Consider the following 57,671-nt stretch of genomic DNA (forward strand, 5'->3'; position numbering starts at 1 on the left):
AGCATTATTTGATTATCAAAGTGTTGAATCTTAATTGATAAAAACTGTTTAATCTTATTTATTAAAAACTGTTGATTTCTACTTGACGGTTACACCTAAGATTGTCATGAGCTTTGCCCATGTTAGATAATGAAAGCAACATACTATTATGGTGAATATCTATTAACTGTATGTGTACTTCATCTAATATAATATCGAACTTAAAGTAATTATTGAAAAATTCATCCTTTTCTTTATCAAAGATGGTATCCCTCACACCTAGCAATGTCATTCCACCATCGATTATATCGCCAATTACGGCTTCTGCAAATCCAACCCATTCAGAATCTATTCCGGGATTCCAACTAGCAAACCTTAATGGTAAAAAGGTGAATACAGAAAACATAAAAATCAAAGTATTTCCAAATAAGAGTAGATATAAAAAGTTACTAATCTTCAATTTCCATTTTCCCTGTTTAAATCATTTTTAATTTCTTCAAATTATCATTCTTTATAATCTATTTTTTATGAAAGGCTCCCTAATTGTAGTAAGCAATGAAATCAACAATGAAGCAGTTCCAGATCAATGAAGCATTTACTTCTTCAAATAATGTAAAATATATTAACCCTGCGGGCAATATATTAGGTGTCATCTTCACTTAAATTAATTAGTCACGTTTATCTTCTTTTTATTAATTAAATAGATTATTGATAAAACAGTGATTGCCCCAAAATAATCAAATAAAACATCTTGATAAGCAGCTACTCTCCCCAGCATAAAGGATTGGTGCCATTCATCGGTTATCGCATAGAACACAGTTAGGCACCTTGCCAGCACATAGGAAAATCTCAATGCTTCAAGTGATTTAAACAATAAAAATGCTAGAATACCAAAGACGATGACATGTGTTGTCTTTCTTACTAAAAGATTTAGCTCATTGGTATCGATAGGGGCAGCAATCGTTGCGCTAACCGCTTGTTGCTCTGTGACAACTACCTTTTGGATCACTTGTCCGGTGTTCTGTCCTGTAAAGTACGGAAGCTGTGTAAAGAAAAAAATTGCTATCATCCATGCAATTGCCGTAAGGATCCACCACTTCCTTTTACGCATAAGTTAAACCGCCTTGAAGATTATATGTATGACAAGTACTCCCTATATGTAGCCATAAAAAGAGCCTTTTAATGGCTTGTGTTCTAAACAACTACTTCCAGTAAATCAATTGGTAATGTATCTAAAAATAAAGTTTTCCCATTACTGTCGCATATTTCTACTTGGAAATTGTTATCACCTTAAGCTTCTAAAATGGTTCCAATTTGCCCTTTTTTAATGCCTTCCTTGGGGCAATCTTCTATAATTTTCACCACATCCAAATATGTTTCATGATAAAAGCCTTAACAAATCATCAGCAATTTTCTCAGCCTGATTTGAGAGGACTAAATCATTACCATCCATTTTAGTTTCCAACCGCTCAATAAATCCTTCATCCAGTTGATAACTCTTAAACTCTTCCCAATCAATAAGCTCACAAAGTTGCTGGCTCATCAAATATTCAATCGTATTGTGATCCTCCTGCATTGAAGGACGATTGAGAATGAGTAAAGGAACATTTCCACTGACTGCCTCACCGATCATTCCCCAACCAGCTTTTGAAATCACTAAATCCGATGCTGCAATATAATTTTGCGATTCTAAATAATCAGTCGGTATTTGAAAGACATTCTTACGGTTCACGTGAACATTAGAGGATACTAGAAATACACAGTTCGGACTATCCCAAATTGGCAATTGTTCGAGTGAATCCACTCCAATTTTCATTCCAAGACCAAGGAAAACAATTTTCTTATCTCCTACCGGATTAACTGAACCTTTTATTCTTTGAACTTCTTTTATATCTATCTCTCTCGAAAAGAATCCATATTCATTAGAACTTATCTCCCATTGTTCCTGACTTCCCGCCAAAGAGTAGAAATAGGTCATTTTTTGATAAGCCTTTTTAAATGTCGCTAACTCTGCATCATCAATCAAACCTTGATATGCTGTATACCAGGTGAAGTTAGAAATACCTACTGATGGTATACCTAACTGAGCAGCAGCTTCAAATGGCAATGGAGAGATATCGGATACGACGAGATCAACCTTTTCTTTTAAAAGAAAATCTCTTTCTTGCTCTATAAAATTATCCCAATCCTTAACAAAACTCTTATATTCATCTAATAGCTTTTCTTTATCAGGAAAAATAGATTCCCTTTCCAAAATGTAGCCAATATCTGTCTTAATGTTCCGGTATCTTACACGGTTAGAACCTAGAGATGCTTTAATGAAAGATAAAGCAAAGGAATGGCAGATGATAATTTTCACGTTAGGCTGCTTAAGTAGCATCCTTATAACAGCTATACTTCTGGAAGCATGTCCATAACCATAATCTGAAATATAATAAGCAATGGTTTTCATATCTCCTACCTCCAATACAAAAAAGAAGGGAAAGAACCTAAGTCCTCTCCCTTAAAAATATTACAAAATAACCTTTGCTTTTGCTTTCTGGAAATGATTAATCACATCACCCCATTCAAAATACAAGCGAGTAAAGTCTTCATCACTAATTCCGATACCAGTTTGAACCTCAATAAATTCTAACTCTGTAAATGCCTTTATTCCATGCTTCTTACCAGCTGGTAGGTGGATGATATCTCCTGCTTTTACACGGGTAATATAATCATCCAAAGCTAGTTCACCTTCACCGCGAACAATGGTCCAAACTTCATCGCGAAGGTTGTGATAATGATAGCTTGAGTTTTTCCCTTCATGAATGCAAATACGTTTGGTAACCATTTCGTTACCGCCCTCATAATTTGCATAATCCAGTACACGAGACCAGCCCCAGATCCGCTCTTCATACATAGGAGGCTGCTCAAATCCACTAATCAAATCTTTAATTTTTGGACTTGAAGCTTTATCAGCAACTAAAATTCCATCTGGACTTGCAGCAACGACGATATCTTTTACTCCAATAACTGTTACAGGAATATCAAGCTCATTAATTAAATGAGTATTTTCGTTATCAACGCTTAATACACCTTTACCAATTTGAGTTGTAGCCATTTCTTCCGTTAAGGTATTCCACGTTCCAAGGTCCTTCCAATACCCATCATAAGGAAGAGCAACGATATGCTTTGCCTTTTCTACTACTTCATAATCAAAACTTATTTTTGGGAGGCTCTTATACTGTAGTGACAGTTTATCATAATGCAGCGGTAAACCTTTTTCTATCAATATATCAATTATATAATTTAATTTAAATGCAAATACTCCACAATTCCATAGGGCATTTAACTCAATAAGAGTCTGAGCTTTTTCTTCACTTGGCTTTTCAGTAAAGTGATTTACTGTGAAATAGGAATCATCAGTTACCTTTTCTTTCGGTACGATATACCCATATTTTGAAGATGGATAAGTAGGTCTTACACCTACTAATGCCAAATCTGCTTCAGAATTTAGTAAAACGTTTTTTAATTCTTTTACCTTTTCAAAAAAGCCGTCTTCAACATACGGGTCAACTGGTAATACTACAACCACTTCATCTTCAGGAACATTTTGAATAGAGTAAAGATAAGAAGCAGCTAAGGCAATAGCAGGGAATGTATCGCGTCGTTCTGGCTCAATAATTAAAGGTACATCCATTCCTATTTGACTATGGATCATATCTCTCTGCATTTTAGATGTAGCAATGACAGACGAACCAGCAAGTCCAACAGTTTCTAATTGTCCCCATACACGCTGAACCATTGATTGTTTTTCTTCATTTTTACTTTCTAATACTCTTAAAAATTGTTTTGATCTCGTATCATTGGATAATGGCCATAATCGCTGACCTGATCCACCGGAAAGTAGTACAAGTCTCATAATATCCCTCCAAAAAAAAATCAGGTCTAAAAAACCTGATAAAAATTTCTCTAGCGACAATGAAAAATAAAAACATGTAGAATAGCATATATTTTTTACCCTACTATATAATTAGAACTATACTAACGATGCTTCTAAACTATTAATTGCTTCTCTTCCAATAGAATCATATGTGATATTTGCCTTTTTTGCACTTACCAAATCATAACAATTTCTACCATCAAGTACAACTGGATTTCGCATCAATTCTCTGTATTTAGATAGATCTAATTCTTTAACTTCATCCCATTCAGTAAAGATAAAACAAATGTCTGCATCCTTAAGAGTTTCTTCAATAGAATAGCAATAATCAATTCCAATTGGGTGTATTTTCTTAAAGTTTTCTATCCCCACTGGATCCCATGCTCTTACATTTGCTCCATCTTCCAGCATAATTGGAATATTAACAAGAGTTGGCGCCTCTCTTAAATCATCAGTACCTGGTTTGAATGTTAATCCTAGAACTGCTACATTTAATCCTTTAAAGCTATCAAAATATTTTCTAGATTTTTTAATCAACTTAAGTTTTTGGTTTTCATTGACATCAATAGCAGCTTTGACAGTCTTTAATTCATAGTCATGGAAGTTTGCTAGCCAATGTAAAGCTTTTGTATCTTTAGGAAAACATGAACCACCATAACCAATTCCTGCATTTAAAAACCTGTTTCCTATACGACCATCATACCCCATTCCAAGTGCAACATCTTCTATGTTAGCACCAATAATTTCACAAAGATTTCCTATTTCATTAATAAAAGAAATTTTTAGAGCAAGGAAATCATTTGAAGCATATTTAATCATCTCTGCACTTTTCCTATTTGTCACAACAATAGGTGCATCAAAATTCCTATAAACCTCTTTTAAAACATTACCAGCAATTTCTTCTTCAACTCCAATAACAATCCTTGAAGCATATAATGTATCTCTGACAGCTGTACCTTGTGCTAAAAATTCAGGATTTGAAGCAACATATACATTTACATCGTGGGCCAAATTTTCTCTAATCATATCTTCTATTTTATCGTTTGTACCAATAGGTACAGTAGATTTAACAACTACAACACAGTCATTTTCAATGCTTTTAGCAATCTGTTCAGCTACTCCATAAACAAAACGTAAATTAGCAGATCCATCTTTTTTTTCTGGAGTTCCAACACCAATAAAAATAACATCTGCATCTTTATATGCTCTCTTATAATCTGTTGTAAAATTCAGACGCTTCATATTTTTAATCATTATTTCTTCAAGACCTGGTTCATAAATAGGAGAGATTCCAGCTTTCATTAGGGCAACTTTATCATCATCAATATCAACACAAGTAACAGAATGTCCATTTTCTGCTAGACAAACCCCTGTTACTAATCCAACATAACCCGTTCCAGCTACTGCAATTTTCATTTTTTTCCCACCTTTTACTATATTTACAAATAAAATAAATTAATGTACCTAGTACATACTGTTCATAACAACATCAGTAATTATACTATATTAAATCAACGACTAATAATCTAATATGTTCCTTAAATAGAATAGTTATCCTGTTATAAATATTTATTTTCTATTACCACTAATAATATTAAAGTTCTATCTTCCGCCTAACATTAGTCTATTGGTTAATCTGAAATATTTAATGACTTCAGTGGCAAAATAACAAACCACTAAAATAAAAATAGTTTCTACTATCATTAGTAATATACCAAGTTCATAATTCTCAGTTAGCGGCAAAAGAATTTGAGTATTAATGAATAAGGTACTTATAATATAAATACCAAGTGAATTTTGCCCTAATTTTATTATTACTACATTTAAAAGATTAAAAACTTTATCAAACATAACGACTAAACAAATGATAAAAGTGCTTCCAATGAAACCAATTAGCCATCGATAAATATTAATTCCAAGTTGATTCATGATATCTTTTCCTAATAAAGAAATCTTACTAGTATATATATATGACTCATAATTAAAGAAAGGTAAAAGGATAATAAAAACTAATGCTAAGCTTGTAAACCCAATGCTTTTAGCCCTGAAAGACAAATGAGAAATTTGTTCATCAATCCTATACTTTTTATAGAGATATCCCCCAACAAAATATGGATACATATATTTATAAAGATGAGCGTTATAAATATCTGGAAAAAGTAGGAGAATACTTAAAATAATACAATAAACAATAACATTATCCTTAAAAAACTTATTAACTACAATTACTAACATTGAAGAAAAGAATATTGCCCATAAAAACCACAAATTATATATTATTGAACTAATAAGATGTTTAACAAAATTGACTATTTGAATGTTTTCACCCAAAATCAGATAACATATTTCTTGTATAACATTGACAATTAAAGTACATACAATAATCGGTATAAATATTTTTAATATTCTACTAGTTATCAATTCTTTGAACGTATATCGTTCAACAGTACCAAAAAACAAATATCCACTTACTAACATAAATAAAGGCATATGGAAACTATATATAAACTGAAAAAGTCGATTATTAAAGTACAGTTCTTCAGAATAAAATATATATCCTGAACCATATTGGATATTATGTCCAATAACAACCAATATAATAGCTATTCCTTTGATTAGGTCTATATGCTTATTACGTTGTTTATCTTTCGGTTTCTTACTGATAATTTGGTGCTTCATGATTTATCCTCACTTAATAATTTTCCATGCATTTTTTATTTAAATATCGTTTCATCCAAATTGGCTGAATTATACAATATGGTAACATCGACACGATATTAGCAATCACAATTGAAATATAACTATTAAATAACATAGAAAAGAAATATGCCAATGGAAAATTTAAAACAGCTCCTAATGTTAAAAAAATCATTTGAACTTTCAGTTCACCAAAACCATTGCTCATTGTTGAAATAATCCTATTCCACAAAAATAATCCACCTGAAACAGCAAAAATCAAACTATACAAATAATTTACCTGAATAGCATCCTCGCCTAACCATAAATTAATAATAGGTTGCAAAAAAGGAATCATCAGGAATTCACAAATTATTCCAAATACCCCCACTAACATTAATGTATTATTTAATTTATTTATCCATTTATAATTATTCTCAGCCTTTGCCTTAGTTACAGCTGACCAAATCGGAGTCAGTGCTAGAGCAGCTAATGTACCGAGTAAAGTAAATAATTTAAAATAAATTTGATATTCTACGACATTTTCAGCACCAATAAACCAAGTAATAAAAAATTCATTAGTATTGTTAATTAGCATATACATAATTTGTAACCATAAAAATGCAATTCCTATCTTCATGACTTCTTGGGCGTATTTTTTTTCAAATAATGAAAGTCTAGGCAAACAGCCCTTTAATATAGATCCAAACACTACTATGGATGTAACAAGTAATGGTAGGTTTACAGTTACAATATTCGCATAGGCCAACCTAATTAAGTTTTCCTCAACTGAAGCATGATCTACCCCTAATACCAAACCACCATAAATGAATATAAGTAGCAGTATTGTTGTACACAATTGCAATAAATTTGGAACAAAGGATTTCTGCATAGCATATAAGATTGACGTAATAATTCTTAATACAAATTGTAATAACGTACCAATTAATACAATCCGAACCGTTGCAAGTAAAACTATATTTGAAATATAGTTTTCTTTTACCCCAAAAAATTCATTCCAATTAAAAAATCCTAAAATATAATAACCCACTATAGCAATTATCAATGCAATTACACTTAATGATATATATGCTGATGATATATATTTTTTAATTGCTTGATTATCCTTTTTCATTAAAGGAACAACTAATTTGTTTCGTAATCCATTTCCAATCCCTAAATCAAAATTTATGATCCATGTTAATAAAGACACAATGGTCAGCCAAGTACCTAAAACAATATTGTTATCAAAGTATCTCATATATGCCGGCAAAGTAAATAATGACAATATTAAGGACCCGCCTTTGATAATAAAAGATAAGAAAATATTTAATAAAATAGTTTTATTAGCACCCTGTAAATTTTTGAATTTTCTCAAAAAACTTTGCACCGTTACATTTCTCCAATCAAAGGAAAGTAAAACTAAAGAATAAACTACTAATTAAATAAAGCAATACTTCTTACTAAAGAGCACTAACATTGCTGTGAAATTTTCCCTCAGATAATATTTTAAAAGATGTTATTGCAAATGCATTGCTTTGTTTTTAATAAATATTATCAATCAAATTAATATTAGAGTAATTTATAACTTTACTTAACTTCCATATGAGAAATAGCTCAGCAAAAATCAATTTACAAATTACTCATCACTTATTTTTAACTGCCTAATACATGAAGTATGAAGTATATATAAAAACTAGAATGGTAGTAGACATTTTACTAAATACTTTTGGTTGTTTTCCCAATTCTATACTGAAGACTGGTTTTGGCAATCCAGATATATTGAATACAAAACCAATACCACCATGTCTTTCCATAAGCAACTTTACAATAAAAGGCATACGATTTTGCTGGTCTGGCTGTCCTGTTATGAAGTAATTCATACCTTTTCATCAAAGGAATGCTCACATCCTGCCAAGTTCCTATAATACTATTTCTTGAGCAAGTACCGACATAATCAGAAGCAACTACAATTTGCCCGCCACTTTTTCGAATCCTAATTGAATAATCATAATCAGCCATAGCATGTGAATAGATTGTTTCAATTCCTCCTACTCTCTCCGCAAGTTTTGCTGGCAGTAGGAAGCAATTCCAGTTTGCTAAATCACATTTAACAAAAGGTGATTTTGGATATACCACACTCTTAACATCTTTATAAAGACGTTTATTCCACGCCATCCCCCCATATGACCAATCATTTGTTTTACTATCTCTAAAACTTCCTACAACTGAAACTAAATTATTTTCTTTAACAGCTGCACTATATGAGTTGAGCATTAGATCTAACATATTATCATTGAAGACCACATCATCATTTATCATTAAAAAGAAATCTGGGTCTACTTCCTTTGAAGCTGAAAAAGCAATACCCATTCCTCTTGCCCAGTACAAATTTCCATTTCCATGGATTATATGAACTTCAGGAAATCTACGTTGTACTTCAAATGCTGTTGCATCGGTAGATCCATCATCACAAAGAAAGACAGAAAGATCGTATTTACCAGTGCTCAATGCTTTCTGATTATATAATGACTCTAAACAACTAATGGTCTTTTCAATTCTATTATGACAAGTACAGCAAACACCAATTTTAATACGTTCTTTCACCATTAACTTCCCCCGTAATTTTTCTCACTTTTTTTATAGGTATAAGTTTTTGTTTCAAATAAAAATAATAAGAACACTGATAACCAATATATCCCTTCTGTAAGATAGAATAGAATAAATACTAGATATATAAAATATTTTTTCTTACTATTTTTAATTGAGAAAAAACTATCAATACCTTTTTTATAAAAAATTATATAAAAAGCACCAAAGAAAACACCATAAGTATATACCATGTTTAAAAGGCCATTAGAATTATTAGAAATATCCCTTGTTGCTTCTAACTTGTCATTATAAAAGGTTTTACCTAACCCGAATAAACCTCCATCTTTTATCATTTCAATACTTTGAATTGAATCATTCATTCGTATAGCTACCGACGAATACTCATTATCTACTTCGGATAATTTATCATTAATATTGTTTGAGGAAATTATTATTGATATTCCAACAGACACCATAATAAAAATAGCAAATCCTTTTAGCAATCTACCTTTTTTAATCGAATTAGTAAGAAATAAGTTCTTAATCTCTTTTAGGAAAACCAAAGACATCAAAATAAACAGAACGTAAGCAGTAGTTGACTGAGTTGTTAGTAAAGTAATACACAAAATCAAAAATTGATATTTAATTCTTTTTAAATTTTTCGCTTCTTGTATTTTTGGTAACAAAACTAGCAGGATCATAAGTAAAGCTACCACCAAAAATGCTTGAAAAGCACCAGGTTCCCAAAATGGTCCTGCATTTCTAGTATTTATTCGACCCCACCCCCACATATAAAAAGGGGATAGAACATATTGCCCATTTTTCCCAGCTTGAAAAGATGTAACAAGATTAGACGCTAGGTCCGGCGAAAAAATAGCTAATCCAAAGCAAATCAAACTAATCAAGGCGATAATACTCATCAAGTTTACATAAATATTTGCAATTTCAAAATTAGTAAACTGTGCACTTATAACACATATTATCATTATATTTACAAGGAAAATTATTACCGTATTGAAATGCGAACTCGCCATATCACTAAAATTTATTAGTATATTTATCATAATAAAAATGAACAGTAAAGCATATCTTGTGAGATTAATCTTGACTGCCCTTACTGAAATCCTAAATAGAAAGATTCCCAAAACAAACAATCCTAATAATGAATATTGAGTTAATTCACTATGAATAACGCCAAAATAAACTGTTTTACTATTCAGAATAAACAAAAGAATTATAATGTACTTTACGAGTGCTTCAAGACCATCTTTCCTATTTATCACCATAATTACTCTCCATATGTTGCTGCTAACTTCATATTAATAACATTAAAGTTTTGGCACTTTTTTAATAAATTTCGCAGGATTTCCAGCCCAAATTTCACCTTCAGGTATATTTGATGCTACTACAGATCCTGCACCAATCACACTAAATTTCCCAATTGTTACACCTTTTAATATTATTGAATGTGCTCCAATAAATACACCCTCTTCAATATGAATTGGTTTTGAAACCACTGTATTATCTGGAACAGACATTCTTAATTGATAATTTATGGAGTGAAAATCTGTATCATAAAATTTACATGATCCCCCAATCATTACATTATTATCAATTTTAATTAAACACTGAGATATAAAAGTTGAATTTGATATTCCACAATTATCTCCAATTTCAATCCGACCATTTGAAATTGTTTTTAATATTGTTCTGGTATCACCACCAATTACATTGGATTTATCGGAAGAGTGTATTCTAACACCATTCCCTAATTTAATATGGTTGCCACGAATTTGAATACGACCATATATTTCTATTCCTTGGTTAATTTCAACTGAATTCTTCTTAAACCTAAATCGATTAACCATTTTATTAATAAACTCAGAAGCCTTATTCATATAAAATCTCCCCATATAACAAATGATTCCTAATTACTAAATTTCCTTTATTTATTGATAAATATAATAATCAAGTTGTAAGATTACTAAGAGTTTTCTTTGAAAATTTCCCCTGGAATACCAAGTACTGTACAATTATCAGGTACATCTACTAATACAACAGCATGGGCACCTATTTTTACGTTATTCCCGATTTTAATGTCTCCCAAAATGCAAGCACCAGTTCCAACATACACGTTATTTCCCAATATCGGTGGACCGTATCCATTTTGGGTTCCAATTGTTGTATTTTGAAATATTTTACAATTTTCACCCATGTGTACCCTTGGATGGAAAATACAGCCCAAGCCGCTATGTGCGAACTTACACCCCTTCCCTATAACAACAGAGGATGGAATGTCACATGAAAAAACTATTCTATAAATTAAGTCAAGTCCTTTAGATATAGCAGGTAATTTTAGTTTAATAAATAGAGCTTTAAACCTTAGTATTTTTGTGAATTTTCTTTCTTTCATTGCATTTCCGCTCCAGGTATCTAATTTTGTACAATTTTTCCTGGGATTCCTACTACTGTAGAATTATCAGGTATTGATTTCGTGACAACAGAATTTGCTCCAATATTGACATTGTTTCCTATAACTATGTCACCAATAATGACTGCTCCAGAGCCAATTAATACGTCATTACCAATTATTGGAGGACCTAATCCATTACGACTTCCTATTGTCACATGCTGGTATATTGTAGTATTATTACCAATTTTGCATCTGGGATGAAGTACTACTCCAAGCGCAAAATGTGGGAACTTTGTTCCCGTGCCCAATTCACATGAAGGAGGTATGTCACAAGAAAATACTATTTTATGAACCAAGGCTAAAAATTTTCCAGGAGCCTTTAGTTTCTTTTTATATAAGAATTGATAAAGTCGAATAAATTTTAAAAATGATCCTTCCTTATTCATTTTTACCCCCGTATTTTTACTTTTTTAATACGCTTTTAAGTACTTGAAATATTTCTTTGACATTTTTTTCAGCTGTAAAGTACTTTTGTGAATGATAGTATCCCGCTTCAGCAACCCTATTCATAAATTCTCTATCTTTATATACCTTTTCAATTTTATCCGCTAGGTCTTGCGGATTTCCCTGCTCATATAATAAGCCCGTTTTTTCATCCTCAATAATCTCTGGTGTTCCTCCAGTATTAGAACCTATCACTAATAAATGGTTTCTCATACCTTCTACTGTAACACGCCCAAATGTCTCACATATTGCACACATTAATTCAACATCCATTTTTGATCGTACAGTGGCCATATCTTTAACTTCTCCAAGGAACAAAACCTCTTTTTCCAACCCAGCCTCATAAGTCATTTTTTTTATCTTCTGTGCATACCATGCGATATGTGTACGGGTTGGTGAACTTCCTGCAATATGCAATATAATATTTGTATATCCTCTATTTTTCAATAATTTCATTGCTTCTATTGCATCAATTTGCCCCTTATCAGGTACCAATCTTCCTGTTAGCAGTAAATCAAATGTTGTTTTTTCTTTTATTGCTTTAGGTAAACCAAGGGGACTATCAATTCCATTATGAATGGTTACTAGCTTATCTGTCGGAACATATTCCTCAAATTTCTTCTGCAATGCATGTGAAATCAGAATGATTTTTTGGGATAAATCATAAATTCTTTGATATCCCCAGAATCCCCATAATGGTTTTACAGTTCCAAATTCCCTTACATGGCAAACATGAGGTATATTTAATTTTTTTGCAATCAAGGCACCCACAATAGGTAATCTTGTGTTCGTATATACCAAATCGTAGTTTTTATTCCTAAGCTTACGTTTTAATATTACAGACAGAAATTGCTCGATAATATATCCGACATAAACCTTGCCATAACGCAAAATATCTTTTCCATCATTTCTAATTCCAGAAATAACGCCAAAATATTTGTAACTAAACCATGGGATTTGTGCTTCATCTAATTTTTTATTGAATTCGCCATTTTCACTTGGTAAAAGTACCTCGATATCTACACCATAATCAGCCTTTAACTTAGTTATAACCGTATATAAAGATCGATTAGCTCCACCAGAAAAATTCGAATCATGTGTTACTACTAATATTTTCATCACTCATCACCTTTACCAAGTTCAATCTTTCACACATTCTTACTAAGTCTAGTATAATAATCAACTAAACTAGCAGCTGCTTTCTCTATATCGTAGCCATTTTTTTGCATATCCAGCTTAGTGTCTCTTCTCTTATAACCGTCTTTATACTTAAGAACTTCCGTAGCCCATTCTATTGCTGGTTGAGATAAATTCATACCAACCACATATTCTGTATATCGTACTTCCTCTGGTACTCCTTCAGAAACAATAGAAAGTGTTGATACAGCCTGTGTTTCTGTAATTACGTTTCCTAAACCTTCATAAAATGATGGGAACAAAAATACATCCATAGCTTGCATTAATTTATCAATGTCTCGTCTGATCCCTAAAAATCTTACCTTTTCACTTAACCCTTTTTCTTTTATCATATTTTCAATTTCAGGCTTCAATGGACCATCACCAGCAAGTAACAAAACTGAATTTGGATATTCCTTAACAACCTCTTCAAAAATCTCAACAAGAAAACTATGATTTTTTTGATAAGCAAATCTACCCGCATGTCCAATCACAAATTCATTTGTAATATCTAACTCAGTTCTAACAGCATTTCTTATTTCTTCTCTGAAACGGTATTTATTTAAATCAATAGCATTTTTAATAAAAGTTACTTTTCCTAATTCACAGGTTCTTCTTCCGAATAACCATTGTCCTGCGTGCTTAGAGCAAGCTGCATAATGAGTAGGAAATACCTTTGCTAATGGACGCAACAAGTACTTTAACATAGATTTTTTCGCCTCACCCTTTGTCGCAGTACTATGATTACTAGCTATTCTAACCTTTGCTCCAGCTAACTTTGCCGCACACAACGGAAAGACACTTAATGCGTTCATATGTGAGTGAACTATTTGATAATTATTTTCTTTAATTATCCGATACACTTGCTTCATGCTTTTCCACATGCTTGTTGTATATGGCTCCACTTTAAAGATTTTACCACCCATTGCCTCTATTTCTTTATCAATAGGCGTATCGTGATAACCATCAAAAATAAAATCTAGTTGTACTTTTTCCTTATCTACAGCTCGGTAATAATTCATTGTGATTATATCTACACCACCCGAAATTACCGGTCCCATGACCCGGAGCACTCTAATTGGCTCGTTTTTCATTTACTTTACCCCCTTACATTCGCTTACTAACAAGCTATTGTAATAATATATATATTTACCTAAATTCTCTATCGTGCAATTATAACATCAATCAAAATATGTTCTACTACAACCTGATACATAAAAATAAAAGAAAGGAAATATTAATTCTATTTCCTTTCTTTCATTTTTACTAATCAAACATTTTCTTAATACGATTTTCTTTTGAAACCTTTTCTAAGTCGTGAGTTACCATTATTTTCACTAATTCTTCAAATGAAGTTTTAGTAGGATTCCATCCCAATAAAGTCTTTGATTTTGTTGGGTCACCGAGTAATTGTTCTACTTCCGCTGGTCTGAAGAATTTAGGATCAACCTCCACAATGACTTCACCTGTTGTTTTGTTTATCCCTTTTTCTTCAACACCTTGTCCAGTCCATTCGATTTCAATTCCAACGTGTTTGAAGGATAACTCTACAAATTCACGGACAGTATGCATTTCGCCAGTAGCAATTACGAAGTCCTCTGGTTTTTCATGTTGCAGTATTAACCACATACATTCGACATAATCCTTTGCATAGCCCCAATCACGTAAAGATTCTAAGTTTCCTAGCATTAGTTTCTTTTGTTTTCCCTGTGCAATACGTGCTGCAGCTAATGTAATTTTACGTGTTACGAATGTTTCACCACGACGCTCTGACTCATGGTTAAAAAGAATACCGTTAACAGCAAACATGTTATAAGATTCCCTATAGTTCTTAGTAATCCAGAAACCGTAAATTTTTGCTACTCCGTATGGAGATCGTGGATAGAAAGGAGTAGTTTCCTTTTGTGGAACCTCTTGAACTTTACCAAATAATTCTGAAGTAGAAGCTTGATAAACACGTGTTTTTTCTGTTAATCCTAAAATTCGTACTGCTTCTAATATATTTAAAGTACCTTTTGCATCTACATCTAATGTATAACCAGGCATATCAAAAGAAACACGAACATGAGATTGTGCTGCAAGATTATAGATTTCATCCGGTTTAATCTCACCTATAACGCGAGTAACATTTAATGAATCCGTAACATCACCATAATGAAGATGAAAATTTGAGTTATTTAATAACACATTTGCTTCCTCTTCTGTAAGAAGATCTTCTAAGCGCTCTTGATTATAGGAAGAACTACGACGGATTAATCCGTGTACTTCATAACCTTTTTCTAATAAAAACTCTGCTAAATAGGAACCATCTTGTCCTGTAACACCTGTAATTAGTGCCTTTTTCATTTTGACCTCCGATATATGTTAATTTACTTTTGTAAGTTCGTTTTCTAAAAACCACTGGTATGCCTTTTTCAGACCTTCATCTAATGACATAGATGCTTTCCAACCTAAGGAGTTTAGCTTTGTGACATCAACTAGTTTTCTTGGTGTTCCATCTGGCTTAGTAGTATCAAACTTAATTTCTCCAGTGAACCCAACCACTTCTTTAATTGTTTCTGCTAGTTCTTTAATTGCAATATCCTCTCCGACTCCGATATTAACAATTTCATTCCCTGTATAATTGTTCATTAAGTAGATACATGCATCTGCAAGATCATCTGCATATAAGAATTCACGCATAGGTGTACCTGTTCCCCACACTTCAACAAAAGCAGCATTATTTTCCTTCGCCTCATGGAATTTGCGAATTAAAGCAGGTAACACATGTGAAGTATGCAAGTCAAAGTTGTCATTTTCGCCATATAAATTTGTTGGCATTACTGAGATATATTGTGTACCGTATTGACGATTATATGATTCACACATCTTAATTCCTGCAATTTTTGCAATCGCGTATGGTTCATTTGTAGGCTCAAGCAAACCGGTTAATAAGTACTCTTCTTTTAATGGCTGTGGTGCCATTTTTGGATAGATACATGTACTACCAAGGAATAAGAGTTTTTCAACATTGTTATGATAGGCTGCGTCAATGATATTTGTTTGAATTAATAGGTTGTCACGAATAAAATCAGCTGGATATTCATTGTTTGCTACAATTCCGCCAACTTTCGCTGCTGCAAGGAAAACAAACACTGGCTTTTCTTCTGCAAAAAATTGATCTACTGCAAATTTATCTCTTAAATCTAGTTCTTTACTTGTACGATAAACGATATTCGTATATCCTTTTTTACTTAGCATTCTGACAATCGCAGAACCAACTAATCCTCGATGCCCTGCTACATATATTTTTGAGTCTGATTTCAACATGACTAACATACCTCTTTTCTAAAATGCATCTTTTGAGCCAAATAGTACTAACACCGTTTTTAAGATAATTTTTATGTCATAAAAGAATGATCTTTTATGTATATATTGAAGGTCTAATTCTACCATTTCGTTAAAACCAACGCTATTTCTGCCACTCACTTGCCAAAGTCCAGTGCAGCCGGGAGAGACCAGGAGACGTTGCTTGTCATAGGAAGTGTATTCCGCAACTTCTCTTGGAAGCGGGGGACGTGGTCCTACTAGACTCATTTCCCCTAGTAATACATTAAACAACTGGGGCAATTCATCGATACTTGTTTTTCGGATGAACTTCCCTACCTTTGTAATCCGTGGATCGTCCTTCATTTTAAACATCGCACCGCTTACCTCATTAAACTTTAAGAGTTCAGCAAGCCTTTCTTCTGCATTCCATACCATGGAACGAAACTTATACATTTTAAATTCCTTTCCATTTAAGCCAACACGTTTTTGCGAGAAGAAGATGGTTCCTTTTGGATCCTCCACTTTAATGAGAATGGCAATAATGATAAAAAGAAAACTTAAAAAAATAATTCCGCATAAAGAACCTACTATATCTATGGTTCTTTTTGTTAAAAGATAAACTCTTCCATCATTCACATTAACGGTTGTCTTTTCTAAAAAGACAACATCCTGATTTGCTAGATTGGACAACTTAACCCCTTCCTTCTCCTATACTAATACTTTTTCTTTATCTAATGAAGAAACTAGATTTTTTAAATAATCGATCATGTCATCATGGAGGTCTTCGTGCTGCAATGCAAATTCAATCGTTGTCTTAACAAATCCAAACTTTTCACCTACGTCATAACGTGTTCCTTCAAAATCATAGGCAAACACCCTTTGAATTTCATTTAACTTTTGAATGGCGTCTGTTAATTGAACTTCTCCGCCGGCTCCTTTTTCTTGACGGTCAAGGAACATAAAAATTTCAGGAGTTAAGATATATCTACCCATAATGGCTAGATTAGAAGGAGCAGTGCCTGGTTTTGGTTTTTCTACAAAGTTACTAACCTGGTAACGACGTCCTTCTTGTGAAGATGGATCGATAATTCCGTATCGATGTGTATCTGAATCAGAAACGGTTTGAACACCGATAACAGAAGAGTAAGTATCTTCATATTGATTGATTAACTGTTTTAGGCAGGGTGTGTCACTTTGAACGATATCATCACCTAATAAAACAGCAAAAGGTTCATTCCCGATAAAGTTACGTGCGCACCATACAGCATGTCCAAGACCTTTTGGCTCTTTTTGGCGAATGTAATGGATATCTGCTAGATTGGTAGCATATTTTACTTTGTCTAATAAATCAAACTTCTCTTTCTCGATTAGATTCTGTTCAAGCTCCATAGCATTGTCAAAATGGTCTTCAATTGCTCTTTTCCCTTTACCTGTAACAATAATGATGTCCTCAATACCCGAGGCAACGGCTTCCTCCACTATGTACTGAATAGTAGGCTTATCTACAATCGGTAATATTTCCTTCGGCATTGCTTTTGTCGCTGGTAAAAATCTTGTCCCTAAACCTGCAGCCGGGATAATCGCCTTTCTAACCCTTTTCATTTTCCATTTCCCCCTCTATCTATTTCCTTCGTTTATCTAAAGAATTTTGTCAAAAAAATAAATACCTAATGGAAATGCAAGCGTTTACGGAGCTTATCCTTTCATTAAGTATCTATTGGTTTATTTTTTTAAATCGGGCATCTAACCCGTCCTCACATCATGCTTTTGACGACATGCGTCTAAGGATTGGAAGATGTCCTTCCCTCCCACAGCATGACCGAGTGCCCCCATGGATAACGGACAGGGAACCTCGCCGTTCAGGGTTTTAAGCCTGATTAGATGTATAGATGTCCTGCAAACTCTCATCAGCTTAAAATAAGTTGAATATTTTTTTCTTTTTAATTCGTTCTGGATCTTCTTTGTAAACACTGTGTCCCTCAATTAGGAGAGCAGCATTTTCTTCAAAATAGTACACTAACTCATTTCCGTACTTTTTTTCGATGGTGCCAAATGCTTCACTCATTTTAAACGTACGATTTGTGATATTGTGAGCGTCAGATGCCATGAAGTGAGTCAAGTTGGCCTCAACTAATTGTAGGGAAAAGTTCTTAATCTTTTTTCCAAAGTCTCCGCAAACACTCGCAGCTGTGATTTGTGTCAATGCACCTTTTTTGACTAACTGATATAGTAGTTCCGGATGTTCAATGATTTCCTGATTTCGTTCTGGATGGACAATCACGGGGATGAGCCCATTCACTTGAAGATCATAAAATAGCTTTTCCGTATACCTTGGGACATGGTTCGATGGAAATTCCACTAGTATATATGGAGTATGATTAACCGGAAGGATGTCTCCTGCCACGCATCCCTCTACCATTTCACCGTGGATTCGGACTTCCTGTCCTGGTAATATATCCAACTCTATCTTTTCTTTACGTAGCGCCACGTTTAATTGGTTTACTCTATTAATAATAGATTCCTTTGGATTTTCATAAGAGCTAGTCAAATGATGCGGTGTTGCTACAATCTTATGAATCCCCTGTTCCACAGCTTTCTTCGCCATTTCAATGCTCTCAGAAAGAGACTGCGCGCCATCATCTACACCAGGCAATATATGACAATGTATATCGATCATGAGTCACACCCTCTTTCCAACTAATTGTTATTTTTCTACGACAATATTCATCGTAACACCGTCGAAAGCTTAGGTAAAGGGGTGGATTTTGTCGAAAGTTAGTTATTTTGTACCATAATAATAGTAATACTCATTGTTCTTTAATTCTTTATGGTTTAAAACAACACCAACCAATTTGCTTTGTGCATTTTCAAGCAATTCCTTTGCCTTTTTCGCTTGGTCGATTTCAGTTTTGCCGCTGTAAACAACATAGATCGACCCATCGACCTTATTGGCTAAAATTTGCGGATCTGCCACCGCTAATAATGGCGGCGTATCGAATAGTACATAATCAAATTGTTCTTTTGCTTCTTCCATGAATTGTTCCATAGATTTCGAACTTAATAGCTCCGCTGGGTTTGGAGGAACAGGTCCGCTGGTTAGGATATATAAATCCTTTTCTTCTGTCTCAAGAACCGCACTTCCCAGTGTTGCCTGTTTCGTTAGAACAGTAGTAAAACCAAATAGATTATTAACGCCGAACGTTCGATGAACAGTTGGCTTACGTAAGTCGGCATCGACTAATAATACTTTTTTCCCAAGTTGCGCAAATACTACTGCTAAGTTTGCAACTGTTGTAGATTTCCCCTCCGCTGGACCAGAGGATGTAACCATTAGTGTTTTAATTTCTTTATCTACTGAGGAGTATTGAATATTCGTCCGAATCGTTCTGTATTGCTCAGAAATCGGTGACTTAGAGTCTAGATTGGCAATTAGCTTTCTGCTTGGATCGGTTGTTGTAAACTTCTTTTTTCTCTTAAACACCATGAGTCTCACCTCTTCCTACTGATCTCGTTCCTGCTTTACGCTTTATCAACTCTTCCATCTTTTGATCATCAATTTGGGCAATGACACCTAAAATCGGAAGTTCTAGTATTTTTTCAATATCTTGTTCGTTTTTAATCGTGTTATCAAAGTACTCTAGTAAGAACGCAAGCCCTACAGCTGCCATCAAGCCGACAACTATAGCAATTGCCACATTCATTACCGGCTGTGGTTTAATCGGAGCTTGGTTTTCGGCAACTGTTGCTGGGGCAAAAATCTTAACATTATCAACACTCATGAGATTGACAATTTCCTTTTGGAACACTTCTACTGTTTTATTCGCAATATCCGCAGCGATATTTGGATCCGGATTTTGTACTGACACATTGACTACCTGTGAGTCCGTTTCACTGCTAACCGTAATATTTCCTTTAAGTTGTTCTGCCGTCATATCAAGATCAAGTTGTGCAATTACCTTATCAAGGATTGGAGCACCTTTTATGATGACATTATAGGTGTTAATTAACTGCAGGTTGGTTTGAACTTCATTGTAGTTGTATAGTCCTTGTTCATTCTTTGCTTGGTTGACGAGAATTTGTGACGTAGCTTGATAGATTGGGGTTATAAAAAAGTAACTAATGACGCCGCTAGCTAATCCAGCTGTCATCGTAATGAGTATGATCATAACTAGCCGTTTTTTTAACGTCGCTAGTAATTCTTTTAGACTAATAGTTTCTTCCATAGTATCCTCCTGTATATACTTATTCAAAATAAGAGTATTATAACATGATTGAATGTCGATTTTTGTCACATTATGACGATTGATGAATATTTATTTTAAATGATGTCTTTTTTAATTTGTCGATTAATGATTTGGACTCACAAAGTCCATTTTACCATGATAAATCATTCAATTCATAGGTATTTTGTTCCTTAAAGTGATTTTCGTTAAATCGTTTTGACTACATTAATGCCAAAAAGTTAGTAGAAATTTGTTCATTACCTAAACAATCATAACATGCTTTTTGTAAAATAATGTAGATTATTTGTAAATGGAATAAATTTCTTGTAAAGTTTTGCTATAATAATAGAAGAAATGTATTTGGGGGTACAAAGGATGAAGTATTTTTTCACAGTGATATGGGGCATTGTATGTATCGGAGTACTTGCGTATGGTCACTTTCATTGGAATCAACAAACTGCTGTAAAAGCGATTGAACCTGTGCTTACTCAAGAATCAAGTGAGCCCGATAATTCTAAATATTTGGAGCTGGCAGCTAATTGGCCTGAAGTAGCAAAAGAGCAATTCAAGACAGCATTAGAGGAAGAGAAGCCCTTTAAAATTCTCTTTATAGGCTCTAACGCAATGGAATGGGAAAAAAGTGTTACCCAAAGTCTCACGGAAAGCTTTGGCAGTGAAAGGATTATTACCGCACAACATACATATGATCTAACAACAGTGGATATCGTGGCCGAAAATCAGCAGTTAGCTCTAGCTGCTGAACAAGCACATCTCGTTGTCATGGAGCCATTTCTATTTAACGACAATGGTAAATTGAAAATTGACGTCACATTAGCAAACGTAACGAAAATAATTGATGACATAAAGGCTGAAAACCCAGACACGACCTTCATTCTGCAGCCATCGTATCCAATTTATCTTCCTAAATATTATTCAACACAAGTGGAAGCATTAAAGGAATATGCAACGGCAAACAACATAACCTATCTCGACCACTGGACAGCTTGGCCAGCAACCGATAATCCAGAAATAAATAATTATTTAAATGAAGAACAAAGTGGTCCAAATGAACAAGGTTACCAAGCATGGAGCCAATTCCTTATTGATTATTTTGTAAAAAAATAAGGCTGTTTTCGTATTGATTGTTGCTTTGGTATCATAAAAAAAGACCTGAATTAAATTCAGGTATATAATAATTTTACTACATACTTTCATCGAATTCCGTACCAACGTTAATTTTTAACATCGGGGCTTATATAACAAAATGCAACCATAGGATTTACGAAATTTAAAAATTTTTGTATCCGTTTATGTGTGTTTTTCCTGTATACTTTGAGAAAAAAGTAGGGAAAAAAATGATAATAAGGAAAATCAAAGTAGCATTTCTTACTTCAATTCTTGTCACGTTTGTAACCTTTTTAATTGCTCTTCCCTCCATTCTCAAGGATTTATCCTTAAATGAAGAATTAATACTTCAATTTCTGTTTATATTCAATTATAGTTTGATAGGAAATTATATTTATGGGCTTCCTGTCTCTTTAGTTGCTGAATGGGTTACTTCAAAACTTAAATCTTTTCGAATGGTGATATCAGGATTAATTCATATTGGTTTTGGTCTTCTATCCTTTAATTATAGTGGCGATTTCTTTTTCTCTATTGTTATCAGCTCTATTTTATTTTTTTTAACAGATGAAGTGTACCGAAGATAAACATAAATACGTCAGATTTTATGTCTAATGTTCATTAACATCTTTATAATTATGTCTGTATTTTAAAATATTGATTAAAAAACAACAAACTTTGCAAAAATAGCCAAAAATAAAGAAGACTAGCGAAAGTGCTAGTCTCCTTCTTCTATATATTAACTAATAATACTTTTTAGATCACTTTTAAGTTCCGCGATTATTTTTTCAAGGGTCATTTCGTTTTCAGTTCGACCTCTTTCATAAGCCTTCTTCACAATCATAGAGAAATCGACTTGTTTAGAGCTATTGCCCTTTGCCGTAGACATTTATTTACTATTTCCCCCTTTATTTTTATTCTATTAAGGTATTTTAATAAATTACTAGTCAAATGTAAATACATTTCCATTCCAAATTTGTGGAAAAAGAGTGTAATTTACAGAATAATGTAGAAAAGCGCCTTGTTAAAGTATCATTATTCCATATTTTATCCACAACTTTCATCTATCTATTTTCCTGTTTTTTTGGTATTCTATCTGTTGTGGTCAAAAATTGTAAATTTTTCGGAGGAAAACTATGAGATCAAAAGATAAAAAGAATAAAAAATGGCTAAAAATCACTAGTATCATACTTCTTATTCTCATTATTGGTGCAGGAGCTTATGGTTTTACTGTATATAATTCACTTAAAAGTGCTGTTGACACGATGCACGAACCCATCGAACGCAAGCAGTCAGAAAAGCGTACTGAACCTGTAGAATTGGTAGAAAAAGACCCATTCTCTGTGTTATTACTTGGCGTTGATTCAAAGAGTGATAAAGGGCGTACAGATACAATTATGGTACTAACCGTCAATCCGAATACAAATTCTGCAAAATTGCTTAGCATCCCGCGTGATACTCGCACGGAAATCATTGGTAAAGGATTTCAGGACAAAATCAATCATGCCCACGCATTCGGCGGCGTTGAAATGGCCATGGATACCGTAGAAAACTTCCTTGATATCCCGATTGATTATTATATGAAGGTAAATATGGAAGGGTTTAAGGACATTGTCGATGCAGTTGGAGGAGTAACGGTTAACAATACACTGGATTTCTCTTACCAGGGCGTTCACTTTCCAGTCGGTGAAATTACGTTAAACGGCGAGGAAGCATTACCATTCGTAAGAATGCGTAAAGAAGATCCTCAAGGAGACTTTGGACGTAACACAAGACAACGCCAAGTTATTCAAGCCGTTATCAAAGAAGGGGCTAGCCTTTCAAGCTTAACTAACTTCCCAGAAATCTTTAGCGCGATCGGAACCAACATTAAAACAAATCTAACCTTTGATCAAATGGTTGATATCCAAAAGAACTATAAAACTGCCGGAAACAACATCGAACAGATGAAGATTACCGGTCAAGGCACCCAGATTGATGGCATTTATTATCTGCAAATACCAGAAGAGGAAAAGTTGCGCGTTCAAACTGAATTGAAGGCGCAGTTAGAACTGGATCAGGCAACAGTACAAAACTGATTGGGGACTCTCCCAATCAGTTTTTTTGTTATGATACCATCTTTTTATTCAGTTGAATTTCAATGTCGTATAGAGCGTTTTTAAAATCTTCTCTCAGCCAATAATAGGTTTTTGTCTTTTTGAATTCATTCAAACAGCTTTTTAGACTTTCCTCTACTTCTGGTAAAGTCTCCAACCTTACTCTTCCCACACTACTAGGAATTGACTCAACAAACTCTCTTAGAAGACCTTTATCATAATGAGAGAGCACCTCTAAAGAAACAGAAATCGCAGCTTTAAAACATAAAGGATCCTTTATAAAAAGCATTCATAACAACCCCTTTTCTTTTAATACCTTTATTATTTCATACCCATATTAAATAATCTGTTGGAATATGGATATTGCCTTCAATATTATTGTCGAATAATTTTGGGATCTAGCTCAGATTTTGTCTTTTTAAATGATTAAAAAAAACACGCACTTATAGAGGATTAATCTTCACTAAAGATAAATTCCCATATTTTTTCCTATATTACCGTTTGTACGCACATATATATTGTGTATTTATATGTTATAATATTCTAGTTGTGAAAAAAGATACTTATCATTTAATCTCAAATATACCTTTAAATAATTTTTATTAGAAAAGGGGTTTGCATTATGAATATTGGAATATTTGGTGGCTGTGTTTCCAGGGACATCTTTAGATTATTTCCAGAGAGAGATCATGTTTTGCATTATTCTGCAAGAACATCCTTAATTAGCCAGTTCTCTGAGCCTACTAAGGTAGATTTAAATGATATAAACCTTTCATCCGCTTTCCAAAAAAGAATTGTCGCTGCTGATTTTAATAAGTCTCTAAAAAAGGATTTAGATGCTTTGGATGTGGATTTCTTTATTATTGACTTTTTAGTTGAAAGAATTAGTTTATTATCTACTGGTAAAAAATATATTACCCGATCTAAAGAATTAAGCAATTCGGGAATATTGAATAATAAAAAATATCGACTTGGTAAAGTAATTAACCGTAAAGCGGATGATATGGTTCTTCTTCATGAATGGTTTAATGCATGTGATCAATTCATTGATTGTCTTCAAAAGAATTTTAAACCACATCAAATCATTTTAAATGAGGTATATTTAACCGAACATTATCTTGATCAATCTGAGATAAAGAACTTTGATGAAAAGCAAACGGAAGGTATTCGAGAAACAAATGCTATGTTAAGAATGTATTATTCTTATTTTAAAGGAAAATATCCTGGTATCAACTTCATTAATATTTCGAAAGAAAATAGTGTTGGGGATCTCAATCACCAATGGGGTTTAAGTCCTATGCATTTTGTTGATGACTACTATCTCGAGGCAAGACACCAATTGAACAAAATTTATTTAGAGAATCAAGTTCAAACAACAACTCTTTAATAGTATAAAACCGGCTAAGTTAACCTAGCCGGTTTTTCAATCTGTTTAATGGTATTTTGGAACATCGTAATAAAGCGTATAGTTATCCAGCAGCTGGTATACATTATAGATACTGCTTACTTGCTTATATGCCCAGCTAATATCTGTCGCATATTGATGCCATGGAGCTTTTGGATTCCATCTCATTTTGTAAAGAGTATCCTGTTGAAAGGTAGTGTTATAGATATAATCTTGGCTTATGAATTTTGCACCACCAATAATTGCAGCCTCTGGAGTAAACCATCCGTTGTCATATGCGGTTTGTGCACCACATGTTAACGGGCAAGAATCTATCGCACCGTAACCGTACATATTGTATACTGTTTTTCCGTTAACCTCGACTCCATTAGCTAGCTTAGATGTACCATTACCGGTTTCTAAGAGTGCATGCGCTATTAAGTAAACATCATTTATGGTATATTTTTTAGCGGCGTCAATGAATGCTTGACCTTTCCCAGCCAGAATTCCTTTACCATTTAGAATCTTTTCATTCACTTCCGCTGCATTTAAGTTTGCTGGTTGTGAAAGCTTGAGAAACTGGAAATAATCTTTGGTAATATCAAGTGAAAAATTGTTTGGATCTAAATAGGATTTGACATCATTTGCTTTCGCATTCTGCCAAGTCACTCTCACCTCTACCCAATCACCTGTTTTTCCAATCACTAGTACACTATCGCCAATATTTAATTTTTGAACAATCTCACTATCCATTGAAGGTGCTGTTCTTAAATTGACATCATTCCCTGTTATTACCTGTTTGGTCATGTCAACAAATTCAGCTGATACATATCTTGGCTCATTTCGGTACATATCCGTTTGAGGGTTTCTACTCATTTGTATGTCTAGCATACTATTTAGAGACATACCATAATCCGTGTACATTAGTTTAGGTCCAACTTTGGTTTTTATTGCCGTACCTATCCAGCCAAACATTTGATTAAGCTTCAAATTAGCAGCCCTAACATTTTCATAACCAATAATATCTTCAATTACAATTTGATATTGTTCTAGTCTATCACCTGTAGCTTGATAAGTTGCTGACAGGTTACTATTCTTAAAGAATTCCTGTCCTTTTTTTACTAATGTCATTCCCAGTACAGGCTTTGATATGACTTTATAACCTTCATATCCAATAAGTCCTGTAGGCTTATAGGTTACAGACCAGTTGTTGGTTTTGAAGAAATTTCTTCCTTTATTCACCAAGTCTAATCCTAAAACTGGATCTGAAATGATTTGATATCTTTCATATCCAGTCTGGCCAGTTGCTCGATATGTTACGGACCAGTTGTTATTTTTGAAGAAGTTCCTACCCTTATTAACTTGTTCCAAACCTAATATGGGGATAGATTTAATCTGATATCTGTCATACCCTACTCGTCCTGTATCCTTATATGTAACAGACCAATTATTACTTCTAAAAAACTCTCTGCCGATGTTTACTTTACTTAATCCTAATATAGGTTCAGAAACGATTTGATATCTATTATTACCTATATAAATATAACTCCCCTTAATACCTGTAGCTTTCTCAAACTGCTGTAATATTTGTTGTGTAGCAGCCTCACCAGAGAAACCACCGCTAATTATTTGATAATAATTCTGAGGTGTTCCTAGGCCTATATAAAAGGCATTAATCCCGGTTTCCTTTTCAAACTGCTCCATTATCTCAATCGTCTTAGCTTGTCCTGAAAATCCACCACTGATTATTTGATAGTAACTTAACTTATCTCCCAATCCAACATAACTAGCATTAATACCAGTGGTGTTTTTGAATTGTGTTAGTACATTTTTAGCAGTGTCCTCACCATTAAAACCGCCACTAATAATCTGATAATAGTTTAGTTTATTACCAATACCAACATAATACGCAGGGATTCCAGTACTAGTTGTGAATTGATTAAGGACATTCCTTGCATGACCTTGATCTGAAATTTCTCCAGACTGAATTTGATAGAACTCTTCGTATACTCCTGTTGGTTGATATTTTCCTGTCCAATCTGTTTCACTATGAAGCTTATTGAGTGCAGCTTTTGCTTCTATTTCTCCAGTAAATTTCCCTGTATGGAGCTTATAAGTAGATAAATCTATATAAGCATCAGAAGTCCTTGGAAATAGTAATAGAAAAAATAAGGAAACACAAATTGTTGTTACTATCATATAGGACTTATTTCTCATTTTTCTCCTCCCTTCTTATCATAAATCTATAATAATATTATATAAAAGCAAGAGAACAATCAACCAAATTTAGACAATTTTCTTCAATTCTCTTACTCTTGTCGGGTAGTAACTCTATTATCTTTAACTGTCAAATCTTGCAAATTTTCAGTTTTCCCTTTAATAAAAGGACCATTTAAACCGTCAATCTTATTACCAGATGCTTTAATTGTGCCTTTATATGAATCTAGCAACATAATAAAGCCTTCTAAGGAACTATTATTAATGCTTTTATAGGAGTTATTTAAAATATTTACATGATTCCCTAGTGAAACGGCAATGAAACTTCTGCTAGCGCCTTCGTGTACATTATTCTCAACAGTAATATTTGTTCCCCTAGATAAGAATCCATAGCTAAAATTTTTCACATAATTGTTCTTGAATGTTATGTTATCGGCAGTTGAATGTGTTCCAAAACCACTATTTCCACTAGCAAGGACACCATCTTTATACCCATAGGCTTTTGAATGTGTTACTGTGCCAAATCGTGAAGGTGTATCACCAGAAAAGTCTACACCACGCCGTACTCTTGCAAATGTACTGTTAGTGATCAATGTTCCTCTTCCGCCCCAATCCTGTATACCATATCCGGAAGTAATATCTTTTGTTGTACCTAGGTTAATTTTTACATTATTTACTATAGAGTTGTAGGTGTTTTTGAGTTGTATCCCTAGGAGCTTTGAATTCGTTACGGATACATTATTGATATTTGCATCAATGGTATAACTTACTCTTACCATCACCGTTTTTAACGGAGTAGGATGTGTGAACGATACATTGCTTAATTCTAGAGAAATTTGCGGATACACTTTAGCCGTGACACTCTCGTCCTTACCTACATTGTATTTCCCATTGGTATTAGTATCTAAATAGACTTTTTTCCCTTCAACTTTTGTTACTCTGTGCATTTCTCCCTTTTTTAGATAACCTCTATTATCCCAAAACCAAAGTTTAGAAGAGACTAAATGAATCAAGTCCCCTGGTTCTATTCCCTTAGTATCATTTAACTCAACGTAAGGTTGGTTATAGGCTATCTTTTTTGAAACAAAGGTAGATGCCTTTTCTACATTATTTATTAGAAGAGCACTCTCACTACTTCTCTGTATAATCATAGCTGGCCGACTATCTTCACTTTTAATGGTGATGGTATGGCTGCTTTCCAAAGGTGCATCTATAATATATTTTGCTCCGCCTTTTAGTAGAAGCGTATCGCTATGGTCAATAGCTTTTTGAAGAGAGTTTGTATCTGGGTCGTTATCAAAACCGTTAGCACCAAAATCCTCTGGTCGATTTGTAGATAATTCATTTATTTCAGTATCTGTGATATCTTTACTCTCAACCGGGTCATCCTCATACTGTAATGTGGGATTTTTCTCTTCTGCTGTAAAATAAGAGACAATGGTCACAATAAAAAGCAAGATTACTATTATTGCGATACTCTTTATCTTCATAGAATCTCTCCCCTCCTTTTGTTAGTGGATGATGAATGGAGAGCACTTTTTATCCACTGGGACCTACCTCTTATACAATAATTGGATTTGCACCAATTTTTACTATTCCCTTTTCATTTCGTACGTAAATCCTTACCCTGTAACTTCCTGCTTCTCTAATTTTTATCTTACAGGAGTTTGCTCTACTATAATGTACTTTTTCAAAGGGATCTTTTTCATTCCCTTTAAAGAAATAGTAAGCATATCTGACCGATGGATCATTTTTTAATGAGTCTGATATCCTACATGTAACTTTTAACTCGTTTCCTACTTGTTCTAAAGTAGCTTGTGAAACAGCAATCTTCCCCGTAATTCTAGATAATTGGTTCAATAAAAATGGTGTATAGTATGTGCCAATTAATCCATGGTCTGAGTATTCCTGTATATCTAAATTATAAGGAATTCTACACTTTTTTAGGTTCTCAATAAACGGTTTTCCGTAATTTATGAAGTGATGATCACCTGAGCCGCCATGGATATTATATTCTGTGTTTTTTCTGGGATTAAAAAAGATTTTGTCATAAAACCGGTTTAAGAAACGTCTATCATTTTCTTCATTTCCACCCGTAATTAGTTTTAATAAGGTATCACGCGTGTAATTATTTAGCCATAGGTAGTCGCCCACTTTTGTTTGCATTCCTCCAGCAATTACATGACCTAAACTGTATTTCATTCCAAAATACAATGCAGCAGTGCCCCCTTTGCTGGAGCCAATTGTTATAACATTGGACATAGGGATATGAATTCGATTTGCTATATAATTAATTAAAGCCATAACAGTTACTTCATAATCTAGAGATTTATTTTTACCGAGATAATAGCATGGATGATCCTCGTAGCTATCTAAGATATAAAGTTGGTGGCAATTAAAGTTTTTCAACTGTTTCACATAGTTATATCTAGCTGGCTCACCTGTAGATTCTTTCCCATTGAAACCCGAAAATCCAATAATTAAGTGATTACATTCTTCTGTTGAAAGAGATAAATAATATTTAATGGGTATCGCACCATTAAACACCTTTTCATTCTCTTTAATCATTTCCGAAATTGAAGACAAATTGACCCACCCTTTGTTTTCTCTTTTAATTAAATATTTTGCCTGTTAACAAATTGTCCGTTCGTATCTACTATTTTTATTTGAAATAGCCCTTATATTTCTCTATATCTGTACTAATAACTTTTGCTGGTACACCAGCAACAACGCAATTGTCCGGAACATCTTTTGTGACAACAGCATTTGCGCCAATGATTACGTTATTACCAATTCTTCCGCCAATACACTTAGCCCCAGGTGAAATAAAAACATTATCTCCAATGATTGGTGTTTCCCCGCGTGAACCAATGGTAACATTTTGTCCGATTACACAATTTTTTCCTATTCTTGCTTTGGTATGTATGACAACCCCAATTCCTCCGTATCCAAATCTAGTCCCTTCTCCTAACTCAGCTGTATAAGGAACAACCGAACTAAAACGGAAATGGATAAAGCGCTTAATTAACTTAGCCCCGGATAACAGACCATTTAAGTAACAATATTTCGCAACTTCGTAAAGTTCCAACAAGCTTAATTCAAACATTGTTTTAGTCACTAAATTATCTGGTACAAAGATTGAGGTAAAGACTTCGGATTGATCATTTACTATTTTGTTTTTAGGGTCCATACAAACAATCTTTAATTGATCTATCTTTTCGGCATATGTAGGTTCTATTATTTTTACATTGAAAAATGTTTGTCCCCATTTTTCCTTGTCATCATCAATAAAAAAGGAAACCTTATATTTTGTCTCTAAGATTGCCTTAACCGCTGCTCCTAATCTCGAAACCCCGTAAATTGCAACTTCAGGTTTATCGATTGGAGAGGATTTATCCTTAAATCCATTAAATGTGATTTTTTCACTTGTGTTGGCAATTTTATTATTTCGTTTATCTTTAATAAAAACTCGCACAGAGTATATCCCTTTATCCTGAAGATTAAATGAGATTCCTGGATTATCTGAATAAGCGACCTTTTCAATTATTTCTTGGTCCTTGTATAGGTAGAATGCATACTTTAATTGCTCACCATTTGCCTTACATTCTACTTTTAATTGAAAAAAGTTTACTAAATCAATAAGAAAGTTTTCTACCTTTATTGACATCTCGTAACACCTCTTACGTTCATTTGTCTACAGTGTGGCAATACACAAAATATCCACCTATATAAGGTGGGAATTTTATCTTTCTTCTATCGTAAATGACTTTTCACTTTTATTTACAATTATTTTATTGTTATCTATATTTAAAAGAAAATAATTTTCCTCTTTATCCATTAAAGAAGCATTCTGGGCTAGCGTGGAAAATTCGGGTGATTCAGTATCAATATTCTTAATAACCATAGCGGTGGCAATACCATTTTCAATATGATATTGAATCTCTCCACCACTATACTCGAGCAAAGTAAGATTTGGGTCTGCTTCAACTACATTACTTAACCCATTTAGATTGTTTTTTATTACTTCTTCTTTTGAGTGTAAATAGGAAAGATAAAACTGATAAGCACTTTTAAAAGAATTTGGAGCAATAAATAACAAATCATTCATGGTAATATCGTTATTACTAACATTAGAGTCCACTAATTTTATATTACCCTCATGAGTGTATCCTATTACTCCATCCTCCAATTGAACTTTATATAAATCATTGCTGTGTTCTAGGACATATACCTTTTCAGAAAAATCCAAGTTATTAATTAGACTTTTTTTTTCAACCTTTTCATAAACCTCTGAGCCATCGTTTAGAACAAAGCCTTCACTGTTTATGGTTGTTGTATTTTGGTTAGATGAATTACGAGAAGAACTTTGTTCTGTAGCAGTTACCTTCCCCTTACTTCCGACAGCGTCAGCGGTTTTTTCGCTACTACTAACTCCATTATTAATTAACAAAAATGCATTGATAATAAAGAAGATAAATAAAGCTCCGAGAAGAAGGTTTTTCTTTTCCTTTACTTCAGACACCTTTACCTTACGTAATGACCGACTCCTTGAAAGTTCTTTATTGCTTACTGGAGAATCATCATTTTCCTCGTTCATTAATTGCTTAGCCATCATTTCATTTTTGTATCTTCTCTGTTCTTTAGCACTAAGACCTTTATGCCAGGCAATGTAATCTTTATAATCTTTAATCACCTTGCCGATTCTTCCGAAGTCTTGCACTTTCCCGTGATGCAGCCAGATCACCTTATCGCAAAATGAACGGACTTGCGAAATGGAATGGCTAATAAAGAAAATAGTTTTTCCCTGTTGTTTAAACTCTTCCATTTTCGCTAAACATTTTTCATAAAATGTTTCATCTCCAACAGATAGTGCTTCGTCTATGATCAGGACATCCGGATCTGTATGAACTGAAATAGCAAACCCTAAGCGCGAACGCATTCCACTTGAATAGTTTTTTACTGGTTGATTTATAAAATCTCCTATATCAGCAAATTCAATAATTTTAGGCGTTATTTCTTTGATTTCTTCTTTTTTTAACCCATGCATTAAACATTTTATTTCTATATTTTCCATGCCGGTTAAATTATTATTTAATCCTGCCGAAATAGCAATAAGAGATGTTTCACCATTAATGGTGATTTTCCCAGATGTAGGCGGTAAAACCTGGGCTAATAAATTGGACAGTGTTGACTTACCAGACCCATTTACACCGATGATTCCAATTGTCTCACCTTCATATACTTCAAATGATACATTTTTAAGAGCATAGAAGGTTTTATTCTTTCTTTTTGTTGTTTTAAATATATCCAACAACTTATCAAATTTACCCTCATAAAGAGTATAGCTTTTTGAAACATTTTCAAATTTCACTTTTGGCTTCATAATATAAGCCTCCGATTAAATGTAGTCTACAAATTTATTTCGAAATTTAATGTGCATATATGAACCCAAAAAGAGCAATAGTAATGTAAGACTCCAGAAATAAGAAGTATACTTAATATCTATAAAAAACCAACCTTCACCAAGAAACGTATTTCTAAATCCTTGTATTAAATAGAAAACAGGATTTAATTTCAATATGTTTATATAGATCGTTGGCAGGTTATCCATTTTCCATACAATCGGTAACAGATAGAACATCATTCTCATTGCCGACTGAATAATCATTTGAAAGTCTCTAATAATAATAGAAATCGTTGAAAATAAAAGGGATGTTGCAAATAAAAAAGTAAATAAACACAATAAATAATAAGGAAGCTGCAGCAAGTAAATTCCAGAATTTATATTATTAATAAACAGTAATATGATTAATACTATCATCATAACTAGAAAATTAAAGCCATTGGTAACCAAAGTAACGGAAGGCAATATACTTACTGGGAATTTCATCTTTGAGACTAGGCTGATTCTTGAGTATATACTATTGGATCCTTGCATCATGGAAGGACCTATAAAAAACCATGGGATTAATCCTACTAAAAGCCAAATCAGAAAAGGAGTGTCTCCCACTGGAGACCCCTTTCTGATTCCAAAACCAAACACAAACCAATATAACGCCACTTGAATAGCAGGATTTAAAAATTGCCATAACCATCCTAAGTAGTGCAATTGATATTTTCCTTTTATATCATAAATAGCTAATCGGAAAATAAGGTGAACATTTTTCAATTGTTCATTTAGGACTTGTAAAACAAATCTCATATAGTAATAGCTTCCTTTTTAGTCGCTTTATATAGGTTTCCAAAGTTGTAGTATTCTACTTCTGTAGGAATCATGCCAACAACATTTTTAGTATCAAGGATTCTCTTATGAGCCATACCTTTAAGTTCTTCTGGTTTGATTTCTTTAAACTCATTATGATCTGTAAGAACAACGATTAAATCAGAACCAGCTACTGCATCTTCCATACTATCAATGACAAAGTCTTCTGAAACGTGTGGATCATATGCACGAACGTTATATTTACCTTGTGATTGTAACATGTGGTAGATTTCCATTGCTGGACTTTCACGAATGTCATCCACGTTACCCTTATATGTTAGGCCAAATACTGTTACATTTTTTCCATCTACTGATTCCATTAATCTATCAATATTTTCTACTACAAATTCAGGCATAGAAGTATTAATCGTTCTTGCTAGATTAATTAATTGTGCTTGTTCAGGTGCTTTTGCCACAATGAAATATGGGTCAACCGCTAAACAGTGACCGCCAACACCTGGACCCGGTGTGTGGAGATTTACACGTGGGTGCTTGTTAGCCATCTCAATAACATCAAGAGCATTGATTTCTAATTCGTTACATACTTTTGTAAGCTCATTCGCTAAAGCAATGTTTACATCACGGAATGTATTTTCCATTAACTTAGACATTTCCGCTGTTTTCGCATTTGTTTTAATGATTTCACCTTTAACAAACGTGCTATATACCATTGCACCCGCTTCGGTACACTCAGGTGTAATTCCACCCACAATACGGTTATTATAAATTAATTCGTGTAGAATTTGACCTGGAAGTACTCTCTCAGGACAGTGAACTAAGAAAATATCTTTCCCCACTACAAATCCAGCTTCTTCTACTAGTGGCTTAACATGGTCATCCATACTTCTAGGTCCAATTGTTGATTCTACGATTAACACATTACCCTTCTTAACATATGGAAGTGCCGCTTTCACACCACTTAATACATACGTTAAGTCACAAGATTTGTATAAATCGTCATTATTTGGAGTAGGAACTGCGATAATGAATGCGTCAGCAGCTTCAGGAGTAAGTGCCGCTTTAAATTTTCCTGCTTCTAATACTTCCGTAAGTGCTTCTTGTAAACCAGGCTCTTCGATATGAATTTTACCACTATTTAAAGAATCGATTACTGATGGTTTTACATCTACACCGATAACATCTACACCGTGCTTTGCGAACATAATTGATGTTGGAAGTCCTATATATCCTAAGCCAATCGTTACTAGTTTCATATTAATACCATCCTTTTGTTTTATTATTTTATTGTAACCTTTGTTGTATTCATAGCCGTTTGTGCACCAAACTGATCTCTTACATAAACCCTTGCAAAGTAGACACCACTTGAATCAACTTCGTGTTCTAATGTTGACTCATTTGTATAAGAGTACTTTTTCAACACTTCATTATCTTTATAGATATAAAAAGCATACTTAAGTCCGGAGCCACTGACTACAGATTCTACCTTTATTTTCCTATCTTCTACCGAAATAGGTAGTTTAATAACTTTTAAGACACTTTGTTGTGGCAGAACATCTGTTTTTCCATCAAATTCAACACCAAGAATTTCTTTCGTCTTTCCTAATAAATAATAAGGGAAGTAGACTTTTAACTCTTCGTGGTTAACACCTTCTGAAACCTTTAAATCTACTTTATATCCTCTATTTTTCAAAACATTATATAATGGCATCACATGATTTTGATAGTGATGATCATTTTTACCCACAAAAATATGGAGGTTTGAAGAAACATCCGATGGCTGATTAACAACCTTAAAGAGAAGGTCATCTAAATACAAGCAATCTGCTTCTTCCGTACCGCCTGCAATGTAATTCGCAATATTTGGATGTTTTGCCTCTTTTAGTAAGAAAGATCCCATCTTGCTCTGAGGTGCACCCGCTATAACATTACCAAAATAGTATTTAATACCGTAATAAAGTGCCGTATAACCGCCTTTAGATGAACCCATTGTGGTTACATTTTCAGCATTTATTTTATTTTGTCTCATTATATAGTTGATTAACGATACAACAGAAGTTTCTATACTAAAGTCTCTATCTTTACCTATATAATAGGAACCTTGATCACCAAAGTCATCCAAGATAAATAACTTATTCGCAGGAATGTCTTTTAATGTGCTCATATAGTTATATAAATAACTATATCTTGTTCCAAGTGCTGAAAACACCACCAATAACTGGTCCTTGTATTTCTCCGTAGCAGCTGGTTCAAAATGGTATCGAACACTTCTGAAAGAATTAAATTCCTTTTCTAATTCAAAAGGTGCTTTATCACGCTTTGGAATTTTAAAATCTGATAATCTAAATTCTGTTGTACAGCTAACATCGTTTCCACTCAATGTTAGTTCAATAGTCGTAAGCATTTCTTTCGCTTCCATCTTCGGGAACTTCCATCCCAATACGGTTGGTACTGTTTGACCTTTGACGGTCTGAATGGTATATGGTACATTTGCTGTTATTTCTATTTCCATTACCTTTTCATCGTTTCGGAAAAGTTCTATCATTCGATCACGAAGATGTACCTGTACATCTGGTGCAACATGCCATAGCAGTTTATATTCATGTTTCTTATCTGATGTTATTTCATCATTAACATAAATGGAATTATTACTACGTTGATATTTTACATTACGTTGATGTTCAACATTCTCAAAACGCTTATTGACTCCCGTTACTTCACTAATATCTTCTGAAATCTTATAATCAGAGAAATAAACACTTTCGAATTTACCGTCCGTGCGAGGCAGTCCTTTGCCATCTACAATCAAAGTATTGTGGGCAAAAGAAGAGTAGGCATATTTAGTGAACGGATCTTGATAGTTATAACCATTCGGTCCTGCCTCAGTAATGATTTCACCGCCGGAATAAATCGTTAGGTTTAAATCATCACTATGTTTATGGTAGTTGGCATTATAAGCAGCAGAAAACAGCACATATGTCGCTTTTTCCTTTTTCATCCAATCATCACGGAAAATCGCATATCCTGCTTCTGGGAATACCTTCACATTCTCAATCGGCGCCTTACCTGCTTTACCGGAAGAGACAGCAAATTTATATGTTTCACTTGTATATAACGAACCGTAACTGCTAGCGTTAACAGGTGTTGACTCGGTATCACACATCGGAGGAAATTTTCCGTCCGGACGAATAATATATGTCGAATATTCCTCAGATTTATCAAATAACCTAACAAAATCTTCGCTGATTCTTGAATCGATTTCTTCCATCCAAGAAACTAATTTCTTTATATTTAAAGCAACCATCATATGGTAATTCGGCGATTGTTCTTTATGAACACCATCTGTTGTAAAAACACCAAGAAAGTATTCTTTTAATCTGCTTACGGCTAGATTAATATACCTTTTGCTAAGAGGATTTTTCCCATTATCGAAGTAAAACCCAAATAGTAAAAGAGAAATATCTTGAAACATCCCGTGGTTGGTATTAGTAGCATGAAATTGCTCCTCACTCAGCAATCCTGCTGTTTCCCACATTCTAGTTTCAATCTTTTCTCTGTCACTGTCCGTTATTACGTTCCGCGCATATATATAAAACTTTAATAAGTATTGTAAACGAAGTGCCGTTGTTTCGTCATGATAGGCCATCGTGCCTTTATTCATTTGGTATGAATGTTTTCCAAGCCAATCATTGATTAACTCCATACCTTTGTTTAGATATTTTATGTCTTGAGTTTCTTGATAAGCGTCCGTTAAACAGCCTAAAAAGGTAAATCCATGAATCAACCTTTCGAAACTTCTTGACCGATTATCATTCCAGTCTATCAATTTAGAGAACTTTACAACTCCAAATGGAGGCAAAGTATAAGAATTTTTTTCTACTATATTATTCGCAGCTAGTAGATAATCCTTGTTCCTACTTTTTGGTAAAGCTCCCAGAATAGCGTCTAGCCTATCCGCACTTAAATTAGAAGGATTAAATATCATATTTGTTTTCCCCCTTTCGACTCTTCTCATTTTACTACGATAAATTTATTTTTAAATGTAAAATGATTTCCAGTTATTTAGTTATTACTTCCTCGAGTAGTGCAACCCATTGTTTTCCGACAGATTCGATATCAAATCGTTTAACATAATTTTTTGCGTCCTGACGAAGTTTCTCCGTTGATCCCATCTTGTTTATCTCTTGGATTCGTTCAACAAAGCCATTTATATCGTTATACAGGTATTCCTGATTATAAATCGTCTCACTTCCATCCCATTTAAGGATTAATGGAATTGAACCGGATGCCATTCCTTCACTTGGTGCTAAGTGGAAGCTTTCAAAATCACTCGTCGATAGAACAAATCCAATTTTCTGGAGCCATTCATCCACGTCGCCAAATCCATCAAAACTAACAGCATCTTTCCACGGAGCTTCTTCGATTCTCTTGTACTGAGCCTCGTAATATTCTCTTTGCTCTTCCTTGTTCCACAACCATGGATACTCCTGTGGTAATTTTCCTTTAATAAACAATTTGTAACGTTTATCTGTAGACCATAGCTTTTCTAATACATCTAAGGCTAAATCAAGTCGTTTCATTTTTGGAGCGATTCCAATGATTCCTAGATGATAATCTGCATCTGTTTTTGGCTTGTCCAACTTCTTAGCGTCCAACACATTGTAAATCATTCTTGTCTTTTCACGCGGCAATTTGAAAACACGATAAAATTCTTCATACACATATGGAGATATCGCAATGATTGCGTCAATATTTTCAATCGTAAATTGACTAGGGTATGCAGTATCCAATTCCTGTCTGTGCATACGGACAATTAATTTTTGATGAGGGCGTTTGTGGGAGGAATACCACACGGCATTCCCTAAGCCCCACTCACATACAATTAAATCAGCCCATTCAAGGCATTCTTTACTATACTTCTCATCATGAACGTTATGACCTGTCCAGTTATCTAAGCGAATTTCAAACTTATTGGTTCTCTCTAGAAAATCAATAATCAATTTCACAAATTTCAAATCATGTCCGGCAATAACCATCTTCACTTTACTCATTTATATCAAGCCTCATATTTCTATTTGTTTTAAGATTTTATTATCCAACTGCTCGCCTTGGTTACCGTCGTATGCATTAGCCACATAGTTAAATTTGTCATTACTATACAATTGTTTTCCAAATTTTAAATAAGAAGTATACTCTGAACCATTTTCTAATTTACTAAGAACATCTAGCAGCGATTCCTTTGAGAAAACTTCTGTTTTTACGACTGTAGACGAAGGATGTAAAGATGTGACAAATTCATATTCAGCATTGGCATTCTGTTCTTTAACTGACTTGTTCTCATATTTATAATGTGCACTTTTTCCAATGAAATCACTATCCGTAAAGGTTGTAGATAACATTAAATCCAGTAAATAATTGCTTCCATAATAATCATTTTTATCAAAGTACGTTACGTATGGACTATCAATCCACTCCAGGATATTTTGATACTTATGCATATAGCTTCTTATAAAGGTTTTAACAGATTTCGTATTATACTTTTGGAAAAGTTCAAGATATCCATCAAACGTATCCACTAAAAGATAAAGTTCCTTATTTTCATACTTCTGGTTTTCGAAATGACGAAGCACCCTAAAAAACTCATCCTTCGAGTGAATAAGTGCTAATACCGTAACCTTTGGCAGTTGATAATAGACAGGAATTCCAGCAATTCCGCAAATATATTTTAATCTTTCTGTATATGTGTGTTTACTTAATACATCCCGAATTCCAAGCATTGACTTTTGTCTATAAACCTCATCATCAGTTAACAGCTCTTTAAAGGCCTTATCAATTTCTTGTTCATTTTCAGAAATGTATACTAAATCTCCAAACATAACTTCGATACCTTTTGCATAGGTGCTTACGACTGGTGTACCAGAAGCTAATCCTTCAAATACCCTGCGTGAGAACATCGTTGGAGAATCTTTAACTGTATTCACATTGATCATAACTTTGTAGCCCTTATAGGCTTTATCAATCTCATAATACTTGAGACTTCCCTTGATATTCTCCTCAAGTCTTTCTGGGAATCGATGATTAGGCATTAAACCTTTTAAGTTCTTTTCATAGTTACGATCGTATATGTCTAATCCGTATTTAGCTGCATAGTCTAACACCCTGTCCATATCCAGCGCACGCTCTTCATGATGTCGATAGTAAGAGCCGGCAAAACAAGCTTTGTTTTCCCGTTCCTCAACAATTTTGATCGGATTATGAATCGCGGGCTGTGCAGCAAATGGTAGTGCATAAACTTCTTCATGGCCGGCTTGCTCTTTGTAGCTTGGGACCATTCGTTCGTCTGTTGTAAAAATGTAATCAAATTTTACCGCTGTCTTGATAAAACGGTTAAAGTGAACAGGATCTTCTTTATTCCAAAATACCGTTGGAATGTTATTCTCGTTACACCATTTTATCAAGCTAAACAATGGCTTCATATTATCTTCACCATAATAGCCAACGAGTTTGTTCCAGCTGCCGTTGTTCCCTACCCAAGCAGACTCAACCATTAATAAGTCTGGTTTATTGCCGGTTAAAGTTTCTAACCAGTTATCTGGTGTAAAGGTAATTAATTCACACTCTTCCGCGTATGAAGCTGTAGTGAATTCATCAAAAATCACTGCCATTTTTAGTTTCTTTAATGGCTTTGGTTTAACTAGTTTAAGTTCATATGGCTCACGATTATCTATAAAATCCGTCCGGTCTGTGTCTGGATAGACGAGCATTTCTTTCAGATTAAATTGCTCGATTGTAACGGTTCCTGCGCCGCCAATTCTAAAGGCAATACGGATATCTGTCGTATCTGGATGAAATCTTAACCTATTTTCCGTGTTTAACCTGAGCTGATATACCTCTAATTTCTTTTCTCCCGCATACTCAACCACCATTGGAATAAATTGAACTCCTTCAGGTACAAGAGCACGGAGGTTAAATTCGTATACTGCGTCCTTGTTTATCGGTAACAGGTGAGAGACCGGTGGAGTAGCGTAGCTATTATTTTTCTCCTTATAAGCTGCATAGGCCCTCTTATCTCCAGTTGCAATTGATTCCACCATTAAACCTGTATGATCGTTTTTAAGAGTAATTAATTTGTTAGAAGGGAACCAGCTCTCCTTGTTCAAATCAATTGTTAATTCATTTGTGGTCTCAATTTCCTTTTCATCAATATTGATGCGAATATTTTGGAATAGACCTGATCCATTAATTCTAATCATTGCCTTAATGTCGGTGGTATCCTCACTAAAACTGATTATGGATTGCTGATTAAATGGAACTTGTTTAATATCAATTCTTCTGCCATTTTTGTAGCATAATATAAATAGCTCTAATTTAACATTTTCAATTAAATTGGCAGTGGGAAAGATCTCATAATAATGCTTAGCTTTTGGCGTAAATATAGATTTCGTTGGAGAATCATTAATTTCAACATTATCGATACAAGGTAAATAGCGATACTGTTTTGCTCTTAGTAAGGATTCAAAGCAATGAAATTCATTGTGAACCAATATTTTATTATCCTTGTATAGGCCAAATAAGTTTTCTCTATTTACATTAAAAACATAATCGTATTTTGGATAACTGGTTTCAGTACTAGTAATTCTAGTTGGAAGCCAATAACCTACTCCCGAAATCCCTACAGTATTAAGCTGGAAGTTTCCAGTTCCTTGTACCCTTAGGGCAATCCTCATATTTACTGCTTCAATATTTGGTAATACTAACTTTTTACTATTGAGATCAATTTGCTGAATATCTATTTTTTCATTGTCTTTGTTATAGAAGATAAGGAAAAGTTTCACGTCAAGCAGCAGGTCTTTTTCCCCTTCGAAAAGAATCGAAAGTCGCTCGCCTTCCTTAACTTCAATTGGGTTTTGCGGAGCATTACCAAAATTTATGTTTGCTTCTCGATATGGGAGATATAAATGACTTCCTTTTTCTAAATTAATATAGAAGGACGAGTGTTCACTTTCAAACGTAATCTCTTTAGAATTTGGTACGTACCAATTAGAACCACTTAACGGCAGGAACTTGCTGTCGTCTTGCTTAGTCGTTTCCCACACGGAAATGTCTTCTATTCGAATGGAATCAATCTTAAATTCCCCATTCCCCACGACCCTTATAGCGAGCCTGATGTTATCAAAGTCTTTTGAAACGGAAATAGAAGTCTCCTTATTGAAAGGAATATTCTGGTCTTCAATCCTGTTTCCATCTTTGTAAAAGATAACTATCATAGAGATAGCTAAACTTTCATCTTTTGATCCTTTAAACGTAACCTTATACTCTTGGTTGGATTGTAAATTTAGGGGCTTTTCTGATGGTGATAAAGAGAACTTTGTATTTTGCTCTCTAAAAGAAAAGTAGGCATGTTGGCTGCTTTCTAGTTCGGAATAAAACGCACTGGTTAAATGGTCGAATGTAACAGGAGCATTTATCTGTTTATACCAACCTGAGTTTCCTAATTCTTCAACAGATTTCCTTTCAAACTGTGGAATATAGCCCTGATTCAACCACTTTCTAGTTCTATTTATTTGTTCTAGTTTATTTGATATTCCATTACTCATATTTGATAAACTCCTTTTTACATTACGGTTATTTCTTTTTCTTTTTTCTAAGGCCCCAGTATTTTACTGTTACTTTTCCAAGGACCGAATTTCTTATAGAGTTATATCTTTTTTCTAATTCACCATATTTCTTTTCAAGCTTTAGGTAATCGTTTAATTCTGTTTCACGCATATCTAATTGTAATTTAAGTTCTTTTTTTAATAGCTCTACTTCCTTTTGAAGCATTTTCATCTGGATTTCTGCAGATTGATGCTCTTGATTTAAACCCTCTCTTACACTCATAAATACCCCGCCCTTTTACCAAAATTACTACCTTACCCCAGTTCCATCGGGCAAATAAGGGTAGTTTGTTATGGCAACCAAATCTCTCCACTTGATTTTGCCCACTGGGTTTGCTTTTTATTAAAAATTCCTACTAATCGTTGAAATCAGCAGGCTTTTCGCTTATTTTCCCAAAGTGATAGAGAATTGCTTCGACAATTCTTCTTGAAGCCTGTCCGTCACCATATGGGTTTGAAGCTTTTGCCATTGCGTCATGCGCAGCTTTATCCGATAATAATTCATCGGCAAGACTATAGATGACCTCCTCATCCGTGCCGGCTAACTTTAATGTCCCAGCATTAACTCCTTCTGGACGTTCGGTAGTATCCCTTAAGACTAAAACAGGAACTCCTAAAGATGGTGCCTCCTCTTGAACACCGCCTGAATCCGTTAAGATTAAATGCGCTCTAGAAGCGAAATTATGAAAATCAATCACATCTAATGGTTCGATAAGATGGATGCGGTTGTTATCACCAAGAATTCTATTGGCAATTTCACGAACCACAGGATTCATATGAACAGGATAGACCACTTGGATATCATCATGTTTCTCCACTAGTCTGCTGATTGCACGGAACATATTTTCCATTGGTTTACCTGTATTTTCACGACGATGCGCTGTCATCAGTACTAATCTGTCATTTCCTACTTTTTCGAAAATAGGGTGATCATAGTTATTTTTCACAGTCGTTTTTAAGGCATCGATTGCAGTATTCCCTGTAACAAATATATCCTTTTCCTTTTTGTTCTCTACTAAAAGGTTTTGTTTTGATTGACTAGTAGGAGAGAAGTGAAGGTCTGCTAGCACTCCCGTAAGCTGGCGATTCATTTCCTCTGGATATGGTGAGTATTTATTTCCTGTTCTAAGACCCGCCTCTACATGTCCAATTGGAATTTGGTTATATAGAGCTGCTAGGCTTGCCACAAATGTTGTTGTTGTATCCCCGTGGACCAATACAATATCAGGTTTCACTTCTTGTAAAACTTGATTCAACCCTTCTAGGCTCCTTGTGGTAACATCTATCAGGGTCTGTCTGTCTTTCATGATGTTTAAATCATAATCTGGTGTGATTTCAAAGATATTTAATACCTGATCCAGCATTTGTCGATGTTGTGCCGTAACTGTAACAATTGATTGAATGTGTTCACTGTTCTTTTCTAACTCCTTTACAAGTGGAGCCATTTTTATCGCTTCTGGTCGTGTTCCAAATACCGTCATTACCTTTAATTGGTTACTCATAGAAACCTCCAAATTGTTAAAATCTTATAATAGTGGTGCACTATTGTAATAAATATTTAAGAATATATTTTTTTCATTGTCCCAGTTGTACTTTTGACTGGCTTTAATCGATTTTATTTTCATCTCTTCATACTCTTCATGATGTTCTAATAACCAATTGACCCCATCGGCAATTGAAATAGGATCATGTGAATCAACACTTACTCCTGTTTTATCGCCCTCCACCACTCTTTGAATTTCAGGAAAGCTACAGGCTACAACAGGTACACCTGCCATCATGTATTCAAACAGTTTGTTTGAGGAAGCGGAGTAATGATTGAAACAGACATTATTTAGCACTTGGAATCCTATATAACCATTTCTCGTGTATTTAGGGAGATCACCTACAGGTACTTTCGGATGGAATTTCACTTTATCCTCTAGCCCCATCTCCTTAACCATGGCTTGTAATTCTTTTTTTATTTTCCCTTCGCCAATCAGGACCAATACTCCCTCTTTAAAATAAGGGACAGCCTTTATTAATTTATCTAAACCGCGACCGGTTTGAATTCCACCTTGATATAAAAGGATTTTTTCATTTCTAGGAATGTTTAATATTTCATGTAAATCCACTTTTTCTTGATTATTCGTTTTTTGTTGTTTAAATGGATAGTTATGAACCACATGCGGATAAAATCCATATAAGTCCTCGTTGTATTTCGCTCTTGTGTTATTTTCAACAATCATCTCGTCGATTTTCTTTATCAAAAATGCTTCCAGCTTCCCATGGATTGGACTATTATATCCTGTTCGACTTGTTTGAACTTCATGGGAGTCATAAATTAGTTTTCTCGGTTTCAATCTCCACTTTGCGCTGATATAACCTTGTGGAAGTGTATTTAAATCATTAGAATGATAAATATCATAATTTCCTGAAAATCCCTTTAGGATCATTCGGAAGATTAAACTGCCTCTAACCCATATCACATTTAGTTTTGTTTTCACTAGAATGAATGCCAATAAAGTCAATGGAATCATTAGGAGTGGAGCCATATAAGCTAGCAATGCCCAAATGACCAAGCCAAATACTCCATACAATTTATTCTGAATGGAGAAACGGTAAGATTTTTGCATTAGTTCAAGTAAAACTGGATACCTTCTTAGTCGATAGACTTTAAACCTTTCATTTCTTTGTTCAAACATTGGCAGATTTGGATCTTTTGGGTCATGAATACAAATCAAATCTACCTCATAACCTGCCTCTGACAAAGCTGTACACTCTCTTAAAACTCTGGCATCATTGGTGAAATGATTCCAAACAAACATCCCCACTCTTTTAGACATCGTGCTCCCCCTTTCTTCATTGGGTCTAATTCATGTAATCAACCAATTTCTTAATGTTGGTTTCCCAGTTAAAATCCTTAAGAATTACCTGTCGCTCTCTTTGGGACATTTCTTTTCGCAGCTTCTTATCAGCCAACAAAGTTTGTATATGTGACAAAATTTGCTTTGGGTCATCGGTATTGCTGGCAATTCCCACTTGCTCTTTCTCAACTACTTCCTTCGCGTACCCGTCAATGACACCAACAATTGGAACCCCGCAGGTCATATAGTCAATAATTTTCCCCGGCAACACAGTTTTGAAAACTTCTTCATCCTTCAACGTCACCAAGCTTAAATCATGCTCCGAAATAATCTTAAAGCATGCTTTTCTTGTCAGTGGCTTGATGATGGTTACATTCTTATACTGTTTAATGGAGTTAAACAGCTCATTTTTATTTACTCCGTAGCCTATAATCGTTAAATTTATTCCCTGTTCCTCTAACAGAGGGACCAATTTATTGATCAAATCAGTGTTTTGAGCAAGTCCAAGGTTGCCTGCGTAAATAATTTTATGAGTATCGTTTTCTACCTTCCTTATAGAAGCAATTTCTTCCTTTACCGCACCATTTGGAATAAACAATATTTTCGACCTTGGAATATTCGCCTTATTTTGGATGTATTCCTGAAAGCCTAAGCTGTTAATGACTATCTTGTCAGACTTTTTATAGAGTATTTTTTCTAATGCACCAAAAAAGTTTAGGATAAAAGGATTGTTAAATACCCCTACTCCCTTTAGCGATTCAGGCCATAAATCTCTAATATCTAAAATAAAATTACATTTGTATCTATATTTTGCAAATAAACCGACGAAACCAGTAAATATCGGTGGTGACGTAACAAAGATATAATCATACTGTCGCTTATCTATTAAAATAAGAAAGAGAAATTTCAAAGCTACCTCTAAATAGTAAAATAAGCGGTTAAGAATACTCTTAGAATATTTGCGATTGGTAATTCCAATTCTGACAATGTTATCTGTTTCACCATTCAAAGATTTCTCATCCCAAAATTTCTCATCCTCATAAATTTTCTTATTGGGATAAGACGGTTCCGAAGTGAAAATTCTTACATCATAATTTTGCTTTTCCAGTTGCATATATAAGTGTTTAATGCGGTTCGCATGACTTCCTATTTCAGGGTAAAAATGCTGTGATATGATCAATACTCGTTTCACTAACGGGTTACCACCTTTTACATATCAAAATCTGTTTTATCCTTGTCGCATTTTGTAAGTTAATGTAAAATAATTTCCTTAATCATACTACAGCCTAGAAATAAATTAAACAAGAAGATTGGTTTCAATTAAGAACATTAATACTACCATTTAATTATTTCAATATACAAAATAATTTATTAAAAAAATAAATATCTAATGGAAACTTAAGTGGTTTTGACACTTACCCTTTCATTAGATATTTATTTAAGTATTATTAGCATGGTGTAGACCCCTTCCTCACAGTATACACCCCTGATAATTCTACAATCATTTCGATTCCTTTAGTACATTAATCGACAAAACTCTACTAAGTTTATCACTTTTACTAATTGTGGTCAAAGGGATGAGTCTCTATTATTTGAAACTAAAAAACTCTGACAAATTTATATACATAATAAATAAAGGTGGAAAGGAGCGTTACTCCGTTTCCACCTTTTCAAAACCTATTGCTTGTAAATAAAGTTATATCCATCACTTATTCTTTGGTAAGTACTCTTTCCAAGTGATAATTTACTGTATGGAATATACCAGTCTCCATTTACTAACACGGCTTGCACATTGCGACCTTCAATCTCAAATAAACCTTTCCCTTTATCTGTGTATGGAATATTAAGAGCCTTAAACTCTGACCAACTTCCTATGAAAATAGTACAATTATTATATAGCGTATAGCTTTGAAAAAAGAACTCCTTTTGTGCTGCAATCTTCTATTTTCGTAAGTCAAAAAATGAGCTTTTTCTTATTAAATTGGGATGATATTACCTTTTTCGCATGAATTATGCACTGATTTGTAACTTACTATACCGTTAGAGAGGAAATTCATGGTAGAATATGTTTTAAATACCAGAATAATAGAGGTGATTTACAGGTGAAGAAAACAATCGTTCGAGCAGTTTCGACTGCTGCCTTTCTTTCGACTGTATATGCTGGTTCGGCATATGCGAGTACGCATACGGTTGAAAAGGGAGATTCTCTATGGAAAATTGCAACTAAATATGAAACTACTGTTTCTGAATTAAAGAGCTTGAATAACTTAAAATCTGATTTTCTTCAGGTGAATCAAAAAATTAAGGTTTCAGCTGATAACGCACCAAGCAAGACGGAAGCCACTGCATCCGCACCTATTTCTACTAAAAATTACGTTGTCAAAAGCGGCGATTATCTAGGCAAAATTGCCAAGCAATTTAATACTACCGTTACAGATTTAAAGTCACTTAATGGTTTGAAATCTGACATGATTTATGTGGGACAAAAACTGAAAGTGGCTGGAAAGGCCGTTACAACGCCTCCACCCCCTGTGAAGACTCCAGTCTCACCACCTGCTAATTCTTCTGCAACATCTGTTTATACAGTGGTAAGTGGTGATACTCTCAGTAAAATCGGTTTACAGTTTAAAATGAGTGTTCAAGAATTGAAGACTCGTAACAACTTGAAGTCTGATATGATTTATGTTGGGCAGAAATTAAGTGTAACGGCGAAAGCACCAGTGACACCACCTGTGGCGACACCTGCACCTCACACTCCTGTAGCACCTCCTGCTGTTCCAGTGCAAACCAGTGATTACATCGTAAAAAGCGGTGACACATTAGGAAAAATTTCACAGCAGTATAAGATGACAGTGCAGAAATTAAAAGAGCTCAACGGTTTGAAATCGGACATGATCTATGTTGGCCAAAAACTGAAGGTTTCCGGCAAGAATACAGTAGTCACCACACCTAAGCCTGAACCTACAATACCTGTTGGAGAATTTGCAGATGCATTCATCGAGGTCGCACATAGCGTAATGGGCGTACCTTATGCTTGGGGTGGATCCACGTTAAATGGCTTTGATTGCAGCGGCTTCATCTACTATGCAGCAAATAAAGCAGGCTACAAAATTGGACGCTATTCAGCAGAAGGCTACTATAGCCGTACTTACTACGTCGATCAGCCACAACCTGGTGATTTAGTCTTTTTTGAAAATACATATAAAAAAGGAATCTCTCATCTAGGTATCTATATTGGCAATAACGAGTTCATCCATGCCGATGCGAAAAAGGGCATCACAATCTCAAACCTATCTAACCCTTACTACACAGCTCACTTTGATGGGTTCAAACGATTCTATTAAGCTTTCAACTTGAAATAAGCCAGGCAATTGCCTGGCTTTTTGTGTGGTTTCTAAAACCACTCCCGGTGCATTTTCTTTGAGGAACTGTTCTGTAATCGGAAACCCGGAGCTCTCCCCTATCACCGAGTCCATCCCACAATATGGACAAAGCGCGGTATCGTTATTATCTATCCACTCCGTGATTTCGTCAGGGTCAAAGATTTTCGTGCAATAAAAACAACCGCATATAGGATCCTTTTCAAGTTCCTTCCGATGTCGGCTGCTGAACCGATGTGCCTCCAGGTATTTGTCATCCAACTTTGTTCTCTCCTTTCTATCAGTTTTATTGGTGGCAGGTGAAGTAGTTCTTTTTTGCAGGTAGAATGGTTAATTAGGCAGATAACAAACCTTTTATACAGGTAGAGCTGTACTTTGGGCAGGTAACCAAATTTACTTTAACACTGGACCTTTCTTTCTAGTTCCAGTCCCCACTTTGGTGCTCTTTTCCTCAGCATTTTTTTGAAATCGCAAAAAGATATCTGTAATCACTTTTGATAAGACGATGATCACGATATAGGATAGAAATAGATGAAAGTAATTTACCCATGCGTTGAACTTGAACAAATTATGCATGACAAAAATCGGTTTTAGGATAAATGAAAGAAACAGACTTAATAGCAGTGTATATAGGTAATAGTTTTTATTATTTTTAATCGTCCACTGGTACACCAACATGAACAATACCGGGACTAGCGACGCGTCCAATCCGACACTGTGTGCGATAAAGGGTATCATCTTATAAGGATACGTCCAAAGTCCTTGGGTCGTACCAAAATCATCAAAATAGGTAAACCAAACATGGACGTTGAATCCATAGAAGCCGAGCTGGAGTGCTCTCTTCCAGTCCATTGCAAAATAAAGAATGATTAGCGGGGACACAAACATAACTACATGAAACCAAAATTGCCACGTATCAAAGGCTGAAAACTCTTGCCAATATTTTAGCCATTGGGCGGCTCCCTCTTGTTGTTCTTTTATTAATTTATTTAAAGCCTGTTTTTGAGCATCACTCATGAAATTCCCTGCCTTGTGAGTATTTTTCATCTTAATTTGCCCAAAGTGTTGGTAAAAAAATGGTTGCTCGAAATTTTTTTAAATTTGTATATTGAAAAGGAATTAAGGCGATGACAGTAGAATGGTACATACAAGAGGAGGAATGAAATGTGGAGAAATTCGGGATTTACGGGAAGTTAATTGCCAAAGATGGCGAGCGCGAACAGCTGGCAGCAATCCTATTAGAAGCTGCGGAGTCGCTGCAAAACTTGGATGATTGCGAATTATATCTAGTGAGTGTTGCACCTGAAGATCCAAACGCTGTTTATGTCTATGAGGTGTGGAGCAGTGAGGGTGCCCATCAGGGATCATTAACGCTGGAATCTACACAAACATTAATCAAGCGTGCGAAACCAATCCTTGCTGGTATGGAAAGAATTTCGACGCTCGTTCCTAGAGGCGGCAAAGGAATATAGACTATTCCTTTGCCTGTAGATTTAGCTGTTTTACTATAGATGTGACAAGCGCATTTAAAGGATTGATAATGGTCCTGGATGTCTCACGTTCCACTTGCTGTGCAGCCCCAACCATCGAAAGTTGCGCAACAGAAACAATCCTCTGCTGATATTTTTTTAAGAACTTGTACACTTCCCTTTGGTACTCATCCTTTTTTCCGCTCATGATTAGTTCAAAGGTATTCTCAATGACCTTAACCTCTATGTCCAGCTTTTTCTGATGAGTTTTTGCAAATTGCTGAAGCCTGTCCATTGTGCCGGAAACCGTATCAGGGTTGGTAAAAACAATCGTCTGAGGCTGGTCAATCTCGCAAATTGCCTCAAAGTACGGTTCATCCATTTTGATGATGGGTACGTTGGCTGCAAGCTCTCCCAATAAGGCAATATAGTTCGTACAGGTGATTAGGACAGCGTCCACACCCGATTGCACCACCCATCCTACTTGTTCCTTCACTTTCCTTTGAGCATCAGACTCCGTGAAATCCGTGTCGTTCATCACGCGATACATCAATCCTGGATCAACGAAATGACTTAACTCGACGTTATAAGCCGAAAGTGCTATTTCTATATAATTAATATTCGAATAATGTGCATGCAGACAGGCAATTTTTTTCTTCAAGCTCTCGTACCTCCTTTTTTTAATGGGTCTAATATACCGATTTTAAAGCCAAGTACATATTTTTCACATGGGCTGCCATCATAGTAACACACATAAAGGGGGTGCTTACATGAAAAAGCTTCTAGTTTGTTTAATGATCCTTTTTGGCTTTAACAGTGCCTATCTACCTCAATTCGACGATACTGCCTATGCCCAGCAGAAACCGACTCCTCCCTATGCTAAGTGGAGTAAGGTAGCATTGGACAAGACAAAGGAAAAGTATCCGAACGCGCAAGTCGTTGATTATCTTTATGTTGGACGAAAAAATGGAGACCGTACATCAACTGAGAAGTTTAAATTATGGTTAAAAGAAAACCAAAAAGAATTCGGTGTCTATGTAGACATTGAATTTATCAAGGAAACCGAACAAGTTGTGAATGTTACTTATACTGAAACGGCTAGGTAATGGCGGCCGGCCAGGGGTCCATGACAGTGTTTATCTTTTGGCTTCATAATGCAATTCTGCAAACTGTTTATAGCGTCGAACATCGACCAGCATCAGTTTGTTTTCCTGGTCCCCTGGCACAAACAACGGAATTCCCCTTCCGATGATGGTTGGCGCAATCTGAATAATGAACTCATCCACCAGTTTTAGCAGGTGCTGCAGCACTTCTCCACCGCCGACAATCCAAATTCGTTTGCCCTCCTGCTCCTTCAAGGACTGGGTAAAACCTGCAATATCTTCATTAATAAACGTTACATATTCATTCGAACCGGTCAGTGTACGAGAAAAAACATAACACAGCTTACCCTCATAAGGAAATTTTTCAGGTGAAAGAATCGCGATTTGATCGTACGTACTTCTTCCCATCAGAATCGTATCCACACTATCGTAAAATTCCTGATAGCCCGTTTCCTCTTCCCCCTCCGTCCCAAATAACCAATCCAACGAATGATTTTCACGTGCGAGGCAGCCATCCAAACTGATGGCACCATAAAATACTAACTTGCTCATCGTGCAGCCTCCTTATTGTTTTCGTTTTTGATGCATATACTTCATCCACTTTTTCTGTTTAAGGGTGTAAAAATAGTACCCTGCCAGGGCAATCGCAGTTCCTCCAACTGATATGTTTAAAATGAGCGAGTGAGAGGTATAGATTCCCGCTAGTACTCCGATAATTCCAAGAACTATTAACTGAAACAAATGCTTTTTATTATTTTCAAAAATCATAAAGTGAAATTGTCTTCGTTGCTCGAGTTCCTTTAAATCTTCGAGCCTTTGGGGTGCGTTTAAAAATTCCGTAACCGAATAAATCAGCTTAAATGCAGGCTGTGATTGAATCCACTTCCATATTAATGACCATTTATTGTTGCCCTGTTTGTTCAGCCACTCCATAAAGACCGGTTTTCCTAGGACGAGGAGCTCTGCCTCAGGAGCAAGATTGCGGATAATCCCTTCAATGGTGACGAACGAGCGCCCTAAAAAAACAAATCTAGTCGGAACCTGAATCGGCAGAGCTTGAATCATATCGTTCATTTCCTTTTTAAACGCCATGATATCCATTTGCTTTAATTGTTCCGGTTCGAAGGAAACCAATTCCGCCAACAGCTTTTCAATGGTTCTCGAATCCGCTTCTGGGAGCAAAAACCCTAATTGAGCTAAGCAATCTACCGCTTTGGAATAATTTTTCGAAAGAAAGCTTTCAATCAAGCCTTGAAAATGAGCTGCATCCTTTTTGCTGATTTCACCAATCATTCCAAAATCGAGTAAGATGATTTTTCCGTCCTTCGAAACTAGGACATTTCCTGGATGGGGATCAGCATGAAACGTTCCAGGCTCTAACCATTGGGGAAGGAAAACTTTCATCAGCCTTTGTGCAAGCTCTTCACGACTCACTGCAACCTGTTCCAATGCCTTGATATCCGTAAACCGGATTCCTTCTACCCATTCCATCACCAGTACATTCGGTGTACTAAGTTCCGGATATACCAATGGAATTTTCACAATATCCATATCCTTAAATCTCTCTCTAAAGAACAAGATCGTCTCGAGTTCCTTTGTATAATCAAGCTCTCGTTCGATCACTTGTTTTAGTTCCTGAAATAGGACTTTAAAGTTGATAAATCCTTTCGGAATCGGAACAAAATTGTCGGCAAACCAAATGATTATGGATAGCACCTTGAAATCGGTTTGAATAATGCTATCGATGTATGGTCGCTTCACTTTTACCGCGACCGCTGTGCCGTCCTTGAGCACACCTTTATAAACTTCTCCAATGGAGGCGGATGCAATGGCTGTTTTTTCGATGGAAAGGAAGTTTTCATGTTGGAGAATTTTCTCTATCTCGCTCCAGTCAGAAGGAGGGACTTTGTCCGTGAGGTCTTCGATTTGACTGATAAACGCTTTCGGCAGCAAATCACCACGCGTACTCAAAAACTGTCCGACTTTAATCAATAAGCCTTCTAATTCAAATAGTGTATTCCGATACCGTGCCCCTATTTGTCCCCAAAGTTTATCCCACTCCTCTTTCGGTTTCCTGCGAATCTTATACCAGTATATTTGCAGGAAAACGCCGAAAGCCAATGAAAGCACCTTTGACATGCGGACCAGCTTATTTCTCTGTTTCACCCAGGTTTCCCCCTTAAAACGTATCCGCTACTAAATTGCTAAACTCCCTTAAATAATGAAGATAATTACTGCCTCCGTAGTTATATCGCTTATTGAACATTTTTGCGACGACGACATTGTATTCTGGAATCACTAATAGTGTGGGTCCGGTGACGCCTAGTATTTGGTAAGACCCTTTAGGGACTCGTTCACCCAACTCGCTGTGTTTGGCCGGAGTACCTTGTACAAACCAGAACAGGCCGTTTTGGGGCAATTCATTATTTTTAAAAGGAGGGCTTTGGACTTGAGTCGCCAGTTGAATCACTTCCCTTGGAACGATCCCCATTCCATGGTTCAAATGCAGACTTCCCCATTGTGCAAACTCACGAGCCGAGGTATGGAGATTGGAATCCATCCCGTTGTTTGTTTGTCCTAATTTATAGGAGGAAGGCTCATCGGGATGATTAACCACCTGAACCAACTTTTCATTTGACTCTGTTTGCCATGCCGTTTGTTTAAAACCTAATGCCTTGAACACGCGTTCTTCGAGGAATTCGGGAAAACTTTTACCATAAAGCCTGTTTACCAGTTCCGTCATCATTAAGATATTAATCCCTCTATACGCCCAACTCTCACCTGGCTCAAACTCTCGAAAAATAGTTTCATCCTCCTCTTGATTTAAGCCGTGCGAATGGGTAACCAACTGCCCAATCGTCGTTTTTCCTAGCAGTTCCTTATCTATGTTCTGAAAATATTGAACAGCCAAGTCATCGATGCTATTAATTTTACCTTCATACAAAGCATATGCGATCACTAAACCTAGATAACTTTTTCTTGCAGAAGCCACATTAAATTGCGAGGTTTCATCAATCGGACGGGAGTTCTTTGTGTTGGAATGATAGCCGCTATAGTGCTCCAGCACGATCTTGTTATCTTTCATCATTACAAGTGCTGCCCCGCTGCTATGATTCCTTTCCTTTATATCTTCTATGTACGAAATTAAATTTTGAAAAATAGCAGCCACACACCTTTCTAGTATTCTTTCATTCTATATTCATTTACTTTTCCCTTTTTTGCAGAAGGGTGTCACCCTTATCCAACCCATTGAATATACTATATAAGACGCGAGGAAGCACCTGGCGTTACATGGACTGACTTTTTTAAGTCAGCCTTTTTTTCTGGTTTCTCATTTGCGTGCCGAACCTCCTAAGGGCTGGATGTGACAGTAAAATTATAGCAGGATTTTCCACTTTAATATCGAATAAAATGCTAGTGAAAAAAAGGAGGTATACATATGAAACGTCGTCATGAGGTACTGTTTACTCAATTAGAAAGCTATCGAAGCTATATTTTAAGAGTACTAGAAAATGTATCAGAAGAAGAGGCTGAAGTGATTCCAAAGGGGTTCAATAATAATATCCGCTGGAACCTCGGGCATATTTATCTCGACCAATACCTATGGATACAGGCTGTGACGAAAGAAAAGGCCGGAGTTCCTGAACCGTTTCAGACTTGGTTTGGATACGGAACATCACCCGCCAACTTTACTCCAGAGACACCTACGATTGAAGAATTAAAGAATCTTCTAAAAGAGCAGCCTGCTCAAATTAAGGCACAGTATGGTGAGCGACTAGAAGAAGAGTTTCCGCCAACCGAAATGGGCATGCACACGATCGAACAAGTGCTTATTCGGACCATTTTTCACGAAGGGATGCATTTGCAGACCATCCTTGACCTGAAAAAATGCATGAAGTAAGCACAAAAGAGGGTGCCGGCACACCCTCTTCTATTTCCACGTTCTATCCAATTTATCGGAATAGAATTGTATCGCTCTTTTGTAATGCAGGATACCCTCATCCGATGTGGTTTCAATCAAGCTGGTAAGCAGGATTTCCATGGCAGCGTCATGCTCTTTCAAATTATAAAGTGTCATCGAATAGAATACCTTTAATGCTCGGTTGCTTGGAAATAAATCCAGCCCCTTTTGAAAAACATTTTTCGACTTCGCATATTCTCCTATGGTACGATAGGAACTTCCTAAACCAAGTATGGCTCCCTCTAAATCATTTCCAGACAGCCCTAGGTCAATCGCTTTTTCATAAAAGGGAATCGCGTCGGTTTCTTTCCCTAACAAATCAAAGCTCCACGCACATTGATAGTTGACATAAGGGTCCATCGGAAACTCCCCTGCTACTTTTAAAAGTAATTCGTTTGACTCCGCCACTTTCCCTTCCTGTCTTAATTCAATCGCTTTTTTCACTTCTTTTTGCAACGAGTTCTCTCCTTTCGGTTTTCTTTAATCGTTTCAAATTAATCCCTCTAGTGATTCTGTTACTGCTTTCCATGCCGAGGACGAAGGGTCGACAACCATAAAATGCTCAGCTTCTGGAAGTGTGAGCAAAAGGACACTATCCCCCATCTCCATTGCTCTCCGATGATATTCCACACTCAAAGTAACCGGAACATGGCGGTCTAACTCACCATGAATTAAAACTTGTTCCACATTCAAGGGCAGCAATTCGATCGGTGACGCAATCGGTAATTCTTCCATTGAGTCACCAAGGAACATGGTGACCGGACTAGCAATCCCTCTTTCCGTATGTATTTGCAGCATTTTGTGGAGGTCAGTAACCCCCGCCAGGCTTATGATTCCTTTTATTGGAATAAATAATGGGCTATCAGCTTGATTCAAAAGCGATCCCAGTAAAAGTGCCAAGTGACCGCCCGCTGAATGTCCAATGACCACCACTTTTGAGAGGTCGAGCTGATAGGTGTCCTTAAGCTGGTTCAAATGATTGACTGCACTAATCACATCGTGAAAAGTGCCCGGCCACGCCCCGCCTTCCTCACCGATTCGACGGTACTCAATATTCCACGTCGCAAAACCACGCTGCGCCAAATCTTCAGCTAGTGGTTCGTTCTCTTCCAGACCATATTTTGATTGCCAAAAACCTCCATGAATACTTACCACAACAGGGCATCTCCCCGGCGCCTCAGGCCTGCGCATTACACCAAATTGTGACGGGTGCTCGCCATAGGCTATTTTAATCGTCATGAACAACACCTCACTTATTCTAATTTATCTCTAGAATCGGTTTCTTCCTTAACAAATTCGATTATTCCTCCAGTTGCCGTAACTTTCACTCCCGTTAGAAACCCCGTATAGGCTGCACCCGTTTCGATGTTCCAAGACGATAACAAAATAATTCATCGTACAGCCCTCCTTTAATGAAATGATATATAAGGTCTCTCCACAATGCCGGTTTCAGCATTGAGATAGATTCGGTTTTCCTCTCCTTCAAAAATATGGACAAGGACATAGCCGGCGGAAACGGAGGAGTAAATAATCCCCTTCCCAAGCGCTTTGACCTTCTGACCCGATATTTCTGCTGCCTTGGCTTCTAGTGTGTTTGGGGCTAGCTTTTCCTCATATTCATTCGAAAAAAACTCTTTCGACTGCATTGCTGGCTTGCCGGAAAACAGGTAAAAATCGCCGGTTCCCGCATCAAGTTCGATGAAATACGGATCTCCCAATGGGAAGTACAATCTATTTTCTCCTGCAAGGGGGGTAAACCGAAAACGATAAAGATTAGGCTCACCACTGTTTTCTTCAATTTTTATATCAAATTGTGCATTTTCCCCGTAAATCGCCTTTAGCATTTTTTCAGCCTTTTTCATTACATCACTTGTATTCAAAGGATTTTTTTCATGTAACGGATGTGCGTAGTTATTCGCAAAAGTGATAAGTCCGGAATAGCCGTCAATTTTACCATCAATTTGGGTCTTTCCATGTTTAAGATCAAAATGATACACTCCGAAACTTTCATTTGTTTTTTCCAAATCAATTTTTCCACCCTCGGCATTGAATGCCTTTGTTATGACCTCTTTCATTTCACTCTCTTTTATTACCTTCATCTCTGAGGGAAGCTTGTGGTATTTGTTATAAAAAAAGGCCAGTTCATCTATTTTTTCGATTGGAGTCCCGATTCCTTCAGTATCTAGGATTTCGAGATAGGAACTATAGCCATGATGAAATTCACCATATTCCTTTTGAACGTGCTTAAAAAGGGTGTTGGTATACGTTTGTAAAAGTTCAATTGCCTTTTCGTCCGTTTCATCCTCAAGCCCCTGGCGTTTTCGCTCCCTCAACGTGATCGCCATTTCATCAAGCTCTTGGCTATTGACAAGAAGATGAGTATTTTTTCGTTCAAACCAAAGCAACTCGTTGTTTAAGTCAT

The 57,671-nt window shown here is 35.3% G+C and carries 54 protein-coding genes and 1 pseudogene (1 of these 55 running past the window's edge); 8 read left to right on the forward strand and 47 right to left on the reverse strand.

Features of this window, described 5'->3' with window-relative positions:
- Nucleotides 1-61: 61 nt before the first annotated feature.
- The 21 genes from ACIQAA_RS09050 to ACIQAA_RS09150 form a co-directional block, all read right to left on the reverse strand.
- Complete coding sequence (locus ACIQAA_RS09050; RefSeq protein WP_402617913.1) at nt 62-439, reverse strand: hypothetical protein; 378 nt, start codon at nt 437-439, stop codon at nt 62-64.
- A 204-nt stretch (nt 440-643) separates the two neighbouring features.
- Nucleotides 644-1,090 carry a VanZ family protein gene (locus tag ACIQAA_RS09055; RefSeq protein WP_402617916.1) on the reverse strand — a complete coding sequence of 149 codons (447 nt, stop codon included), beginning with the start codon at nt 1,088-1,090 and terminating at the stop codon, nt 644-646.
- Nucleotides 1,091-1,357: 267 nt separating this feature from the next.
- The gene (locus tag ACIQAA_RS09060) at nt 1,358-2,431 is read right to left on the reverse strand and encodes a glycosyltransferase (protein ID WP_402617919.1); all 1,074 of its coding nucleotides are present in this window, start codon (nt 2,429-2,431) and stop codon (nt 1,358-1,360) included.
- A gap of 60 nt (nt 2,432-2,491) precedes the next feature.
- Nucleotides 2,492-3,880, reverse strand: a complete 1,389-nt coding sequence (locus ACIQAA_RS09065; RefSeq protein WP_402617922.1) for a sugar phosphate nucleotidyltransferase — start codon at nt 3,878-3,880, stop codon at nt 2,492-2,494.
- Nucleotides 3,881-3,997: 117 nt separating this feature from the next.
- Nucleotides 3,998-5,317 (reverse strand): UDP-glucose dehydrogenase family protein, encoded by a 1,320-nt coding sequence (locus ACIQAA_RS09070; RefSeq protein ID WP_402617924.1) that lies wholly within the window; start codon nt 5,315-5,317, stop codon nt 3,998-4,000.
- 186 nt (nt 5,318-5,503) lie between these two features.
- Nucleotides 5,504-6,580 (reverse strand): acyltransferase family protein, encoded by a 1,077-nt coding sequence (locus ACIQAA_RS09075; protein WP_402617927.1) that lies wholly within the window; start codon nt 6,578-6,580, stop codon nt 5,504-5,506.
- Between the two features lie 13 nt (nt 6,581-6,593).
- Nucleotides 6,594-7,967: an MATE family efflux transporter gene (locus tag ACIQAA_RS09080; protein WP_402617929.1), complete on the reverse strand. Its 1,374-nt coding sequence runs from the start codon at nt 7,965-7,967 to the stop codon at nt 6,594-6,596.
- Nucleotides 7,968-8,296: 329 nt separating this feature from the next.
- Complete coding sequence (locus ACIQAA_RS09085; RefSeq protein WP_402617932.1) at nt 8,297-9,187, reverse strand: glycosyltransferase family 2 protein; 891 nt, start codon at nt 9,185-9,187, stop codon at nt 8,297-8,299.
- Entirely contained in the window at nt 9,187-10,455 is a 1,269-nt protein-coding gene (locus ACIQAA_RS09090; RefSeq protein WP_402617935.1) for an O-antigen ligase family protein, read from the reverse strand. Before ACIQAA_RS09090 ends, ACIQAA_RS09085 begins: the two co-directional genes overlap by 1 nt.
- Before the next feature lie 42 nt (nt 10,456-10,497).
- Complete coding sequence (locus ACIQAA_RS09095) at nt 10,498-11,067, reverse strand: acyltransferase (RefSeq protein ID WP_402617938.1); 570 nt, start codon at nt 11,065-11,067, stop codon at nt 10,498-10,500.
- An 86-nt stretch (nt 11,068-11,153) separates the two neighbouring features.
- Entirely contained in the window at nt 11,154-11,582 is a 429-nt protein-coding gene (locus tag ACIQAA_RS09100; protein WP_402617941.1) for a serine acetyltransferase, read from the reverse strand.
- A gap of 20 nt (nt 11,583-11,602) precedes the next feature.
- Nucleotides 11,603-12,028, reverse strand: a complete 426-nt coding sequence (locus tag ACIQAA_RS09105; RefSeq protein WP_402617944.1) for a serine O-acetyltransferase — start codon at nt 12,026-12,028, stop codon at nt 11,603-11,605.
- Nucleotides 12,029-12,044: 16 nt separating this feature from the next.
- The gene (locus ACIQAA_RS09110) at nt 12,045-13,205 is read right to left on the reverse strand and encodes a glycosyltransferase family 4 protein (protein ID WP_402617947.1); all 1,161 of its coding nucleotides are present in this window, start codon (nt 13,203-13,205) and stop codon (nt 12,045-12,047) included.
- A 29-nt stretch (nt 13,206-13,234) separates the two neighbouring features.
- A complete protein-coding gene (locus tag ACIQAA_RS09115; RefSeq protein WP_402617950.1) occupies nt 13,235-14,356 on the reverse strand; it encodes a glycosyltransferase family 1 protein in 1,122 nt (373 codons plus the stop codon).
- A 172-nt stretch (nt 14,357-14,528) separates the two neighbouring features.
- The gene (gene gmd, locus ACIQAA_RS09120) at nt 14,529-15,608 is read right to left on the reverse strand and encodes a GDP-mannose 4,6-dehydratase (RefSeq protein ID WP_402617953.1); all 1,080 of its coding nucleotides are present in this window, start codon (nt 15,606-15,608) and stop codon (nt 14,529-14,531) included.
- Nucleotides 15,609-15,626: 18 nt separating this feature from the next.
- Nucleotides 15,627-16,568: a GDP-L-fucose synthase gene (fcl, locus tag ACIQAA_RS09125; RefSeq protein ID WP_402618706.1), complete on the reverse strand. Its 942-nt coding sequence runs from the start codon at nt 16,566-16,568 to the stop codon at nt 15,627-15,629.
- A 21-nt stretch (nt 16,569-16,589) separates the two neighbouring features.
- Entirely contained in the window at nt 16,590-17,207 is a 618-nt protein-coding gene (locus ACIQAA_RS09130; RefSeq protein WP_402618708.1) for a sugar transferase, read from the reverse strand.
- Nucleotides 17,208-17,279: 72 nt separating this feature from the next.
- Nucleotides 17,280-18,173 carry a UTP--glucose-1-phosphate uridylyltransferase GalU gene (gene galU / locus ACIQAA_RS09135; protein WP_402617956.1) on the reverse strand — a complete coding sequence of 298 codons (894 nt, stop codon included), beginning with the start codon at nt 18,171-18,173 and terminating at the stop codon, nt 17,280-17,282.
- Between the two features lie 310 nt (nt 18,174-18,483).
- Nucleotides 18,484-19,248 carry a tyrosine-protein phosphatase gene (locus tag ACIQAA_RS09140; protein ID WP_402617959.1) on the reverse strand — a complete coding sequence of 255 codons (765 nt, stop codon included), beginning with the start codon at nt 19,246-19,248 and terminating at the stop codon, nt 18,484-18,486.
- 102 nt (nt 19,249-19,350) lie between these two features.
- Complete coding sequence (locus tag ACIQAA_RS09145; protein WP_402617962.1) at nt 19,351-20,055, reverse strand: CpsD/CapB family tyrosine-protein kinase; 705 nt, start codon at nt 20,053-20,055, stop codon at nt 19,351-19,353.
- A complete protein-coding gene (locus ACIQAA_RS09150) occupies nt 20,045-20,794 on the reverse strand; it encodes a YveK family protein (RefSeq protein ID WP_402617964.1) in 750 nt (249 codons plus the stop codon). The genes ACIQAA_RS09145 and ACIQAA_RS09150 overlap by 11 nt, the downstream gene beginning before the upstream one ends.
- Nucleotides 20,795-21,169: 375 nt before the next feature.
- Between ACIQAA_RS09150 and ACIQAA_RS09155 the strand changes: the two genes are divergently transcribed.
- Together ACIQAA_RS09155 and ACIQAA_RS09160 are read left to right on the forward strand one after the other, a co-directional pair.
- Nucleotides 21,170-21,919: an SGNH/GDSL hydrolase family protein gene (locus ACIQAA_RS09155; RefSeq protein ID WP_402617967.1), complete on the forward strand. Its 750-nt coding sequence runs from the start codon at nt 21,170-21,172 to the stop codon at nt 21,917-21,919.
- 230 nt (nt 21,920-22,149) lie between these two features.
- The gene (locus tag ACIQAA_RS09160) at nt 22,150-22,503 is read left to right on the forward strand and encodes a hypothetical protein (protein ID WP_402617970.1); all 354 of its coding nucleotides are present in this window, start codon (nt 22,150-22,152) and stop codon (nt 22,501-22,503) included.
- A gap of 152 nt (nt 22,504-22,655) precedes the next feature.
- Here the strand turns inward: ACIQAA_RS09160 and ACIQAA_RS09165 are convergent, their stop codons facing one another.
- Nucleotides 22,656-22,805 (reverse strand): YwzD family small protein, encoded by a 150-nt coding sequence (locus tag ACIQAA_RS09165; protein WP_402617973.1) that lies wholly within the window; start codon nt 22,803-22,805, stop codon nt 22,656-22,658.
- Nucleotides 22,806-23,052: 247 nt separating this feature from the next.
- Here ACIQAA_RS09165 and tagU point away from each other — a divergent pair, with 247 nt between their 5' ends.
- Nucleotides 23,053-23,994 (forward strand): polyisoprenyl-teichoic acid--peptidoglycan teichoic acid transferase TagU, encoded by a 942-nt coding sequence (tagU, locus tag ACIQAA_RS09170; protein ID WP_402617976.1) that lies wholly within the window; start codon nt 23,053-23,055, stop codon nt 23,992-23,994.
- Nucleotides 23,995-24,022: 28 nt separating this feature from the next.
- Here the strand turns inward: tagU and ACIQAA_RS09175 are convergent, their stop codons facing one another.
- Nucleotides 24,023-24,301: a hypothetical protein gene (locus ACIQAA_RS09175; protein ID WP_402617979.1), complete on the reverse strand. Its 279-nt coding sequence runs from the start codon at nt 24,299-24,301 to the stop codon at nt 24,023-24,025.
- A gap of 333 nt (nt 24,302-24,634) precedes the next feature.
- Here ACIQAA_RS09175 and ACIQAA_RS09180 point away from each other — a divergent pair, with 333 nt between their 5' ends.
- Nucleotides 24,635-25,399 carry a DUF6270 domain-containing protein gene (locus ACIQAA_RS09180; protein ID WP_402617982.1) on the forward strand — a complete coding sequence of 255 codons (765 nt, stop codon included), beginning with the start codon at nt 24,635-24,637 and terminating at the stop codon, nt 25,397-25,399.
- Between the two features lie 45 nt (nt 25,400-25,444).
- Here the strand turns inward: ACIQAA_RS09180 and ACIQAA_RS09185 are convergent, their stop codons facing one another.
- The 14 genes from ACIQAA_RS09185 to ACIQAA_RS09250 form a co-directional block, all read right to left on the reverse strand.
- The gene (locus ACIQAA_RS09185) at nt 25,445-27,613 is read right to left on the reverse strand and encodes a glucosaminidase domain-containing protein (RefSeq protein WP_402617984.1); all 2,169 of its coding nucleotides are present in this window, start codon (nt 27,611-27,613) and stop codon (nt 25,445-25,447) included.
- 92 nt (nt 27,614-27,705) lie between these two features.
- Complete coding sequence (locus ACIQAA_RS09190) at nt 27,706-29,103, reverse strand: right-handed parallel beta-helix repeat-containing protein (protein ID WP_402617986.1); 1,398 nt, start codon at nt 29,101-29,103, stop codon at nt 27,706-27,708.
- Nucleotides 29,104-29,173: 70 nt separating this feature from the next.
- Entirely contained in the window at nt 29,174-30,160 is a 987-nt protein-coding gene (locus ACIQAA_RS09195) for a hypothetical protein (protein ID WP_402617988.1), read from the reverse strand.
- A gap of 115 nt (nt 30,161-30,275) precedes the next feature.
- Nucleotides 30,276-31,280 (reverse strand): serine O-acetyltransferase, encoded by a 1,005-nt coding sequence (locus tag ACIQAA_RS09200; RefSeq protein WP_402617990.1) that lies wholly within the window; start codon nt 31,278-31,280, stop codon nt 30,276-30,278.
- A 75-nt stretch (nt 31,281-31,355) separates the two neighbouring features.
- Complete coding sequence (tagH, locus tag ACIQAA_RS09205; protein WP_402617993.1) at nt 31,356-32,996, reverse strand: teichoic acids export ABC transporter ATP-binding subunit TagH; 1,641 nt, start codon at nt 32,994-32,996, stop codon at nt 31,356-31,358.
- A 15-nt stretch (nt 32,997-33,011) separates the two neighbouring features.
- On the reverse strand, nt 33,012-33,815 hold the full coding sequence (locus ACIQAA_RS09210) for an ABC transporter permease (protein ID WP_402617995.1): 804 nt from the start codon (nt 33,813-33,815) through the stop codon (nt 33,012-33,014).
- Nucleotides 33,812-35,089: a nucleotide sugar dehydrogenase gene (locus tag ACIQAA_RS09215; RefSeq protein WP_402617997.1), complete on the reverse strand. Its 1,278-nt coding sequence runs from the start codon at nt 35,087-35,089 to the stop codon at nt 33,812-33,814. Before ACIQAA_RS09215 ends, ACIQAA_RS09210 begins: the two co-directional genes overlap by 4 nt.
- A gap of 23 nt (nt 35,090-35,112) precedes the next feature.
- The gene (locus ACIQAA_RS09220; protein WP_402618000.1) at nt 35,113-37,818 is read right to left on the reverse strand and encodes a heparinase II/III domain-containing protein; all 2,706 of its coding nucleotides are present in this window, start codon (nt 37,816-37,818) and stop codon (nt 35,113-35,115) included.
- Between the two features lie 73 nt (nt 37,819-37,891).
- Nucleotides 37,892-38,884, reverse strand: coding sequence for a glycosyltransferase family 4 protein (locus ACIQAA_RS09225; RefSeq protein WP_402618002.1), 993 nt, complete (start codon nt 38,882-38,884; stop codon nt 37,892-37,894).
- A 12-nt stretch (nt 38,885-38,896) separates the two neighbouring features.
- Entirely contained in the window at nt 38,897-42,430 is a 3,534-nt protein-coding gene (locus ACIQAA_RS09230; RefSeq protein WP_402618005.1) for a CgeB family protein, read from the reverse strand.
- Between the two features lie 28 nt (nt 42,431-42,458).
- On the reverse strand, nt 42,459-42,713 hold the full coding sequence (locus ACIQAA_RS09235) for a hypothetical protein (protein ID WP_402618008.1): 255 nt from the start codon (nt 42,711-42,713) through the stop codon (nt 42,459-42,461).
- Between the two features lie 133 nt (nt 42,714-42,846).
- A complete protein-coding gene (wecB, locus tag ACIQAA_RS09240) occupies nt 42,847-43,992 on the reverse strand; it encodes a non-hydrolyzing UDP-N-acetylglucosamine 2-epimerase (protein ID WP_402618011.1) in 1,146 nt (381 codons plus the stop codon).
- Between the two features lie 24 nt (nt 43,993-44,016).
- Complete coding sequence (locus ACIQAA_RS09245; RefSeq protein ID WP_402618014.1) at nt 44,017-45,315, reverse strand: glycosyltransferase; 1,299 nt, start codon at nt 45,313-45,315, stop codon at nt 44,017-44,019.
- A 25-nt stretch (nt 45,316-45,340) separates the two neighbouring features.
- A complete protein-coding gene (locus tag ACIQAA_RS09250; RefSeq protein ID WP_402618016.1) occupies nt 45,341-46,528 on the reverse strand; it encodes a glycosyltransferase family 4 protein in 1,188 nt (395 codons plus the stop codon).
- Nucleotides 46,529-47,438: 910 nt separating this feature from the next.
- On the opposite strand from ACIQAA_RS09250, the gene ACIQAA_RS09255 reads away from it, so the two are divergent.
- On the forward strand, nt 47,439-48,680 hold the full coding sequence (locus ACIQAA_RS09255) for a C40 family peptidase (protein WP_402618018.1): 1,242 nt from the start codon (nt 47,439-47,441) through the stop codon (nt 48,678-48,680).
- Between the two features lie 50 nt (nt 48,681-48,730).
- On the opposite strand, the pseudogene ACIQAA_RS09260 reads toward ACIQAA_RS09255, so the two are convergent.
- Nucleotides 48,731-48,977 (reverse strand): annotated as a pseudogene (locus ACIQAA_RS09260) (cytoplasmic protein).
- Nucleotides 48,978-49,109: 132 nt separating this feature from the next.
- A complete protein-coding gene (locus tag ACIQAA_RS09265; protein WP_402618021.1) occupies nt 49,110-49,733 on the reverse strand; it encodes a CBO0543 family protein in 624 nt (207 codons plus the stop codon).
- 149 nt (nt 49,734-49,882) lie between these two features.
- On the opposite strand from ACIQAA_RS09265, the gene ACIQAA_RS09270 reads away from it, so the two are divergent.
- Nucleotides 49,883-50,188: a putative quinol monooxygenase gene (locus tag ACIQAA_RS09270; protein WP_402618023.1), complete on the forward strand. Its 306-nt coding sequence runs from the start codon at nt 49,883-49,885 to the stop codon at nt 50,186-50,188.
- Between the two features lies 1 nt (nt 50,189).
- Here ACIQAA_RS09270 and ACIQAA_RS09275 read toward each other — a convergent pair whose 3' ends face one another.
- Nucleotides 50,190-50,846 (reverse strand): hypothetical protein, encoded by a 657-nt coding sequence (locus tag ACIQAA_RS09275; RefSeq protein WP_402618026.1) that lies wholly within the window; start codon nt 50,844-50,846, stop codon nt 50,190-50,192.
- A gap of 109 nt (nt 50,847-50,955) precedes the next feature.
- Between ACIQAA_RS09275 and ACIQAA_RS09280 the strand changes: the two genes are divergently transcribed.
- Entirely contained in the window at nt 50,956-51,291 is a 336-nt protein-coding gene (locus tag ACIQAA_RS09280; protein ID WP_402618028.1) for a DUF3889 domain-containing protein, read from the forward strand.
- Nucleotides 51,292-51,321: 30 nt separating this feature from the next.
- Here ACIQAA_RS09280 and ACIQAA_RS09285 read toward each other — a convergent pair whose 3' ends face one another.
- From ACIQAA_RS09285 to ACIQAA_RS09295, 3 genes are read right to left on the reverse strand one after another with little or no spacing between them, the layout of a single operon-like run.
- Entirely contained in the window at nt 51,322-51,840 is a 519-nt protein-coding gene (locus ACIQAA_RS09285; protein ID WP_402618030.1) for a dihydrofolate reductase family protein, read from the reverse strand.
- Between the two features lie 12 nt (nt 51,841-51,852).
- Nucleotides 51,853-53,454 carry an ABC1 kinase family protein gene (locus ACIQAA_RS09290; protein ID WP_402618033.1) on the reverse strand — a complete coding sequence of 534 codons (1,602 nt, stop codon included), beginning with the start codon at nt 53,452-53,454 and terminating at the stop codon, nt 51,853-51,855.
- Between the two features lie 13 nt (nt 53,455-53,467).
- Nucleotides 53,468-54,448: a serine hydrolase domain-containing protein gene (locus tag ACIQAA_RS09295; RefSeq protein ID WP_402618711.1), complete on the reverse strand. Its 981-nt coding sequence runs from the start codon at nt 54,446-54,448 to the stop codon at nt 53,468-53,470.
- Between the two features lie 279 nt (nt 54,449-54,727).
- On the opposite strand from ACIQAA_RS09295, the gene ACIQAA_RS09300 reads away from it, so the two are divergent.
- A complete protein-coding gene (locus ACIQAA_RS09300) occupies nt 54,728-55,189 on the forward strand; it encodes a DinB family protein (RefSeq protein ID WP_402618036.1) in 462 nt (153 codons plus the stop codon).
- Between the two features lie 30 nt (nt 55,190-55,219).
- On the opposite strand, the gene ACIQAA_RS09305 is transcribed toward ACIQAA_RS09300, so the two are convergent.
- The 4 genes in view from ACIQAA_RS09305 to ACIQAA_RS09320 are tightly spaced (at most 33 nt apart) and all read right to left on the reverse strand, a layout consistent with a single transcriptional unit that may run on beyond the window.
- On the reverse strand, nt 55,220-55,705 hold the full coding sequence (locus ACIQAA_RS09305) for a tetratricopeptide repeat protein (RefSeq protein ID WP_402618039.1): 486 nt from the start codon (nt 55,703-55,705) through the stop codon (nt 55,220-55,222).
- Between the two features lie 33 nt (nt 55,706-55,738).
- Nucleotides 55,739-56,488, reverse strand: coding sequence for an alpha/beta hydrolase family protein (locus tag ACIQAA_RS09310; protein ID WP_402618042.1), 750 nt, complete (start codon nt 56,486-56,488; stop codon nt 55,739-55,741).
- A gap of 14 nt (nt 56,489-56,502) precedes the next feature.
- Nucleotides 56,503-56,634, reverse strand: coding sequence for a hypothetical protein (locus ACIQAA_RS09315; RefSeq protein WP_402618045.1), 132 nt, complete (start codon nt 56,632-56,634; stop codon nt 56,503-56,505).
- Nucleotides 56,635-56,658: 24 nt separating this feature from the next.
- Nucleotides 56,659-57,671, reverse strand: partial view of an anti-sigma factor family protein gene (locus tag ACIQAA_RS09320; RefSeq protein WP_402618048.1) — the 3' portion only. It continues 424 nt past the right edge of the window; only the last 1,013 of its 1,437 coding nucleotides appear in the window; the start codon falls outside the window, past its right edge; its stop codon occupies nt 56,659-56,661.

This window comes from Neobacillus sp. NPDC093182 (assembly GCF_044754045.1).

Coding starts and splice junctions, on each gene's coding strand:
- ACIQAA_RS09055 (WP_402617916.1), bottom strand. CDS start 1,090: ATGCGTAAAAGGAAGTGGTGGATCCTTACGGCAATTGCATGGATGATA.
- ACIQAA_RS09060 (WP_402617919.1), bottom strand. CDS start 2,431: ATGAAAACCATTGCTTATTATATTTCAGATTATGGTTATGGACATGCT.
- ACIQAA_RS09065 (WP_402617922.1), bottom strand. CDS start 3,880: ATGAGACTTGTACTACTTTCCGGTGGATCAGGTCAGCGATTATGGCCA.
- ACIQAA_RS09070 (WP_402617924.1), bottom strand. CDS start 5,317: ATGAAAATTGCAGTAGCTGGAACGGGTTATGTTGGATTAGTAACAGGG.
- ACIQAA_RS09075 (WP_402617927.1), bottom strand. CDS start 6,580: ATGAAGCACCAAATTATCAGTAAGAAACCGAAAGATAAACAACGTAAT.
- ACIQAA_RS09085 (WP_402617932.1), bottom strand. CDS start 9,187: ATGGTGAAAGAACGTATTAAAATTGGTGTTTGCTGTACTTGTCATAAT.
- ACIQAA_RS09090 (WP_402617935.1), bottom strand. CDS start 10,455: ATGGTGATAAATAGGAAAGATGGTCTTGAAGCACTCGTAAAGTACATT.
- ACIQAA_RS09095 (WP_402617938.1), bottom strand. CDS start 11,067: ATGAATAAGGCTTCTGAGTTTATTAATAAAATGGTTAATCGATTTAGG.
- ACIQAA_RS09100 (WP_402617941.1), bottom strand. CDS start 11,582: ATGAAAGAAAGAAAATTCACAAAAATACTAAGGTTTAAAGCTCTATTT.
- ACIQAA_RS09105 (WP_402617944.1), bottom strand. CDS start 12,028: ATGAATAAGGAAGGATCATTTTTAAAATTTATTCGACTTTATCAATTC.
- ACIQAA_RS09110 (WP_402617947.1), bottom strand. CDS start 13,205: ATGAAAATATTAGTAGTAACACATGATTCGAATTTTTCTGGTGGAGCT.
- ACIQAA_RS09115 (WP_402617950.1), bottom strand. CDS start 14,356: ATGAAAAACGAGCCAATTAGAGTGCTCCGGGTCATGGGACCGGTAATT.
- gmd (WP_402617953.1), bottom strand. CDS start 15,608: ATGAAAAAGGCACTAATTACAGGTGTTACAGGACAAGATGGTTCCTAT.
- galU (WP_402617956.1), bottom strand. CDS start 18,173: ATGAAAAGGGTTAGAAAGGCGATTATCCCGGCTGCAGGTTTAGGGACA.
- ACIQAA_RS09140 (WP_402617959.1), bottom strand. CDS start 19,248: ATGATCGATATACATTGTCATATATTGCCTGGTGTAGATGATGGCGCG.
- ACIQAA_RS09145 (WP_402617962.1), bottom strand. CDS start 20,055: ATGGTGTTTAAGAGAAAAAAGAAGTTTACAACAACCGATCCAAGCAGA.
- ACIQAA_RS09150 (WP_402617964.1), bottom strand. CDS start 20,794: ATGGAAGAAACTATTAGTCTAAAAGAATTACTAGCGACGTTAAAAAAA.
- ACIQAA_RS09155 (WP_402617967.1), top strand. CDS start 21,170: ATGAAGTATTTTTTCACAGTGATATGGGGCATTGTATGTATCGGAGTA.
- ACIQAA_RS09160 (WP_402617970.1), top strand. CDS start 22,150: ATGATAATAAGGAAAATCAAAGTAGCATTTCTTACTTCAATTCTTGTC.
- ACIQAA_RS09165 (WP_402617973.1), bottom strand. CDS start 22,805: ATGTCTACGGCAAAGGGCAATAGCTCTAAACAAGTCGATTTCTCTATG.
- tagU (WP_402617976.1), top strand. CDS start 23,053: ATGAGATCAAAAGATAAAAAGAATAAAAAATGGCTAAAAATCACTAGT.
- ACIQAA_RS09175 (WP_402617979.1), bottom strand. CDS start 24,301: ATGCTTTTTATAAAGGATCCTTTATGTTTTAAAGCTGCGATTTCTGTT.
- ACIQAA_RS09180 (WP_402617982.1), top strand. CDS start 24,635: ATGAATATTGGAATATTTGGTGGCTGTGTTTCCAGGGACATCTTTAGA.
- ACIQAA_RS09185 (WP_402617984.1), bottom strand. CDS start 27,613: ATGAGAAATAAGTCCTATATGATAGTAACAACAATTTGTGTTTCCTTA.
- ACIQAA_RS09190 (WP_402617986.1), bottom strand. CDS start 29,103: ATGAAGATAAAGAGTATCGCAATAATAGTAATCTTGCTTTTTATTGTG.
- ACIQAA_RS09200 (WP_402617990.1), bottom strand. CDS start 31,280: ATGTCAATAAAGGTAGAAAACTTTCTTATTGATTTAGTAAACTTTTTT.
- tagH (WP_402617993.1), bottom strand. CDS start 32,996: ATGAAGCCAAAAGTGAAATTTGAAAATGTTTCAAAAAGCTATACTCTT.
- ACIQAA_RS09210 (WP_402617995.1), bottom strand. CDS start 33,815: ATGAGATTTGTTTTACAAGTCCTAAATGAACAATTGAAAAATGTTCAC.
- ACIQAA_RS09215 (WP_402617997.1), bottom strand. CDS start 35,089: ATGAAACTAGTAACGATTGGCTTAGGATATATAGGACTTCCAACATCA.
- ACIQAA_RS09220 (WP_402618000.1), bottom strand. CDS start 37,818: ATGATATTTAATCCTTCTAATTTAAGTGCGGATAGGCTAGACGCTATT.
- ACIQAA_RS09225 (WP_402618002.1), bottom strand. CDS start 38,884: ATGAGTAAAGTGAAGATGGTTATTGCCGGACATGATTTGAAATTTGTG.
- ACIQAA_RS09230 (WP_402618005.1), bottom strand. CDS start 42,430: ATGAGTAATGGAATATCAAATAAACTAGAACAAATAAATAGAACTAGA.
- ACIQAA_RS09235 (WP_402618008.1), bottom strand. CDS start 42,713: ATGAGTGTAAGAGAGGGTTTAAATCAAGAGCATCAATCTGCAGAAATC.
- wecB (WP_402618011.1), bottom strand. CDS start 43,992: ATGAGTAACCAATTAAAGGTAATGACGGTATTTGGAACACGACCAGAA.
- ACIQAA_RS09245 (WP_402618014.1), bottom strand. CDS start 45,315: ATGTCTAAAAGAGTGGGGATGTTTGTTTGGAATCATTTCACCAATGAT.
- ACIQAA_RS09265 (WP_402618021.1), bottom strand. CDS start 49,733: ATGAGTGATGCTCAAAAACAGGCTTTAAATAAATTAATAAAAGAACAA.
- ACIQAA_RS09280 (WP_402618028.1), top strand. CDS start 50,956: ATGAAAAAGCTTCTAGTTTGTTTAATGATCCTTTTTGGCTTTAACAGT.
- ACIQAA_RS09285 (WP_402618030.1), bottom strand. CDS start 51,840: ATGAGCAAGTTAGTATTTTATGGTGCCATCAGTTTGGATGGCTGCCTC.
- ACIQAA_RS09300 (WP_402618036.1), top strand. CDS start 54,728: ATGAAACGTCGTCATGAGGTACTGTTTACTCAATTAGAAAGCTATCGA.
- ACIQAA_RS09310 (WP_402618042.1), bottom strand. CDS start 56,488: ATGACGATTAAAATAGCCTATGGCGAGCACCCGTCACAATTTGGTGTA.